This window comes from Sphaerimonospora cavernae (assembly GCF_042435035.1).
In the GTDB taxonomy this organism is placed as follows: Bacteria; Actinomycetota; Actinomycetes; order Streptosporangiales; family Streptosporangiaceae; genus Sphaerimonospora; species Sphaerimonospora cavernae.
The window spans coordinates 226320-282684 of record NZ_JBHMQT010000006.1; the positions used below are offsets into that span (position 1 = coordinate 226320).

A 56365-nucleotide genomic window follows, 5' to 3' on the forward strand; every position below is an offset into this window, starting at 1 on the left:
CCACCGTCACCTATCGCCACCAAGCCCCCCTCCTCCCCCCCAGCCCAGCCCACCCCCCACCCCCCCCGCCGTGATCTTGCGAATACTCGCAGGGTGGGCCTCCGACCTGGCCGTCTTCACTGCGTGATCTTGTAGAAGCTCGCAGGGATGACCTCCCACCTGCGCTTTCGTTCTTCGTGATCTTGCGCGTGAGAGAGACGTGGATACGTTGATGGTCCAGGGATAGGAGGTGCCCGGTTGGATGCGTATGGTGTGCATTGTGAAGTTTGATCCCTGGAATCCCGAGTTCATCGCTCACCCGTACGACGCCTATCGTCACCTGCGCGAGAACGACCCCGTCGGCTTCTTCGAGCCGACCGGACAGTGGCTGATCGCCCGCCATGCCGACGTGAACGCACTGCTGCGCGACCGGCGGCTGGGCCGGTCCTATCTCCACATGGCCACCCATGAGGAGTTCGGCAGGCAGCCCGAGCCGGAGTTCCAGGAGCCGTTCTGGCGGGTCATCCGCGCCGGGATGCTGGATGTCGAGCCGCCGGTCCACACCCGGCTGCGCCGCCTGGTGTCCAAGGCCTTCACCCCTCGGATGGTCGAGTCGCTCCGCCCCCGCGTACGGAAGATCGCGATGGAGTTGACCGAGGGACTGGTCGAGCGAGGCGGCGGCGACCTGCTGGCCGAGGTGGCCGAACCGCTGCCGGTGACCGTGATCGCCGAGATGCTCGGTGTGCCGGAGGCCGACCGGCACCTGCTGCGGCCGTGGTCGGCGGACATCTGCGGGATGTACGAGCTCAGCCCCTCGCTGGAGGCACAGCACACGGCGGTGCGGGCGGCCCAGGAGTTCGCCGAATACCTGCGTGACCTCGCCCGGATACGCCGGGACCGGCCGGGCGACGACATGATCTCCGCGCTGGCCCAGGTCGTGGACGACGGGGACCGGCTCACCGAGGACGAGCTGGTCGGCACCTGTGTGCTGCTGCTCAACGCCGGGCACGAGGCGACGGTCAACGCGACCGGCAGCGGGTGGTGGGCGCTGTTCCGTAACCCGGGTGAACTGGAGCGCCTGCGTGCCGACCCCGGTCTGATGCCGACCGCCGTCGAGGAGTTGCTGCGCTGGGACACCCCGGCGCAGATGTTCGAGCGGTGGGTGCTGGAGGACATCGAGGTCGGCGGGGTGACGATCCCTCGCGGGGTCGAGGTGGCGCTGCTGTTCGGCTCGGCCAACCGGGACCCGGAGGTCTTCGCCGACCCCGATCGCCTCGACATCGGCCGGGTCGACAATCCGCACATCTCGTTCGGAGCCGGCATTCACTTCTGTCTCGGCGCGCCGCTCGCGCGGATCGAGATGGCGGAGTCGTTCGGTGCCCTCCTGCGGCTGGCTCCCGGGCTGGCGCTCGCCGAGGAGCCCGCCTGGAAGCCCAACTACATCATCCGTGGTCTGGAGTCGCTCAAGGTCACCGTTTGATCTGGCTCAGCCAGCCGAAGCGGCCGAGGCCCGTGCGGTCGATCAGCTCGGCCTCCTCGGCCGCCCGGCCGAGCGCCCGTACGTAGCCGAGCGGATCGGCGGAGGCGAGCTCGATCGGCGGTCGGGCACCGGTGACCCCGAGATCGCGCAGCGCGGCCCGCTGGGTGGTCAGCGTCGTGGCAGTGGCGCCGGCCCGCTCACCCGCCGCCGCGCACGCGTCCAGCGCGACGTGCGCGGTGATGTCGCACGACCCGTCCGGTACGGCCGGCACCACCGAGCCGTCCCGGTAGGCCGTGATGCTGCCGAGGGGGGGACGGGCGCCGGCGTGGTGGGCGTAGTCGACGGCGACGGCCGTACCGCGCCCGAGCCGTACGATCACCGAGGCCCAGGCCTCGTCGCGTGGGCGGCCGATCTCCGCACGCAGCCCGTCGACATCGTCCAGATCGTTCAGCGGCCACCAGCGTTCCAGCCAGGCGAGATCCTCGGGGGCCGGAGGCGGGCCGAGGCGTTCGGCGCCGGTCTCGGGATCGACCAGCACGAGGCGCGGGCCCGACGGGGTCTGCTCGACGATGTCCACCGGGACGTTGTCCAGCCACTCGTTGGCGACGGCCAGCCCTTCGATGCGGTCGGGTACGGCATCGGCCCAGGAGATCCGTGCGTCCAGGTCCGCGGGTCGCGAGGAGAGGTCGACGGCGGTGATCCGCAGTCGCTCGGCCAGACTCGGAGGCGCGGACGCCAGGATGCGGGCGGGCAGCAGGCCGTCACCGCTGCCGACGTCGACGAGATCGAGCACGTCGGGACGGCCGAGGTCCGCGTCGACCCGGTCGATCAGACGGAGCAGGGCCCCGGCGAAGGCCGCGGACACGTGCACGGAGGTCCGGAAATGCCGACCGGGCCGTTCCCTCAGATAGAAGCCCTCGTCACCGTAGAGCGCGCGCCGCGTGGCCGCGCGCCAGGTCAACCACACACGCCTCACGTTACCCAGCGCGCCGAAGATGGCGAAAAGTAATCACCTTCGTACTCGTGGCTCAACATGCCGCAGGGGGAAGTGGGACAAAATCTAACCATAGGGCAGGGCCGGGCAGGCCCGCCCGGCGACGCTACCCTGAGCCGTGGGGAGGCCTCATGGACACTAGCGACCGCCCTGCGCGGCTTGCCGTGGGAGTGCTCGGCGCGGGACGGGTGGGTTCGGTGCTGGGCGCCGCGCTCCGGCTCGCCGGACACCGGGTGGTGGCCGCGAGCGGAGTTTCCGACATGTCCCGGCGGCAGGCGGCGGACCGGCTCGGCGTGGGGTTGAGCAGGCCCGAGGAGGTGATCCGGCAGGCCGAGCTCGTACTGCTGACCGTGCCGGACGACGTGCTCCCAGAGCTGGTCGCCGGCCTCGCCGCCACCGGTGCGGACCTGCGCGGCAAGCTGCTCGTCCACGCCAGCGGCGCGTACGGCCTGGCCGTGCTGGACCCGGCGGCCGAGATGGGCGCGGTGCCGCTGGCACTGCATCCGGTGATGACGTTCACCGGCCGCGATGACGATCTCACCAAGCTCAACGGGTGCTCCTTCGGGGTGACCGCACCGCTGATGCTGCGTCCGGTGGCCGAGGCGCTCGTGATCGAGATGGGCGGTGAGCCCGTCTGGATCGCGGAGCAGGATCGTGCCCTCTATCACGCCGCCCTGGCCGGTGCCGCGAACCACATGATCACGCTGATCGCGGAGTCGCAGGAACTGCTCTCGAAGATCGGCGTCGAGCATCCGGGGAGGATGCTCGGCCCGCTGCTCGGCGCCGCGCTGGACAACGTGCTGCGCCTGGGCATCGGCGGGCTGACCGGGCCGGTGGTGCGTGGCGACGCCGGCACGGTCCGCAAGCACGTCGACGCGCTCATCCTGGCCGCCCCCGAGGCCGCTGACGCCTATGTGGCCCTCGCTAGGCTCACCGCGGACCGGGCGCTGGCCGCCGGGCTGCTGAAGCCCGAGGCGGCCGAGCGCCTCCTGGACGCGCTGGGAGGAAACATATGGACCTGACCGTGGCGGGCGACCGGACGGAACTCGCCAAGGCGCTGGAGGCACTCGCCGGCGGCCACGGTGAGGGCCGAACCGGAGGCCGAACCGAGGGCCGCGGTGCGGGCAGGGTCGCCCTGGTCCCCACAATGGGGGCGCTGCACGAGGGCCATCGGTCGCTGATCCGGCTGGCGCACGAGCACGCCGATCACGTGGTGGTGAGTGTGTTCGTCAATCCCCTCCAGTTCGCCCCAGGTGAGGATTTTTCCCGGTATCCCCGGACATTCGAGGCGGACCTGGCGGCATGCGCGGAGGAGAACGTCTCGGTGGTCTTCGCACCGGCGGCCGGCGACCTCTACCTCCCGGACCGCCAGGTCGGGGTGTCGTCCGGCCACATGGGCACGATCGTCGAGGGCGCCCACCGGCCGGGCCACTTCGACGGCATGCTGACCGTCGTGCTCAAGCTGTTCAACCTGGTCAGGCCGGACGTGGCGGTCTTCGGGCAGAAGGACGCCCAGCAGCTCGCGCTCATCCGCCGCATGGTCGCCGACCTCGATGTGCCCGTCTCCGTCGTCGCCGGGCCGACCCTGCGCGAGCCCGACGGCCTCGCACTGTCCAGTCGCAACCGCTATCTCTCCCCCGAGGACCGGACCACCGCCCTCGCCCTGTCGCGTGCGCTCCAGGAGGGCGCACGGTGCGGCACGCCGAAGGAGATCCTCCGCGCGGCCCGTGCCGTACTGGACCGTGCCGTACAGGACCGTGCCGTACAGGACCGTGCCGTGCCGGATGGGGCGACCCGGGCGCGGCCGCCCCTCGTGCTCGACTATCTGGTGCTGGCCGATCCCGCCACGTTCGCCGAGGTCGGCGATGACCACCGAGGTGAGGCCGTGCTCGCGGTGGCCGCCCGGGTCGGCACCACCCGCCTGATCGACAACGTGGTCGTACGGCTTCCCGACTGATCGGGCACAGCTGATCGGGCACGGCTGATCGAAACGGGCGGGGCGGGGACGCATCACCACGACCGGGGCGTTATCGTCATAGTGACGAAAGGGGAACCCCCGCATGGTGGCGATTCCGAGGAAGCTCACTGCCCCCGCTCCCGGATGGAGCGTGTACGCCGACGCCGTGGTCGTCGGGTCAGGGATCGCGGGCCTCACCGTGGCTCTGCGGTACACCGAGCTGACCCCCGCGGGGCGAGTGCTCGTCGTCACCAAGGACGTGCTCTCCGCCGGGTCCACCCGCTGGGCCCAGGGCGGCATCGCCGCGGTCCTCGACCCCGAGGACACCCCCGATGAGCACCTGAACGACACGCTCGTCGCCGGCGTCGGGCTCTGCGACGAGGACGCCGTACGGATCCTCGTCACGGAGGGCCCCGACGCGCTCAAGCGGCTCATCGACCACGGTGCCAGCTTCGACCGGGGCGTCGACGGGCAGCTTCAGCTCACCCGCGAGGGTGGCCACCGGCGCAACCGCATCGTTCACGCGGGCGGCGACGCGACCGGAGCAGAGGTGCAGCGCGCGCTGGTCGAGGCCGTGCTCGCCGAGCCCAGGATCGAGGTGATCGAGCACGCGCTCGCCCTCAACGTGCTGCTCGACGCCGCCGGCCGCGCGCGGGGGGTCACCCTCCACGTCATGGGTGAGGGCGCCAGGGACGGCGTGGGCGCGGTGCGCACCGGGGCCGTGATCCTGGCCAGCGGCGGCATGGGCCAGATCTACGCCGCGACGACGAACCCGCCCGTCTCCACCGGCGACGGCGTCGCGCTCGCCCTCCGGGCCGGAGCTGTGGTACGCGATCTGGAGTTCGTGCAGTTCCACCCGACCGTGCTGTGGCTCGGCGAGGGTTCGACGGGCCAGCAGCCCCTCGTCTCCGAGGCGGTCAGGGGCGAGGGCGCGGTGCTCGTGGACGCGTCCGGCGATCGGTTCATGCACGGCGTCCACGAACTGGCCGATCTCGCACCACGTGACGTGGTGGCCAAGGCCATCACCAGGAAGATGCGCGAGACCGGCGTCGATCACGTCTATTTGGACGCCCGCCACTTCGGCGAGGAGAAGTGGCGGGCCAGGTTCCCCACGATCCTGGCGGTCTGCCGCGAGCACGGAATCGATCCGGTCACACAGCCGATCCCGGTGGCGCCCGCGGCCCACTACGCGAGCGGCGGCGTGCGGACCGACCTGTCCGGCCGCACCAGCGTTCCCGGGCTGTACGCCTGCGGAGAGGTCGCCTGCACCGGCGTACACGGCGCGAACCGGCTCGCCTCCAACTCCCTGCTGGAGGGGCTCGTCTTCGCCGAGCGCATCGCCTGCGACCTGGCGGCACGTGACCCGGGCGGCCGGGATTCGGCCGAGCCGGCCGAGCCGGGCGAGCATGATGACCGCCCCGACGGGCTGGTTGATCCGCGTACCCGTGCCAGGATCCAGAGCCACATGAGCCGCGGGGCCGGCGTGTTGCGCAGTGCGGGCAGCCTCGCCGAGGTGGCCCGCGCACTCGGGGACGCCAGGTGGACGCCCGTCGCGGTCGAGCCGTGCACCGAGTCGTGGGAGGCGACCAATCTCCTGACGGTGGCGTCCGCCCTGGTGGCCGCCGCCGCGGGCCGTGAGGAGACCCGTGGCTCGCACTGGCGTGAGGATCACCCCGACCGCGACGACGACCGTTGGCGGGCGCACATCGACATCGCCCTGGGAGCGAAAGGACTGACCATGCGGCACGCGCCCCACGCCGAGCAACCGGAGCAAGCACTGCGACCGGAGCAGCAGGCACAGCTGGAGCGGGAGGACCCGCTCTGGGCCGAGCTCGCCGGGCTCGGCATCGACCCGGACGGGCTGCTCCGCCTCGTGCGCACCGCGCTCGCCGAGGACCTCGCGGGCGGCCAGGACGTGACCTCGGCCGCCACCATCCCGGCCGGGCAGACGGCGGTGGCCGACGTGGTCGCGCGCAAGGAGGGCGTGGTGGCCGGTCTGCCGGTCGTCGAGGCCGTCTTCCGCTGTGCCGACTCAGGCTTCCGTCACGCCGACCCAGGCTTCCGCAGGGCCGCCGAGCCGGTGACGATCGAACGGCACGTGGCCGACGGCGATCGGGTCGCTCCCGGCGACGTCCTCATGACGGTGCGCGGTCCGGTGGCCGGCCTGCTCACGCTGGAGCGGACCGCGCTGAACTTCCTCACCCACCTGTCGGGGGTCGCAACCCTCACCCGGCGCTGGGTGGACGCGGTGGACGGCACCGGGGCCCGCATCCGTGACAGCCGCAAGACACTGCCCGGGCTGCGCGCGCTGGAGAAGTACGCGGTGCGCCGCGGTGGTGGGGTCAACCATCGCATGGGCCTCTACGACGCCGCGCTGATCAAGGACAATCACGTCGTGGCCGCCGGCGGGGTCGCCGCCGCGTTCCGTGCCGTACGGCAGGCCTTCCCCGGCCTGCCGATCGAGGTGGAGGTCGACCGGATCGACCAGATCGAGCCCGTTCTGGCCGAGGGGGCGGACGAGATCCTGCTCGACAACTTCACCGTGGAGCAACTCGCCGAGGCCGTACGCCTGGTGAACGGGCGGGCGCGGCTGGAGTCGAGCGGCGGGCTCACCCTGGACACGGCGCGGGCGGTGGCCGAGACCGGGGTCGACTACCTGGCGGTCGGTGCGCTGACCCATTCGGCACCGGCTCTCGACATCGGTCTGGATCTTTATGAGGAGTGCCCTGCGGATCTTGCCGTAGGCGACCGCAGCAGGCATAAGATCCAAGGGACACGGCCTAGTGCATAATCGGGGAATGCTGCTCACCATCGACGTCAGCAACACCCATACGGTGCTTGGCCTGTTCGAGGGTGAAGAGGTGATCGAGCACTGGCGGATCGCGACCGATCCCCGCCGCACGGCGGACGAGATAGCGGTCGTGCTGCAGGGCCTGCTCGGGCAGTCGCCGATCCTCAAGGACGCCGACATCGGCGGCATCGCGATCTGCTCGACGGTTCCGTCGGTGCTGAACGAGATGCGAGAGATGTCCCGGCGCTACTTCGGGGATGTCACGACCGTGGTCGTCGAGCCGGGCGTCCGCACCGGCGTCCCGGTGCGGATGGACAACCCCAAGGAGGTCGGCAGCGACCGCATCGTCAACGCGCTCGCCGCCACCACCCTGTACGGCGGGCCGTGCGTGATCGTGGACTTCGGCACGGCGACGTCGTTCGACGCGGTCTCGGGCCGGGGAGAGTACGTCGGCGCCGTCACGGCCCCCGGCCTGGAGATCTCGGTGGACGCGCTCGCCGAGGCCGGTGCGCAGCTTCACAAGGTCGAGTTGATCCGCCCCAGGTCGGTCATCGCGAAGAACACGGTGGAGGCGGTGCAGTCCGGCATAATCTACGGCTTCGCCGGGCTGGTCGACGGCATCGTGGACCGGATGACGGCGGAGTTGGCCGCCGATCCCGACGACGTCACGGTGGTGGCCACCGGCACCGGTGCCCCGCTGATCGTCGGGGAGGCCCGCACGATCGACGTACACGAGCCGTGGCTCACGCTGATCGGACTCCGCCTGGTCTATGCCCGCAACACCTCCTGAGATCCGTGTTACGGAGAAGTGCGGAGTCCCACCCCGACACTTGACGACTCTGGTGGGAGATGTTTACCTTCCCTGGAGGATGGGTTCGGCCGTTCGTCGCCGTGGGGAGGGACAGACGATGGGGTTTCCCGACGTCGTCTCCAGCTCGTCAGCGCTGGATGACGATCCCGCCCCGGACCTTGACCGTGCCGATCTCACCGACGACGATCTGCTGCTTCTCGCCGAGCTGGCCAAGGGCGTCAGCGCTGACCGGGTGGGGCGCCGCCTCGACGTGAGCGGTCGGACCGTACGGCGGCGCCTGCGCGGCATCTGCGACAGGATCGGCGTGGAGACCGCGATCGAGGCGGTCGCGTGGGCGGCCCGCCGTCGGCTGATCTGATCGACCGAAACACGCTCTAGTCGGCCGTCAGCGGCGTGCGCGCATCCCTTGAGGGAACAGGCGCGGTGCGCGCCGAGGGGCCATCGTCCGCCACGGAGTCGTAGAGGGGCCGCGCCAGACCCGGCTTCGGTTCGTGACGCTCGAGCCAGTGCAGGGTCGACTCGGTGGCCCGCTCGATCAGCCCGGCCGTCTGGCGGAAATCTATCGGCAGCACCTCGACCGGGTACAGCGGCGGGAGCACGTGTATCGCCGTGCGGTCCTGGTTGCGTCTGATGGAGGCGCTGATCCGCAGTTCGCTGAGCAGATTGAAGCCATGCAGGGCCATGGCGATCACGGTGGACGGCGGCTCCGGCAGCGGGCAGGAGAAGCCGGCGGAGAGCACATAGACCTCGTCGGCCCCCGCGTTGACGGCGTGATCCAGGACCGTCCGGTCGGCCACGCCGCCGTCCATCAGCACCCGGTCGCCGATCCGCACGTTGGGATAGATCGCGGGCATCGCGGTGCTGGCCAGCAGTGCGGGCAGCGCCGGTCCGCGAGAGAGCAGGACGGCCTGGCCGCTGAGGACGTCGGTGGTCAGCACCGACAGCGGGAGCCGGGCGTCCTCCAGGTCCTCGATCGGGAGGATGCGCTCCAGGAACCGGCGCAGCGAGTGGTTGTCGAACAGGTGGTTGCGACCGCCGAGCAGTCCGCCGACGAACGTCAGCGGGTTGAAAGGGAAGGTGTAGTTCAGCGTGCCGAACGCCTGCAGCGCGCCCCGCAACGGGTGGAAGGGAAGGCTGTCCACCAGGGTGCGCAGCGCGTCCCGGCTGCTGAGCGGGTACACGTCATGGCCGCTGACCGAGAGCCACAGGCGTGCGAGATCCTCGACTCCCTCGGCGTCGGGGCGCGCCGCGTAGTACGCGCCGTTGAGCGCGCCCACTGAGGCGCCCACCACCATGTCGGCGCGCACTCCGCGAGCCGTCAGCGCGCGCAACATGCCCACCTGGGCCGCTCCCACGCTGCCGCCGCCCCACAGTACGAAGACCGTCGTCATCGTCGCTCCTCTCGCGAGAGCGAAACGGCTGGGAATTCGGAGCGCGCGGAGCACACTCCGGTATTCATTGTCGGTTCCCGGCCGATGTCCCGGCGAATCGGGTCGTGATGGTCAGCCTGCCGGGGCCGCGTCGAAGCCGTCGGGGCTGCTCAGCCCGGGACGGCCCGCGTGGGCGCTCAGTCCGCGATCCGTACGGCTCCGGCGAACGGCCGACCGGTGATCTTCGCGACGCGTACGACATCCCCGGTGCGCGGTGCGTGGACCATGTAGCCGCCGCCGATGTAGATGCCGACGTGATGGAGGTCGGAGTAGAAGAACACGAGGTCGCCCGGGCGCATGTCTTCGCGGTCGATGTGCGTGCCGGCGGTCCACTGGTCGCCGGTGTAGTGCGGGAGGCTGATCCCGACTCGCTGGTAGGCCGCCATGACGAGGCCTGAACAGTCGTACGACGTGGGCCCGTCCGCGCCCCAGACATAGGGCCTCAGTTGCTGGGTCAGCGCCCAGCGGGCCGCCTCGGACGCCTTGCCGTCGCCGACGATGGGGAACGAGATCCGGGTCGCCCGGCCGCCGATGCTCCCCGCGACCTGGCTGTAGAGGCTGCTCTCGGTCTTCTTGATCAGAGTCCTGATCTTGTCCTTGCGGGTTTCGAGGCTGCTCAGCAGCTTCTTCACCTCGGCCTGGCGGGCGGCGGCGCCGGCCTTGGCCCGTTCGGCGGCCTTCATCACGTTGGTGACCTCGGTGACCTCCTGACCCTGCTGCATCTGCAGGGCATAGGTGGTGGAGGCCTGGTCGAGGTAGGTCTCGGGGTCGGTCGAGCCGACCATGGGGAAGAGTGAGCCGATGCCGCCGTTCATGTAGGAGTTCTGCGCGAGCGCGCTCGCCTTCTGGCGGCGGACGGCCAGCTCGGACTCGCTCTTGGCGAGGTTCTTCTGGGCGATGGCGGCGGAGCGCTGGGCGGCCTTGAGCCGGATACGCTCACCGTTGTACTGCTCGGTGAGGCTCTCGATCTCCTCGTAGAGGCGCTCCACCTCGGCTGCGAGCTTCTTGAGGCTCGGCTTCGGCTCGGCCGTGGCGGCCCCCACGGGGGCGCCGAAGGTGATCGTGATCAGCGCGACCGTCACGAGGGCCAACCGGCGGATGTTCCCGGGTCCGGCCTTTCTGGCGCGGGCGTGCCTGCCCGCGGGCCGTCCTCCACGCATGCGGTTCCAAGCTCCTCTCCTCGATGGTGCCGCGCGAGGACTGCTCCCTGTGGCCGCCGTTGGCCGGGCGTGTCCGTACGGCACTGCTTGACGCCTACCGGGTTAGCTGACGGGTTCGGGCCGGAGTAGCCCTACCTTTCGGATTCACCCCGTTATCGAGCAGCAGTCGGCGTCGAGCCGGACCGCTTGCCGATTCGTACAGTTGGGTCCCCGGCTCCCCTCCACACCCGGTGCGTTGAAGATTCGGCATCGTCGCTGGACGATAGTGCACCCTGAGGTTCCCGCTCAACCAGAACTCCCGATCTCGTCTAGATTTCACAACTGAATGATCACGGTCGTGTCACGGTCTCGGATGGCACGCGTCCCTATCAACCTGCCTTTACTCGCCGAGTAAGATCACACTTCGGGGCCATGGCGGACGTCGAAGTCCGGGAAAATCCGGATACGACGTCAAGGATCTGAGCGGTCGACGCTCCGTAATTCCGCCACGACTTTCTGTCGCGGAGGTTCACGCCCTCGGTGCCATGGCAGGACACGTAATCCGCGCGTCGCGGGCGCGACTACGCTGACGGCTCATGGAGCAGGTCGCCGAGGAGACGTCAGCCGAGTCCGGACCACCAGCCCTGGTCGTGCGCCGCGCCAGGACACCTGATGTGCGCGTGATCCGTCGCCTCGTCGACGCGTACTCCGGAGCTGGGCCGCGCCTGCTGGAGAAGAGCACGGTCACGCTCTTTGAGGACATCCAGGAGTTCTGGGTCGCGGAGTCCGACGGACGGGTCATCGGCTGTGGCGCCCTGCACGTGCTCTGGGAGGACCTGGCCGAGATCCGCACCCTCGCCGTCGACCCCGAGACGCGGGGCCGGGGCGTCGGTCACCGGATCGTCGCGGCGCTCATCAGGACCGCGCGCGAGCTGGGAGTCCGCCGGGTCTTCTGCCTCACGTTCGAGGTGGAGTTCTTCGGCCGGCACGGGTTCGTGCCGATCCAGGGCACGCCGGTGTCGCCCGAGGTCTACGCCGAGCTGCTCGCCTCGTACGACGAGGGAGTCGCGGAGTTCCTGGATCTGGAGCACGTCAAGCCCAACACCCTCGGTAACACCCGCATGCTGTTGCACCTCTACCCTGGGTAATCTTAAGGTGGATGACGTTATAGCAAACTCAGGGTAAAGGTGACTGTTGTTACGCCGGTCGCTACTTTGGGCGATATCAGCATGGAGCCTGAGACGCGGGCGCATGCGTATCTGAAACGAGGTGACACGGTGAGCACAGGACAGCCACCGTATCCGCAGGGCGATTCGGATGGTACGCCAGCGCCTTCCGGCCGCGGTGCCGACGCGGACAGGCGGGCGCAGGAATTCGACCCCGAGGCCACGGTCGTCAACTATCTGAACCCGGACCAGCAGGCGGGTTCGCAGCAGCCCCAGGGACACGAGCAGCCGTACGGCCAGCAGAGCTATGGCCAGCAGGGCTACGGTCAGCCGCAGCCCGGGCAGCAGACCGGGCCCCAACAGCACGGTCAGCAGGCCTACGGTCAGCAGCCGTACGGCCAGCAGGGCTACGGCCAACAGCAATATGGCCAGCAGGCCGCCGGCTACGGTCAGCAGCCCGAATACGGTCAGCAGGCCTCCGGCTACGGACAGTCTCAGCCCGGGCAGCAGCCGTACGGCCAGCCGGGCCATGGCCAACAGCAATACGGTCAGCAGCAATACGGTCAGCAGCAATATGGCCAGCAGGCCCCTGACTATGGCCAGCAGCCCGGATACGGCCAACAGCAGTACAGCCAGCAGTCCCCTGGCTACGGCCAAGGCCAGCAGCCGGGGTACGGGCAGTCGCAGTACGGCGACCAACAGTATGGGCAGCAGCAGTACGGGCAGCAGCAGGGATATGGCCAGCAGCAGTACGGCCAGCCCGGATACGGCCAGCAACCGGCCTACGGTCAGCCGTACGGCGCCGCGATCCCGCCGGGCGCCCCGGCTCCGCTCGCGGAGTGGTGGCAGCGCCTGGTGGCGAGGCTCATCGACGGCGTCATCGTCGGTATTCCGTTCTTCATCATCTCGGCCGTCATCACGGCGATCGTGGTCACCCAGGGCAGCTACAACCTCCGTACCGGCGTGCGCATCGAACCAAGCGGTGCCTTCCTCGCCGCGATGCTCATCGGGATCGTCAGCGGCGTGATCATGATCGCTTACGAGTTCCTGATGTTGAAGATGCGGGGGCAGACGTTCGGGAAGATCGCTATGGGCATCAAGGTGGTCCCGGTCGGCGGCACTCTCAACGAGGCCGGCCTGTCGCAGGACGTCGCGGTCAAGCGTGCCGGCGTGCTGTACGGACCGCAGTTGCTGCGTTGGATTCCCATTGTCGGTTGGCTGCTCGGCATCTTCGCCCTCCTGAACGTGCTCTGGCTGCTTTGGGACAGGCCTCTGCAGCAGGCTCTGCACGACAAGGCGGCGGGCACCTTGGTGGTCAAGGTCAAGTAGTGCCATAAAACGGGGTCGATGGAGCGAACCATCGGCCCCGTTTTTCGTACCTTCGTCACAGGAAGCGGCCCAGGTGCCTGCATCGCGGAAAACCCGTAACAGGAGGGTCTAAACCGTGGGATGCTTGGCCGACGCATGTAGGTCGCTTGCACCGGAGTGGATCCTGAGAGGTGCGGCAAGGTCCGTCTGCTCCGCTGCGGCCTCGAATCCATGGTGCCGAAACCCTGGCGCCGAAACCATGACCCCGAAACCATGACCCCGAATCCATATGGTCACCCAGGCCGGCTCACCGCCGGTTGCCCTACGCGGTGGCGCCGGTCGCCGAATGGCGACCCGTTTGGACCGCTCGAATCATCGGCGCCCTCGCCTTCTGTCGTGCCGACCCGATTTTCGGGGCGGTCACAATCTGATCTTCGGTCATCGCCTGTCGATCTCCCGGAAGAAGACTGAAGAACCGCTTGGACGGTCGGGTTTTCATTCCTTACGATCTTGAAAAGGCGTCGATGCCCTGCCCGTCCGCGCGCCTCGGACTCCGCGATCTTGCGGAAACCGGTATTCAAGGCCGTTGGTCGCGGCCAAGGTCCCCGACGGTCTCCCACCACAAGATCGCGTAAATCGAAGTCGCAGGTGAACTGGGTCACAGGCGAGTTTGTGTGAGATCGCGAAAGCGGGCTGGGCGGGTCATCGGTCGATGTTCACGAGCTTTTGCGAGACCACCGGGTGATTTGTCGTTCCGCTGCATCCCCTGCCTCTGGCTGACGGTCGGTGTGCGCAGGTCCCCCTTTACCTGCCGGCCGTCGTCGGCACAGTGGCCGATCGGGGACTGACCAGCGCCTTCATCGGGTGGGATTGCGAAGAAGGCATTGTGCGAGCACCACATGACGGCGGGCCGGCCCGATGCCGACGGACCGCCAGACACTGGACGAACGCTGGGCGACGGCTGGATGAACGCTGTGCGGATGTTGTGCGGATGTGCTGGATGCCAGGTTGACGGCCTGCCGGTGTCGGCTCGCTCCCCGCCCGCCGGACCCGGAACCTGTCCGAAACTGTGGACGTCAACTGTGGACGTGGCTTCGGCGGTTCCTCCCACTGGACATTCTGGGTACGATTTCGAGTGCATCCGGTAAGACGGCTGGAGAGACGGAGATTACCTTCGGCATCACGGGTAGGCTGGATGGGCGTACGTGGTCTCCGGCGGTGCCGGGAGTGTTTGACGAATGCCGACCGGTGCGAGCGAGGATCCGGATGGATCGCCGCGAGGTGGAGGAGGAGCCTGTGGTGGGCGACATCCGGGGCCCGCGCACGGGACTTGATTTGCTGAACACTCCCTGAGATCGCTCTCCGCGACCGCCCCAGAAGGCGCCGGGGGACCCGGACCCGTCCCCCGAATTCCAGACGGGTGCCGTAAGACACCCCCGGCACGAGTGAGGCAGAATGACAGAGGTATTGTCCGCCTTGATACCTTCCGCGGTCGTCGCCGGAGCCGTCGTGTACGGCATCGTAAAGTTGGTGCGTTCCGACGCGGCGGGGCTGCGGGCGGCGCGAGAGCCCCGTGAGAACCCACCGGACACAGAAGTTGCCGAGAATCCGCATAGGTGAATTGTCAAACGGGGAATCCGGGTATATGTTTGGCTGACGAAACAAACTATGCTCTGCGAAAGGATTGCCGGATGGCCAAGCATACGCAGGTGATTCTCATCGACGATCTCGATGGTGGCGAGGCCAATGAGACGGTCACCTTCGCGCTTGACGGCACGTCATATGAGATTGACCTGAGCGACGGCAACGCCAAGCGGCTGCGCGACGCCCTGTCGCCATTCGTCGGCAGCGCCCGACGTGCGGAGGTCGCTCAGCCTCGCGGTCGCCGCCGCGGCGGCGCCGGCCAGCGGGCGATGTCCCGTGAGAAGAGCGCCGAGATCCGCGCCTGGGCGAAGGGACATGGTCACCCTGTAAGTGAGCGTGGCCGCATCGCACAGTCGATCGTCGACGCGTACGACGCGGCGCACTAACTACGCCCTTGATCGTGCGGTTATGTCGGTCGTCGGATGTTCTGACGACCGGGATAACCGCACGATTCTGCATGTGGAGAGATCATGTCTCTCCCCCTAAAACCTCGTTCGCTTGCGGCGTACCGGGAACATGTCACGCCCGGCAGGGGGTTGGATAGAGCGTGAACGCCCTGCTCTCGGGGAACCCTTCAACCAGAGGAGCGGTCGCTGGGTCGGGGCTACCATGCGGAACGACGGGCCGGACCTCCCGCGCTCGCCTGACCGCTCTGTGAGGAGCGACGAGATGTTCGAAAGGTTCACCGACCGTGCGCGGCGGGTTGTCGTCCTGGCTCAAGAAGAAGCCCGGATGCTCAATCACAACTACATCGGTACTGAGCACATTCTTCTGGGCTTGATCCATGAGGGTGAGGGCGTTGCCGCCAAGGCTCTGGAGAGCCTGGGCATCAGTCTTGAGGGTGTGCGCCAGCAGGTCGAGGAGATCATCGGCCAGGGCCAGTCGGCGCCGTCGGGGCACATTCCCTTCACCCCGCGCGCCAAGAAGGTCCTTGAGCTGTCGCTCCGAGAGGCCTTGCAGCTCGGTCACAACTACATCGGCACGGAGCACATCCTGCTCGGTTTGATCCGTGAGGGTGAGGGCGTCGCCGCCCAGGTGCTGGTGAAGCTTGGGGCCGACCTCAACCGGGTGCGGCAGCAGGTCATTCAGCTGCTTCACGGTTACCAGGGCAAGGAGCCGGCGGCGGCCGGGGGGCCGCAGGAGTCCGCTCCCTCGACATCTCTTGTGCTGGACCAGTTCGGCCGCAACCTGACTCAGGCCGCCCGCGAGGGCAAGCTCGACCCGGTGATCGGCCGGGAGAAGGAGATCGAGCGGGTCATGCAGGTCCTCTCCCGGAGGACCAAGAACAACCCGGTGCTCGTGGGCGAGCCCGGGGTCGGCAAGACCGCCGTCGTCGAGGGCCTGTCCCAGAAGATCGTCAAGGGTGAGGTGCCCGAGACGCTGAAGGACAAGCAGCTCTACACCCTCGACCTGGGCGCGCTGGTCGCCGGTTCCCGCTATCGCGGTGACTTCGAAGAGCGCCTGAAGAAGGTGCTGAAGGAGATCCGCACCCGCGGCGACATCATCCTGTTCATCGACGAGCTGCACACGTTGGTGGGCGCGGGCGCCGCCGAGGGCGCGATCGACGCGGCCAGCATCCTCAAGCCCATGCTGGCCCGCGGTGAGCTGCAGACCATCGGTGCGACGACGCTGGACGAGTACCGCAAGCACCTGGAGAAGGACGCCGCACTGGAGCGGCGCTTCCAGCCGATCCAGGTGGCCGAGCCCAGCCTCAGCCATACGATCGAGATTCTCAAGGGGCTGCGGGACCGCTACGAGGCACACCACAGGGTGTCCATCACCGACGGCGCGCTGGTCGCCGCCGCGCAGCTCGCCGACCGGTACATCAGCGACCGGTTCCTGCCGGACAAGGCGATCGACCTTATCGACGAGGCCGGCTCCCGCATGCGGATCCGCCGCATGACCGCGCCGCCGGACCTGCGCGAGTACGACGAGAAGATCGCCAACGTGCGGCGTGAGAAGGAGTCCGCGATCGACGCGCAGGACTTCGAGAAGGCCGCCGCGCTGCGCGACCAGGAAAAGCAGCTCCAGCTCAAGCGGGAACGCCGCGAGAAGGAGTGGAAGGCCGGCGACATGGACGTCGTCGCCGAGGTCACCGAGGAGCTGATCGCCGAGGTGCTGGCGACGGCCACCGGCATCCCGGTCTTCAAGCTGACCGAGGAGGAGTCGCAGCGGCTGCTCCGGATGGAGGACGAGCTCCACAAGCGGATCATCGGCCAGGACGACGCCATCAAGGGGCTGTCCCGGTCCATTCGCCGGACCAGGGCCGGACTGAAGGACCCGCGCCGTCCCGGTGGCTCATTCATCTTCGCCGGCCCGTCCGGTGTCGGTAAGACGGAGCTGTCCAAGGCGCTCGCCGAGTTCCTGTTCGGGGACGAGGGCGCGCTGATCATGCTGGACATGTCCGAGTTCATGGAGAAGCACACCGTTTCGCGGCTGTTCGGCTCCCCGCCCGGCTACGTCGGGTACGAAGAGGGTGGCCAGCTGACCGAGAAGGTGCGGCGCAAGCCGTTCTCCGTGGTCCTGTTCGACGAGATCGAGAAGGCCCACCCGGACATCTTCAACTCGCTGCTGCAGATCCTGGAGGACGGTCGCCTGACCGACGCCCAGGGCCGGGTGGTGGACTTCAAGAACACCGTCATCATCATGACGACCAACCTCGGCACCCGGGACATCTCCAAGGGCATCGGGGTGGGCTTCGCGAAGGCCAACGACGCCGAGTCGAACTACGACCGGATGAAGTCGAAGGTTCAGGAGGAGCTCAAGCAGCACTTCCGGCCGGAGTTCCTCAACCGCGTCGACGACATCGTGGTCTTCCACCAGCTCACGCCTAAGGAGATCATCCAGATCGTGGACCTGATGCTCGCCCAGGTGGACGAGCGGCTCAGGGACCGCGACATGGGTCTGTCGCTCACTCAGCCCGCCAAGCAACTGCTGGCCGATCGCGGGTACGACCCGGTCATGGGTGCCCGTCCGCTGCGCCGGACGATCCAGCGCGAGCTGGAGGACATCCTGTCCGAGAAGATCCTGTACGGCGAGCTGCGTCCTGGTCAGGTCGTCAAGGTCGACATCGAGGGCGAAGGCGACAACGCCAAGTTCACCTTCGTCGGCGAGGCGAAGGCTCCGCAGGTGCCGGACTCCGCCGCCTCCATCGCGGAGCCGATCCAGCAGTGATCTGTCCCTGATCGAGTCCTGAGCCGGCACTGGACCGGCATTGAGTCGGCACTGAGTCGGCAGCGGCCGAAGACAAAGAGGGGCGCCCCCCGTATCCCGGGGGGCGCCCCTCTTGTTCGTTCCGGTCCCATCGCATCGCAGGGTTCCGGTTTCGCGCCACTGGATGTAGTACTACACTCTGTAGAGAATCGCGGAGACGTAGTCGGAATGCCGGAACGCCGCCCGTCAGGACCAGGGAGGGGTCGTCGGATCGTTCCTGTGTCATCCCGGCGGTGTAGTGACGAATCCACTCAGCGGCGGACGCGATACCCGAGCAAGCGGGGGAGGCTCGACCGGAGCCGGGCCAGGTCCCGGCGTCAGGAGGATCAACCCGGCATCACGCCGCGAACAGCGAGTGCGTGAGCCGGCGATACGAAGCGCACAACGCCTGGGAGGTACCTTATGCGCCTGTTGCATGAGGACGGGACGCTCGTTCACCTGGCCTACAACACGGGAGTGCACCCGGCGGAGGACCTGGAGAACCTGATCGCCCACCTGACCCGCTACGCGGTGCCGGTGCGCCGGAAGTTGGGTGTCGACCGGCTCGGCATCGGCCTGTGGCTGGCGCCGCCCGTCGCCGACCATCTCATCGCCGACCGCATAGAGCTCGTACGGCTGCGCCGGTCTCTCGAGGAGCGGGGCCTGGAGGTGGTCAGCCTCAACGGCACCGGCGGCCGAAACCAGGAGGTGCCGGGTCCGGACTGGGCCAAGCCCGAGCGCTACCGCTACACGATGGCGCTGGCGAAGATCCTCGCGTTCCTGCTGCCCGATGACGTCCGCTTCGGCAGCATCTCGACGATTCCGATCGGCTGGCGTCGGGATTGGCCCGTCGATCTTCACGACATAGCTTCACGGCGCCTGGAGCGGCTGTCGCGTGAACTGCGCGGGCTCTACAGCGTGACCGGCAAGACCATCCGGGTCGGGTTCGAGCCGTGGCCGGGCTGTGTGCTGGAGACGACGGAGCAGGCGCTGGAGCGTGCATGCGACATCGACTCCGAGCATCTCGGGGTGTGTCTGGACGCCTGCCACCTGTCCGGCGGCGCGGAGGAGCGGGGCGCCGCGCTCCGGGGCCTGGCTCAGGCGGGTGCTCCCGTGGTGAAGCTGGGTCACGTGCACGATCACGGACAGGAGATCCCCAGCACGCAGCCGGTGCTCCAGGAAACTCTCAACGCGATCCTGTCCGGCGCGGTGAACGGCACCGCGCACGTCGAGGTGGAGGCGCATCACGGTACGGCTCCGAAGGCGAAGGGCCCGGCCGCGCTGGTGGCCCGGCTCGCCGACGAGCTCGACTGGACCCGCAACCACCTCACCGCGCTCGGCCTCAAGCTTGCCGCCTGATCCGGCACCTCGCAGTCATCCGGATCAGGCGGCGGACCCACCCGCCGGGGCCCCTGCGTCGGGCTCGGCTGATTGGCTCTGCCGGTCAGACGGGGAGCCGGTAGGTGCCGTCGGGAAGCACCTCGGCCAGGCCGTCGTCCAGCAGGCCGTCCAGCGCCCGCTCGCGCTGGACGTGGTCGGCCCAGACCGCGTCCAGGGCCTTCTTGGGCACGGGCCCGGGTGCGTCCCTCAGGACGGCCAGCAGGCGTCCCCGGCACTGCCGGTCGGTCCCCGCGTAGGTCTGGCCGCGCCGTACCGGGCCGGCGGGCCGGCCGGCCGACCGCCACGCGCACTGTGACGCGACGGGGCAGCGCTCGCACCTCGGAGCGCGGGCCGTGCAGACGAGGGCGCCCAGCTCCATGATCGAGACTGCCCACCGTGGCGCGCCGACCGGCGGGATCAGGGACTCCGCGAGTCGGCGTTCGGTGGCCGTCGTCGTCTTGGGCGGGTGCTCCTCGCCCCGTACGGCTCGGGCCAGCACGCGGCGGACGTTGGTGTCCAGGACGGCGTGGCTGCCGCCGTAGGCGAAACTCGCCACCGCGGCCGCCGTGTAGTCTCCGATCCCCGGCAGCGCGCGAAGCTCGTCGTACGTCGCCGGCACCCGCCCGCCGTGCTCTGCCGTGATGGCCCTGGCACACGCGTGCAGGTTCAGCGCCCGCCGCGGGTAGCCGAGGCGTCCCCAGTGGCGTACGGCTTCGCCCGGGGACGCCTCGGCGAGCGCCTCCGGGGCCGGCCAGCGCGCCATCCAGTCCGTCCAGATGGGCAGCACCCGCGACACCGGCGTCTGCTGCAGCATGATCTCGCTGACCAGAATGCCCCAGGGGGTCGCGTCGGGACGCCGCCACGGCAGGTCCCGGTTGTGCTCGGCGTACCACTGGAGGATCGGTTCACGAAGCGAGACGGCCACGATCCGACCCTATCCACCAAACTTTCACCATCGGACCTTCCGGTCTGGGCGAGCCGTTCCCCTCGGGAGGATAGGGCTCACCATACTGTGTGTATGGATCCGGACACGTTCCGTGGTGATATCGGTGTCGAGGGGGCGGACGTCTACTGGCGCCGGAGGGTGTCGGTGCTCACGGGCATGCTCGTCGTCGTTGCGGTGGTGGCATGGGCCTGCACGAGCGCCTCCGGCAAGCCGGGTGACAAGGCGGGTGGCGTCAGAGCCACGCCGGGAGCCTCCGACCCGATGGTCGTCTCGCTGCCTTCCAGCCTCGCGTCGGGGAGTTCCTCGCCGAGCGCCGCCGCCCCGCCCACCCCGCAGGGTGGCCCGTCTCCGTCCGCTTCGCCGTCCCCGTCGTCCAAGCCGTCCAAGCCGGCCAAGCCACGGCGGCCCGGCGATCCCTGCGACCCCAAGGACCTGGTGATCGCCCTGCGGGCCGGTCAGGAGGTGTACGCCGGAGACGCGCCGCCCACCTTCCTCCTGACCTTGGTGAGCACCGGACATGTCGAGTGCACGGTCGATGTGGGGCCGCGGACGCTGGAGATGCGCGTGACGTCGGGTGGGCAGCGGATCTGGTCGACCGCCGACTGCGTGGCGGGCAAGGGCGTCGACCGGCAGACGCTGGAGCGCGGCATCCCGTACGTCCGCACGATCACCTGGGACCGCCACCGCTCGGGGACCGTCTGCTCTGGCAAGCGCCCGGTCGCCGAGCCCGGTACGTACGTCGCGAGCGTGCACGCCGGCCAACTCAAGAGCCCGAAGGTCGTCTTCCACCTGCGCTGAAGACTCGCGCGACCTGTCCGCAGGACCTGAAGGACGGGGCACTAGAGGTAGCGATCGAGGATGGATGACTCGGCGAGGCGGGACAGCCCCTCTCGGACGTTGCGCGCCCGGGCCTCGCCGACGCCCCCTACGGCCTGCAGGTCGTCGGTGCTGGCGGCGAGGAGCTTCTGCAGCCCTCCGAAGTGGTCGACGAGTCGGTCGACGATCGCGCGGGGGAGCCTCGGCACCTTGGTGAGCAGCCGGAAACCCCGCGGGCTTACCGGCGTGTCCAGCGTGCCCGCTCCCGAGTGCCCGAGCACATGGGCGACCTTCACCAGATCGAGCAGGTCGCCCGAGGACAGTTCGTCCAACTCGTGCATCGCGTCGGTGAAACGCCGGGGACGTCGGACGGAGGGGTCCCGCGTGGTGTGTGAAACCGCCGAACTCGCTGGGTTCGACGGGTCCGCTGAGTCAGGTGGGCCTAAGGGCGGGCCCGGGAGATAGTCGCGGACCATCTGCTCGCGGTCGGTGTCCACTCCGGCGACGAGTTCCTCGAGTTGGAGTGACAGCAGCCGGCCGTCGGTGCCGAGCTCGACGACGTACTCTTCGATCTCCCCGGCGATCCGGCGGACCATCTCCAGCCGCTGGATCACCACGGCCACGTCCCGGACCGTGACGAGGTCCTCTATCTCCAGAGCCGACAGGGTGCCCGACACCTCGTCGAGTCGCTTCTTGTAGCGCTCCAAGGTGGCCAGGGCCTGGTTGGCCTTCGAGAGGATCGCCGCCGACTCCTCCAGTACGTATCGCGTTCCGTCCAGGTAGAGCGCGATGATCCGCATCGACTTGCTGATGGCGATGACGGGCAGCGAGGTCTGCTTGGCCACCCGCTGGGCGGTGCGGTGCCGCGTGCCGGACTCCTCCGTGAGAATGGTCGGATCCGGCACGAGATGCACGGCGGCCCGGACGATCCGCGAGCCGGCGTTGTCGAGCACGATCGCGCCGTCCATTTTGGCCAGTTCCCGTAGCCGGGTGGCCGAGAAATCGACATCGAGCGTGAAACCGCCGGTGCAGATCTGCTCAACCACGCGGTCGTGCCCCAGGACGATCAGACCGCCGGTGTGGCCGCGCAGGACGCGCTCCAGGCCGTCGCGCAGCGCGGTGCCCGGCGCGACCGCGGCCAGCACGGCCCGCCTGCGGTCGTCCGATCCCTTGTCTGTGTCCAGCACCCTCTCCCCTGCGATCGGATATCCCGCCAGTTTACTGACGTACCAGTTTTTCAACCTGCTTCACAGGGCCGGTTGATACGGCTGCTTCACTTGACGTGGGAGAGGGCGTCCCAGACGTTGTCCACCTCGGTGACCTCGAAGCCGGGTGCGAAGGCCGTGGTCCGCCCGACGGAGGGCCGCAGGGCGACCAGGTTGCCACGCGTGACCCCGTTGCCGCGGCGCTGAGGCGAGGCCTCCAGCGAGTCGTTCTCGTCGTCCAGTGACCCTGTGGGGACGATGGCCCGGGTGAAACCGAGCCGGGCCGCCTCCGCCAGCCGCCGCCGCACCTCGCGCACCTGGCGCAGCTCGCCCGCCAGCCCGACCTCGCCGAGCACGACGAGCCCGGCGGGCAGCGGGGTGTCGCCGAAGGCGCTCACCACCGACAGCATGAGTGCGAGATCGACCGCCGGGTCGGTCAGCCTGATGCCGCCGACCGTCGCGGTGAACACGTCGCACTTGCTGACGCTGGCCCGTAGCCGCCGCTCCATGACCGCGAGCACCAACGCCACGCGGTAGGGGTCCAGTCCGGACGACGTGCGCCGCGGCTGCGGCGCCTCGGTCGGGCCGACGAGGGCCTGCAGCTCGGCCGGGAACGGCCGGGTGCCCTCGATCGTGACAGTGACGCAGGTGCCGGGCACCGGCTCGCGGTGCCGTGACAGGAACATGCCGCTCGGGTCCGTGATGCCGGTGATCCCGCCTTCGTGCAGGTCGAAGCAGCCGACCTCGTCCACCGGGCCGAACCGGTTCTTTATCGCGCGCACCAACCGCAGGCGGGAGTTGCGGTCGCCCTCGAAGTGCAGGACCACGTCCACCAGATGTTCGAGCACGCGGGGGCCGGCGATCGAACCGTCCTTGGTCACATGGCCGACGAGCACCGTGGACATGGCGCGCTCCTTGGCCAGACGCACCAGGTTGCCGGCGACCTCGCGGACCTGGGTGACGCCGCCGGGCACGCCGCTGGCGTCGGTTGAGCCGATCGTCTGCACCGAGTCGACGATCAGCAGCGTTGGCTGCACCTTCTCGACGTGGGTGACCAGCGCGGACAGGTCGGTCTCGGCCGCGAGATACAGCCTGTCCTCGATCGCGCCGATCCGGTCGGCCCGCATGCGCACCTGGGCGGTGGACTCCTCGCCGGTGACGTAGAGCACGGTCTCCCCACGCGCGGTGCAGGCCGCGGCCTCCAACAGGAGCGTGGACTTGCCGATCCCGGGCTCACCGGCCAGCAGCACGACGGCGCCGGGCACGAGGCCGCCGCCGAGGACGCGGTCGAGCTCGCCGACCCCGGTCGTCCGGGCGCTGACGATCTCGGCCTTCACCTGGCCGATCGGGACGGCCGGCGCCGTCACCGCGCCGGGCTTGACCACGTGCACGCCCTGCCGCGCGGTCGCCTCCTCGACCGTGCCCCAGGCCTGGCACTCCCCGCACCGGCCGACCCACTTGACGGTCGTCCACCCGCACTCGCCGCACCGGTACGTCGGCTTCGCTGCCTTGCTCACGACCGGGAGGCTACCGGGCGCGGCTGACAATCCTCATGTGGTTCAGCGCCATTCAGAAGTGCCGCCAGCGCAGGATGTTGGGGTAGGCCAGCTCCAGACCCGTCGTCTCCGCGATCGCCGCCTCGGCCACCTCGGGTGTGAACTCGATGCGCAGCACGGCCGCCAGGTCCGCCCGGGATTCGAAGACCATCCGCAGGTCGAGCTCCCTGCGCTGCCAGCCCTGCCCGGACCAGAACCGCTCGACGACCTCAGGAGAGTAGGACGGCACCGACCGGCGGAACCAGCGGCCGAAGGCCCCGCGGGAAGCATCCAGGTCGACCACGAAGGCCGCGCCGCCACGCCGTACGACCCGGGCCAGCTCCCGCAGGCCCGGCTCGCAGCCAGGCCCGAAGAAGTACGCCCAGCGGGCGACGGCGACGTCCACAGAGGCATCGGGCAGCGGCAGCGACTGGGCGGTGCCCGTACGGACGGAGACGTTGCGCAGCGCGGCGCAGCGGGCGGCGGCCATCGCCGCGAGGTCGGCGTGCGGCTCGACCCCCACGACGCGCCCGGCGGTCGTGGCCGGCGAAGGCAGATGGAAGCCGGTTCCGCAGCCGATGTCGAGCATGGTCGCGCCGTCCCAGGGCCGGATCTCCCGCATGGCGGAATCCACGGCGCCATCTGGGTCCACCGCGCGATTTTCCAGTTCGTAGACCCGGGGGGAGTTCCAGATGTTCGGGCTGGGTATGGCCCCGCTCACGATCCGCGCCATGCGCCCACGATAGGCGTCACCGGGCCCGGACGCGGCTTAGGCTGGATCCGTGAACGGGCGCAGGACCGCCAGGGGAGGCGGGCTTCATGAGTAACATCCGCGTGCCCAACGCGAAGGTGGCGCTCTCGACGGCGTCGGTCTATCCGGAGCGCACGCCGGACGCTTTCGAGCTGGCGGCGCGCCTGGGCTACGACGGCGTCGAGATCATGGTGGGCCAGGATCCGGTGAGCCAGGACGTGGAGGTCCTGCAGCGGCTCAGCGATCACTACGAGATCCCGATTCTGGCCGTGCACGCGCCATGCCTGCTGGTCACACAGCGGGTCTGGGGCCGTGACCCGTGGGTCAAGCTGCGGCGGGCCAGGGACGCGGCCGAGCGGCTGGGCGCATCCACGGTGGTGGTTCATCCACCGTTCCGCTGGCAACGCGACTACGCCAGGGAGTTCGAGGCCGGGCTGGCCCGCATGCGGGAGGAGACCGACATCGTCTTCGCGGTGGAGAACATGTTCCCCCTTCGGGCCAGGGGCAACGAGGTCGTGCCGTACGCGCCGGACTGGGACCCCGTCGACTACGACTTCCCGCAGGTGACACTCGATCTGTCCCACACGGCGGTGTCCGGCTCGGACGCGATGGAGATGGCCGTCAAACTCGGGGACCGGCTCGCCCACCTCCATCTGGCCGACGGCGTCGGCACCACCAACAAGGACGAGCACCTGGTGCCCGGGCGGGGTTCGCAGCCGTGTGCGCAGGTCCTGGAGCGTCTGGCCGCCACCGGATATACCGGTCTGATCGTGTTGGAGATCAACACGCGCAAGGCGGCCAGCCGTACCGAGCGGATCGACGACCTCGCTGAGGCGCTCGCCTTCGCCCGGCTGAACTTCGCCGCGTCCGCGGCGGCTTCATGACAGGACCGATATGACATGACCGACACGGCGGAGGTACGGCGGCGGCCGGGGCGGCCCGGTCGCCGACCCGGCGCTGCCCGATCCGGCCACCGCGATTCCCCTGAACGTCGGTGGTCCCCATCATGCGGTTGGAGCCGCTGGGATCTGCCGGCACCGAGGAACTGGTCGAACTCCTGGCTCCCACAATCCAGCGTTACCTGACGGGATAGCCGCATAACGGGACCCCGGATACCGGGAGCCGCGGCGGGACGAGGCATAGCCTGACCCCACGTAACCTGTGCCAGAGCCTTGTTCTAGCATCGGCCTTCAAGTAGCCGTCGGTGACGGGCATATGTTACTCGCCGGCACCATTCGGGGTGCCCTGTCACCGTTCCATATGGGGAGGAACCCGTGCTCTGGGTAGCGATAATCGGGCTCGTCATGACCGCTGTCGCGGTCGCCTTGGCCGGACGCCGCGTGCTGTTCCTCTTCCGGCTCGCCACCAGCGGTCAGCCCGCCCCGGAGCGGATCGAGCACGCCAAGGCGAACGTGGGCACCGAGATCAAGACCCAGTTGGTGGAGGTCTTCGGGCAGCGGAAGCTGCTCAAGTGGACGCCGTCCGGCACCGCGCACTTCTTCGTGATGTGGGCGTTCTTCATCCTGGCCTCGGTCTATCTGGAGGCGTACGGCGCGCTGATCAAGGGTGCGATCACCGGGACGCCCGACTTCCACATCCCGATCATCGGCACCTGGCCGGTTCTGGGATTCCTGCAGGACTTCATCGCGGTCGCCTGTCTGCTGGGTCTGGTCGCCTTCACCGCCATCCGGCTCAAGAACTCGCCGAAGAAGCTGGGCCGCGACTCCCGGTTCGCCGGTTCTCACCTGGGCGGCGCCTGGCTCACCCTGTTCATGATCTTCAATGTGGTCTGGACGCTGTTCCTCGCCCGTGGCGCGGCGATCAACACCGGGAACTTCCCGTACAAGTCGGGGGCCTTCGCCTCCGAGGCGGTCGCCAAGATCCTGCCGAGCGGTGAGACGGCCGGCGAGGTGCTGGAGGGCGCCGGCCTGCTGCTGCACATCGGCGTCATGCTGGTGTTCCTGGTCCTGGTGGTGAACTCCAAGCACCTGCACATCTTCACCGCGCCGCTGAACGTGCTGTTCTCCCGCCGCCCGGACGGGCTCGGCGCGGCGCAGCCGATGCGCAGCAACGGCAAGGAGCTGGACTTCGAGGAGGCCGACCCCGAGGTCGACGTGTTCGGCCGCGGCAAGATCACCGACACCACGTGGAAGGGCTTCCTCGACTTCTACACCTGCACCGAGTGCGGCCGTTGCCAGTCGCAGTGCCCGGCGTGGAACACCGGTAAGCCACTGTCGCCCAAGATGCTCATCCTCGACCAGCGTGACCACGCGCTGGCGGCCGCGCCGTACCTGCTGGCGGGCGAGGAGGCGCGGGCCGGCTTCGGCGAGGACGTGCTGGCGCTGCTGGACAAGCCGCTGGTGGCCGAGGACGGGGTCATCCACCCCGACGTGCTGTGGTCGTGCACCAACTGTGGCGCGTGCGTGGAGCAGTGCCCGGTGGACATCGAGCACATCGACCACATCCTGGACATGCGCCGCTACCAGGTGATGATCGAGTCGTCGTTCCCGTCCGAGGCGGGCGTCATGCTCAAGAACCTCGAGAACAAGGGCAACCCGTGGGGCATGTCCGAGATGAAGCGGGCCGAGTGGATCGAAGAGCTCGATTTCGAGGTCCCCATTGTGGACGAGAAGATGCCCGAGGACGTCGAGTACCTGTTCTGGGTGGGCTGCGCCGGCGCGCTGGAGGACCGGGCCAAGAAGACCACCAAGGCGGTCGCGGAGCTGCTGCACATCGCCGGGGTGAAGTTCGGCGTGCTCGGCCCGATGGAGGCCTGCACCGGTGACCCGGCGCGTCGGCTGGGCATGGAGTTCCTGTTCAACATGCTCGCCCAGCAGAACATCGAGACCCTCAACGAGGCCGGGGTCAAGAAGATCGTGGCCACCTGCCCGCACTGCTTCAACACCCTGGCAAACGAGTACCCGCAGCTCGGCGGCACGTATGAGGTCATCCACCACACGCAGATGCTGGCCCATCTGGTCGAGGAAGGGAAGCTCACCCCGATCACCCCGATCGAGGAGAAGATCACCTACCACGACCCGTGCTTCCTGGGCCGGCACAACAAGGTTTACTCCCAGCCGCGCGACATCATGGCCAAGGTCCCCGGCGTCCAGACGCAGGAGATGCACCGTCACAAGGACCGCGGCTTCTGCTGCGGCGCCGGCGGTGCCCGCATGTGGATGGAGGAGCGGATCGGCAAGCGCATCAACACCGAGCGGGTGGACGAGGCGCTGACCACCGACCCGGACACCGTCTCCACGGCCTGTCCGTTCTGCCTGGTCATGCTCGGCGACGCGATCAACGAGAAGAAGAACGCCGGCGAGGCCAAGGAGACCCTCGAGGTCGTGGACGTCGCGCAGCTCCTGATCAAGTCTATCAAGGGAGCCTAAAGATTCTTTGCGGAAAATATGCACTATTTGTAGATGCAGTGTGTCAATCCGCGAGAAAGTGGAGCTTTGTCGATGACGGCGACAAAGTCTTTCTCCACATAACAGGAAAATCACGGTAACCTCAACGTTGGCTCAATCGACGGGGAGGGGGCTGGACGGTGCGCTCGGCAACGGGGTTGACGGGATTGGTCGTCACCGACGCGGAGGTCACACTGGCCGACGTCCTCTCCCTGCGGATCGCCGCCGAGGAACCGCTGTCCGACGGCACCCTGCTCGTCCTGCGCCAGCGGGGCACCGGAGCGGAACGTCGGGTGACACTGGGTTCTCCGGCGGGCGGGCGGGAGTCGGGCCCGCGAGGCAGCGGCGGGCGGACGCGGGACGCGAGCGTCGCGGTCTCGCTCGCGCCGCTGGCGCTCACCCCGGGCCGGTGGGATACCTATCTCCAGCAGGGCGACTCCCGCACCAGGATCCGGAGCGCCGATCCGGGCTTCTCACTCGACCGACTCGACGCCTATGCGCTGGGGCGGCGGACGATGGCCTACCGCACCTACCGCACCCGCAACGGCTTCCTGGCCATCAAGATCGACCAGGCGGACCCGGTCGCCGACGTTCGGGCGGTGTGGTTCCGGGAGGGACGGTTCGAGGTGACCGGCCTGCTCGCCTACACCGGCCTCGGCGACGACGATCAGCATCACCGGGCGCGGCTCACATTGCGCCTCGCGGCCGAGCCGGACGGTACGGCGCGGGCCTCCTTCGATGAGGAGGCGGAACGGGCCGATGCGGCGGGAGCGGCACCGGGCATAGTCGTCGCGGCCACCGTTCACGGTGTCCGCTTCCACGCCGCGCTGTCGCTGTGCGACGTGCTCGCCGCCACCCCGGACGGACAGGGGGTGTGGGTGCCGTACATGGACGTCGACGGGATGGGCCGACGGCTGCCGCTCGGTGCCCGGCTCGACGACGTCGAGGGCAAGCGCCGCCGGATCCACTACCCCCACGCCCTGATGGACGGCGTTCCCATCAGGCCCGCCTTCACCAAGGACGACGAGTTGCGGCTTGAGGTGGGAGTGTGAAGATCACCTTCCTGGTTCCCTCGGCGTACGGCATGCGGGGCGACGTCCGCGCCATCCTGAACCTCGCGGGAGAGCTCGCCGTGCGGCACGAGGTGGAGGTGGTGAGCGTACGGCGGACCAGGGAGACGCCCTTCTTCCCCGTCGATCGCCGGGTGACCCTGCGGTGGCTCGTGGACGTCCGCCCCCGTGCCCGCAGGCTGCTGCCGCGTGGGCAGATGCGCACCGAGGTCGCGCTGTGGCGGATGTTGCGGGGGCTGAGCAGCGATGTGCTGGTGACCGCCCGGCCGACGCTGAGCGTCCAGGCCGCCCGCTACGCGCCGCGGCACGTCGTCCGCATCGCGCGCGAGTGGACCAGGCCGGCCGTACCGGCGCCCGTCCAGCGCTTCTACCCGCGCCTGGACGCGGTCGTGACCAGCACCGAAAGCGGCCGGGAGGAGTGGGCCCGCCTGCTTGAGGACGAACTGTCCGTCCATGTCATCCAGGACGCGCTCCCGGCGGCACCGTGGCCGCGCTCGCGCATGGACAACCGAATCGTCAGCGCCGGCGGCCGGTTGGTGCCGGGCAAGGCGTACGACCGGTTGATCCGCGCGTTCGCGATCGTCGCGGACAAGCGCCCTGACTGGAGGCTGCGGCTCTACGGAGGTGGGCCCGAGGAACGGCGGCTGCGCGCCCTGGTCCGGGAGCTCGAACTGCACAACCACGTCTATTTCATGGGAGTCACGCCGGACCTGCCGGGCGAGTTCGCCAAGGCGTCCATCATCGCGGTGCCGTCCCGGCAGGAGGTGCTCGGCATGGCGGTGATCGAGGCCCTGAGTTGCGGAGTGCCGATCGTCGGCTTCGACGGGCCGCGTGGCCCGAGCGGCTTCCTCCGTCCAGGACGGGACAGCGTGCTGGTCCCCGAGGGCGACGACGAGATCGAGTCGTACGCCGGGGCGCTGCTCGGGCTCGTCGACGACGAGCGCCGCCGCATGTCGCTCGCCGCGGGTGCGCTGGAGTCCGCCTCGACGTACGCCGTACCCGGCGTCGCGGGCCGCTGGCAGGAGTTGATGTACGGCCTGCGCTCCCGGGAGTAGGACGACGTCGCCGAGGCACCGATGAGCGGCGACCGGGGTGGTCCCATACGGGGGGCCGGTATCGTGGACGTATGCACGGGTACAGCGCGGACAAGCAGGCGTACCTCACCCGCCTACGCCGGATCGAAGGCCAGATCCGAGGGCTCCAGCGGATGGTCGAGGAGGACGCCTACTGCATTGACATCCTCACCCAGGTCTCAGCGGCCACCCGCGCCCTGCAGGCGGTGGCGCTCGGGCTGCTGGAGGACCACATCGGACACTGCGTGGCGGAGGCCGTGAGCAGTGGCGGACCTCAGGCTGAGGAGAAGGTGAAGGAGGCCTCGGCCGCCATCGCCCGCCTTGTCCGATCCTGAACCAGCCCGGTCCTGAGGTGTTCCGGTCCTGAGCTGTTCCGTCCGGTCCTGCTCGGTGGGTGGAAACGCGACCCGGGGGACCTGAGCCGTCAGGCCATCCCGGGCTCCCTGCGGAGAGCCCGGGATCGCTCCGATGTCTTCAGTGGCTCGCCGAAGTCCGCAACCCCAGCGCGTTGTCGAGCTCTTCCAAGGTCAGGCGGTCGTCCGCGATGTTCACGGCCTCCAGCACCTCGGCGTAGAGCGCGATCTCGTCCAACGCGACACGGTCATGGACCCGAGAGTCCAGGTCGTCGTGCCCCACCGCGTCGTCCTTCCTTCCGCAGCCCACACCCATCACGAGGTTACGTCTGGGTACCTTTCCGGGACATGGCCCATCGGGACCATTCCGCCATGCATCCTCTGTCCCCGAATGACCATTTCCGCGATAGTGGGATCACGATTTGGTGAAACGGTTGGTGATGGTGGGAAAGGATTGCTAAAGCGGGGTAAGGCGGAAATATCACCAAGTTGAGGTCTCGGCGCCGGTGTCTGTGGTGTGTCTACGGCTCAGTCGGGATCGTCCCGCTCGTGGATCAGGCACTGGACGACCGCCCGGCAGACGGCGAAGCCGTTCGACGGCATGGACATGCCGGTGAGCCGGCACCAGGCCAGTCCGGTGGCGTACGCCGCCCCCAGGAGCGCGGCCGAGGTGTTCCGGTCGGGGGGAAGGAACGCGATCGGGAGGGCGCCGTTTCGCGGCCAGCACCCGCGCAGCGGATGCCACGGGTCCGAAAGCGCGACATAGAGCGCATTCCGCAACTCGTCGTCGATCCAGGGGTAGAGGCGCGCCACGATGTCGGCGGTGCCGGAGGCGCCGGGCGCCCAGTATGGCTCCGTCGTGCCGCAGACCCCCGCCACGTCGGCGGCGACCAGCGCGGCCGCGGTCGTCCTCGGGTCCATTCCCCTCGGGGCCAGATAGCCGAGCGTCTCGACCAGGTCGTACAGACCGTGCCGGAAGTGATCTCCGGGCGAGAGTTCGGGCAGCGTCGCCGCCGCGAGATGCGGCGGGCAGCGTGCCAGCCAGGCCTGCCGTACGGCACCGGAGAGGAGAGCGTGGTGGTCGAGCCAGGGCTGCGTGGGCAGCGGTCCGACCATCGCGATCAGGGCGTCGGCCCGCGGGCGGAACCGCGCGTCCGCCCGCAGCACGGCCGCGGTTTCGGTGATCACCCTCGCCAGGTGGAGGCCCGCCTGCTCGGCTCCCGACCGCATCCGCTCCGCGTAGAGGGTGATGAGAGCGTCGAAGGAACCCATCGGCAGCCAGCGCACCCAGTCGTCTCCTGGGAGCGGCCGGGCGAGGAACTCGCCGAATGCCGACAGCAGCGCCTCGTTGCCGTCGAAGGCGGGAGCATAGGCGCACCACATGATCGTGCCCCAGACGGCCGCGATCGTGCCGGCGACATCCCGGGCGAAGACCTCCCCGAAGCCCCCGGTCAGGGGAAAGTCTTCGAGTGGCACGCCCCGATGGGTTTTGATCAGCATCCGGATCCCATCGGTGACCTCGTGGGGCACGTCGGGACCTACGAATGCTTGAGTGGATCCGCGGTCGTAGGCGAAGTCGGGACCGGTCGGGATCAGCTCGGACGGCACCGGCGGGGCCAGAGCTCCCGGTGCTCCCGGTGCTCCCGGTGTTCCCAGTGTCCCGGGTGCTCCCGGCCGGGCGGCCGACCGGATGGCGGGATGTGGCGGGGGAGCGGACAGGTGCCAGCGGCCGTCGGCCTGGTCGAGCCGGTACCATCTGGCGTGCGCGCCGAACAGCCATCGTGAGCCGTCTGGAGCGGTCAGGACACGCTGGGCGATGGCCTGGGCCTTCGCGACCGGCGGAAGCGTGATCCAGCGCGGATCACCGACCATGGCGCGAACATCCTGTTCAGTCGCCGCGAACCCATCCCACCACACGCGGCCATGGTAGTTCCGTCCTGCAAGTTTCATCTGTCGCGACGGATGACCTGCCTGAACGCGCAAGCCGGTGGGAACCGGTCACAATCGCGACCGTCACCCCCTTGGCATTACCCTTTTCCTCCGTATGGAATAGGCGATCGTGACCGAGTTTCAGCGCACCGCGCCCGATCAAGAACCCGAGCATGTTCCGGAAGGTACGGCTGACCGCGAGGCGGCGGCAGGCGGCGAGGCGGGGCGTCGGCTGTCGCGGCTGCCGTCCCGGCTGTCGTCGCGGGTGCTCTCTCGCCCGGGTGACCGTACGGCCCTGCTCGTCTGGTTCTTCTGGCACGTCGCCGCGTACATCTACATGGTGCTGGCGGCCCCCGGCCGGACGGAGGACCCGATCCTCGACCGGCTGACGCCATGGGACTCGGACAACTTCATCGCCATCGCCGCGTACGGATATGACGGTCCGCCGGACATGCCCGACGCGCCGAAGCTCACCGCCTTCTTCCCCGGCCTGCCGCTGCTCCTGCGCTACCTGCACGTGTTCGTCGAAGACTGGAGTCTCGCCATCGTCCTGGTCTCGCTCGTCGCGAGCGCGGTCGTGGCGGTGGCGCTGTCACGGCTGAGCGAGTCGTACCGGGAGGGCAGCGGCGTCTGGACCGTGCTGGCGTTCTTCCTCAGCCCGTTCGCGGTGTTCATGCTCGCCGGGTACTCGGAGGCGCCGTTCCTCGCGCTGGCCATCCCCGCGTGGCTGCTGGCCCGCAGGGGCCGCTGGGAGGCCGCCGCCGTCTGCGCGGCCTTCGCGTCATGCATCCGCATTTCCGGGCTCTTCCTCGCCCTCGGCCTGGCCGTACAGTTCCTGGTCGCGCGTAACGGCCTGCGCGGTGCCGGCTGGCGCAAGATCCCGTGGCTGGCGCTGCCGGGGGTGCCGGTGCTGGGCTACATGCTCTACCTGTGGGGCCGTACGGGAGACCCGATGGAGTGGAAGCGTGTCGAGGCGGAGTACTGGGGGCGGTACGCGGAGCTGCCCTGGACGGTGCTCAAGAACACCTGGCAGCGCTCGATTGAAGATCCGGTAAGCCTGCAGACGTCCTATCGCGAGGAGATCCTGGCGGCGGCCGTGCTGGTGGTGCTGATCATCTGGCAGCTCGTACGTCGGCGGTGGGCGGCCTTCGCCTATCTCGCGCCGCAGGCCGTGGCGCTGCTCGCGATGTCGTCGTTCTACATGTCGGTGGGCCGGGCCTCACTGCTGTGGTGGCCGCTCTACCTGTCGGTCGGCATCGCCGGAGCTCGAAGGCCCTGGGTTTTCATGGCCTACCTGTCGGTCGCCGCACCGGTCATGGCAATCAATGTCGGAAATTTCACCACCGGATCCTGGGTGGGTTGATCGATTTCTGGCTATGTCACCGGTTATGGGGGGATATGTCGCTCATGACCGGGCCAGTTGGCCGGTGACGGTGGTGGCCGCCGGATTTCTGGTCGTCTCGATGACGGTGGCCTGCACCGTGACCACCGCACGAGTGGGCGTCCGGAAGAACGCCGGAAGCTCCGGAGGCGCCGGCGACCGGACCGACGGCAGTGCTGACGGCAGTGCTGACGGCAGTGCTGACGGCACAACCGGCGGCGGGGCTGGGAGCGGAGCGGTTGCGGACGGGCATCGGGTGAACGTGTTGACCTACAACGTCTGCGCGACCGATAACCGGGACCGTACGTGTACCCGCGACCTGACCCGTGCCCGGCGAAAGTTGTGGGCGAGCCGGGTCGCCGGGTTGATCAGAAGCCGGAAGGTGGACGCGGCGTCGTTCACCGAGATGTGCTACGCCCAGGTGAGCCTGCTGAAGCGGGAGCTTCCGGACTACCGGTTCGTGTGGTACGGCATAGCCCGGGGTGGCGGCGACAAATGCCGCCTGCTGTGGGGCGACCTGACCAGGAAGACGACGCCTCCCGACGGGAAGCGCTTCGGTATGGCGCTGGCGCTGAAAGGCCGCATCCACGGATCTCCGCTGCGGCGGATGCTCAAGGTGGACCGTCCCCCGGCCGACAGGAGCGCCAAAATCCATCCCCGTGGTCTGCTGTGCGCGCGAGCAGTCATGGGAAAACGACGCTCAGTGTCCTGCGTGACACACATTTCGGACACCGAGTCTCCCCGGCAGGTCGTCGACATCGTCGCACGGTACGCCGGTGGCAGCCCGGTGATCCTGAGTGGTGACTTCAACCGCGTGCCCGACGACCGCCAACTCGCTTCCGTTTACGGCCTCGGGCTGGGCGCCGGCGACTACACCGAGGTGGACGCCGCGCCGTACGGCAGGGCCGACGGGGGAGCCGCGCCCACGACGAGGGGCGGTCGCAAGATCGACTATATCTTCGCGAGCGAGAACGACTATCGGGCGATGGGCGCCCAAGTGATCAGGACGCGGCCCGAGCTTTCCGACCACAGGCCGCTGCTGGGAACACTCGTCATGAAATCCCGTGTCCCGTAGACCCCTCTCGCGAGGTCGCGGCCTGCGAATGGCGCCGGGCCTTCGCCCGGTACCGCTCCGGGGTCCGCGCGAAGGAGGCCCGGTCGTCGTCGGTGAGCTCACGGACGATCTTCGCGGGGATGCCTGCGACCAGGACGCCCGCCGGGATCTTCCTGCCCGGCGGGACCACAGCGCCGGCCGCGACCAGGGAACCCGCTCCGATCACCGCGCCGCCGAGCACGATCGCGCCGATCCCGACGAGCGCGCCGGTCTCCACGTGGGCGCCGTGGACCATCGCGCGGTGGCCCAGGCTCACCCGGTCGTCCAGAATGGCGGGCTCCCCGGGATCCGCGTGAAGGCAGCACAGGTCCTGAATGTTGCAGTCGTCGCCGACCTCGATCCGCTCGTCGTCGCCCCGCAGCACCGAGCCGTACCAGACACTGGACCCGCGGCCGAGCCGTACCCGCCCGACCACCACCGCGCCCGGCGCCACCCATGCCTCGGGATGAATGATCGGGGTGGCGTCGTCGTCCAGAGCGGCGATGTATGACATGCCGTCATAATTCCATGCGCCCTCAGCAACCCGTCCCAGCGCCCTCGCATAACCGCGTTCAGGTTGCAACGGAGGACGGTTGGCAGGAAAGTCGTGTCCGGACGGGCGTTCCGTCGTTACCTTCCAACCCCCAGGGCTTGCCGATGACGAACCAGACCGACAACTTCCCCGACCTCATGAGCGACGACTCCTTCGAAGTGGTGATGCGCGGGTACAGCCGTCGCCAGGTCCACGATTACATGGTCCGGACCCGCAATCAGATCCGAGACCTGGAGGAGCGCCTCGCGCGTACGATCGATCATGCCGAGCAGAGCCGCCTCGAGCTCGCGGAGGCCCGGCGCAAGCTGACCGAGTCCCCCCAGAACCCCGACGAGCTCGGTGAGCGACTGAGCCAGATCCTCAAGCTCGCCCACGAGGAGGCCGCGGCCAACAAGCAGGCGTCCGAGACGGAGGCGACCAGGCTGCGCGACAACGCGGTGGCCGAGGCCGAGCGGCTGGTGGGTTCGGCGCGCGAGCAGGCCGACGCGATCAGGGCGGCGGCGCAGGAGGAGGCCGAGCGCCGAGTCGCCGACGCCACCGCCACCGCCGACCGGCTCCTGGCACAGGCCGGCGCGGACGCCGAGGAGGCTCTCGGTACGGCACGTGCCGAGGCGGAGGAGACCCGGCAGAGCGCACGGGCCGAGGCCGACCGGGTGCTCGGTGAGGCGCGCTCCCATGCCGACGCCATTCTCAGCGCGGCACAGCAGCGGGTGGCCGCGCTCGACGAGCACACCGGCCGCCGGGTGGTCCACCTCACGGACACCCACACCGAGGTGATGCGCCGTCTCAACGAGATCGGTTCGGTCCTGGGAGGCCTGATGCAGCGGGAGGCGGCCGCGGGCCCGCTGATCGACGAAGCCGTCGTTCTGCCGCCCGCGCCGTACCAGCCCTACCCGCAGCAGGCTCACCAGCCGGGCCGACCGGCCGCCCCCGAAGAGGCCCAGTCCTCATCGGAGCCGGTCACGCGGGCTGAAGCTGCCATGAATGAGCAGGATCATGGCGCAGCGGCCGAAGACCTGGATCTCCGCATGATCGTGGAGGACACACGGCAGGGGGAGCGGACGTCCGTGCCGGGAGAGTCGATGGTCGCCGGGTCGATGGTGGAGCCGGGGATCGTGGAGTCAGAGATGACCGAGGACATCGATGTCGACTTCGGCCGGGTTCGCCGACAGTCTGACGAGCAGGAGCCCCTGCGCGGCTGATGGAACCGCCGCCGTACAAGCATCGCGATCCAAGGCGGCCCAATGAGGGCCCGGCAAGGCCCGGGGTCGCGTCGCACGGCCCGGTATGGCGAGTTGGTCGCCTCGGCCGGCCAACTGGCAAGGCTCTGGTAGCGGAAGCCCCCGCCCCCGATCGGGTCGGGGGCTTCCGCGCTCATGGATTGGCGGCAGCGGCGCGTCGCTCCTGATCACGAAGCTGTCGGCGCAGCCCGTCCGGTTCGTCCGCGTCAACCGTCATCGCGCACCCGGTGGCTCGCTGCGACGGACTGAGGGGACGATGCCGGGTGGCCCACCACCGGCCGGCGTCACTCCGCCAAATTGTCCATTCCGGAAAGTCCCGGGCAATCTCAGCAAGGTGTCGGTCAAAGGACATCCGTCGCCTTCCCTCGCCGAAGTGTCCGGTTGTTCTTGGCCTCTCTCACCAAGGTGCGGGACATCTCTAGAGAAATCAACGACCGAGATGGTCAGGTCAACCTATCGGCCCCACCGCACCGTGCGGCAGCACAGCCACGACCAGGCGTGATGTTCTGATGCGCAAGAGCGAGCGAGAGTGATAGCGTCACCGCGGAATGATCCGGATGGGGTCGGCAGCGGGGAGAGCGGCAGGCGTTCGAGATGGGGACGATCGGGCGACTACCCGCTTTCGTGTACGACCTGGCGGATCTGGACGCCCATGTGAAGGCCGTGAAGGACGCCCTCGGTGACATCGAGCTCTATTACGCGGTCAAGGCGAACCCCGACCCCCGACTGTTGAAGGTGCTCGCCCGCCATGTGGACGGCTTCGAGGTCTCTTCGGGCGGGGAGCTGGCCCACGTGCGTGCGGTGCACCCCGACATGCCGGTCGCGTTCGGCGGTCCCGGGAAGACGGATGAGGAACTGCTCAGCCCGGTCACCCGGCTTCACGTGGAGAGCCCCGGCGAGCTTCGCCGTCTGATCGCGTCCGGACGCGCCGCGGACGTGCTGCTGCGGGTCAACCTCGACGTCTCCGTCGAAGGGGCGTCGCTGGCGATGGGGGGAGGCGCGACCCCGTTCGGGATGGATCCCCGGAGCATCGCGCGCTGCCTGGAGCTGCTCGCGGAGCAGGACTCGATCCGGCTGCGCGGAGTTCACGCACATCTGGCCAGCGGCCTCGACGCGCACCGGATGCTGGAGCTGGCCTCCGCCACACTCGACTACGCCCGCGGACTCGGCCTCGCCGACGTCACTCGGAGCACAGCGACCAGTCAGGGTCCAGAGATCAACCTGGGCGGCGGGATGGCCGTCTCCTACGCGGATCCGGACGGGCGTTTCGACTGGCAGACGTACGGCAGGGGCCTCGCCGAGCTGCGCCGTCCGGGCGAGGTGCTCCGGGTCGAGCCGGGACGATCACTCACGGTCTACTGTGGGCGTTACGTGACCCGCGTGATCGACGTCAAACGCGTTCACGGCGAGCTTTTCGCGGTGGTGGCGGGCGGGACCCACCACATTCGCACTCCCGCCGCCAAAGGACACAGCCAGCCGATGATCATCAGGGAACCCGGCGAACCGATCACGATCGTCGGTCAGCTCTGTACGCCGAAGGACGTTCTGGCCCGGCGGGTTCCCGTCGATCTGAAGCCCGGCGACGTCGTCGAGTTCACCATGGCGGGAGCGTACGCGTGGAATATCTCCCACCATGATTTCCTCATGCACCCCGAGCCGGGCTTCCACTACATCGGAGAGTGATCCCCTACGAGATCATGCGAGATCACGCGTCGATGTCGTACTGGAGCACGTACGAGGCGGAGTCGAGCGCCATCTCGTTCAATTCGACCGGTATGCCGCCGGAGGCGAAGGCGATCCTGGAGATCACGATGACGGGGGTGCCCGCCGGGAGGTTCAGCGACTCGGTTTCCCTCGGCTGCGGCATCCGTGCGCGCACCTCCTCGGTGAAGTGCACGGGTGGGTAGCCGAGATCACCGAGGCGGGCGTAGACGCCTCCCGGTCCGGGGTCGGGCAGTGCGATCGCGCTTCCCTCGACGATGTCGGCGGGGAAGTACGACGTCGCGACCTGTACGGGCCGTCCGTCGACCGAATAACGGCGGTGCCGTACCCACACCTCGTCGCACCTCAGCGCCCGGGAGACCGGCGTGCTCGCGGGTTCCCGCCGGAGATCGACCTCGTCCACCGCATACGCCCGGCCGGGGGTGTCGGAGTCCCAGATCGCCCGGCCCCGACCCCACTGCTCTCGGGACAGCCGTCGTGATCCATGCCGCCGGATCGGGCGGAACAACCGGACATAGACTCCCGAGCCGCGCCGTGGTACGGCAAGGCCTTCATTGATCAGTACGGCGAGCGCCTGGCGTGCCGTCGCCCGTGCTATTCCATATTCGGCCATGAGCGCGTTCTCGCCGGGTAGCCGATCCCCGTCGTCCAGCGCGCCGGAAAGGATCTGATCGCGCAGCCGATCCGCGATGCGGCGATAGATCGGGGAATCATGGTGCATGGGAGGCGGCGGGGGCACGGGGGACTCTGTCACGTTTGATCACCCTCTGTCACCAACGGGGATTGGCGTCTCCAGAGAACTTGCCCCGTCTTGTCCACGGTTGCACAGAGTCTGGGGTTGATTGCGTGCTTATTTTGAGCGCATCGTGCTCGTGTGGTGATCTGTGGGGGTTATAGCCGTCCGTTACGGCGCTGCCGCCTCGGCCGGTATTGCGACGGTGTCCGCCTGCCCTGGCGCACCCCGCAGTACAGCTCTCAGGCAGGTGGCGGAACCTACCCACCAGGCGTTATTTATGGACAATAACCGTAGAAACCGAAGGAGCTCACCGGTGGCCATCACCCGCGATGAATGCCAGGCCCTCGACGCCGAGGACCCGCTGAAGGACTTCAGGGAGGAGTTCTCGCTGCCTCCCGGCGTCATCTACCTCCTGGGGAACTCGCTCGGCGCGCTGCCACGGCGGACCCCCGAGCGGGTGGCCCACACGGTCGAGACCGAATGGGGCGTGCATCTCGGCGCGAGTTGGAACAGCGCGGGCTGGTGGGATCTGCCGCAGACCACGGGTGACCGGATCGCCCCCCTGATCGGAGCGCGGCCCGGCGATGTGCTCGCCGGCGACTCCACCTCGGTGAACATCTTCAAGGCTGTGACGGCGGCGCTGCCGCTGCGACCGGACCGCCGCGTCATCGTCTCCGACCTCGACAACTTCCCGACCGACCGTTACGTGGTCGAGGGCGCGGCCCGCGCGCTGGGGCCGTACGAGATCAGGGACATCGGCTCGGCTCCGGATGCGAACGGCGGGACACTGGAGGAGGCCCTCGGCGACGACGTGGCGCTGGTCCTGCTCTCCCACGTCGACTACCGTACGGGCGCGATGCGCGACATGGCCGCGGTGACCGCCCAGGTCCACGCGGCCGGTGCGCTGATGATCTGGGACCTGTGTCACAGCGCCGGTGTCGTGCCCGTCGAGATGGGCGAGGTCGACCTCGCGGTCGGCTGCACGTACAAGTATCTGAACGGCGGCCCTGGAGCGCCCGCCTACATCTACGTGGCCCCCCGTCATCAGGAGGCCGTGCACAACGTGGTGTCCGGCTGGCACGGGCATGCGGCGCCGTTCGCCTTCGAGCCGGGCTACCGGCCCGCGGCGGGGGTACGGCGGTTCGCCGTGGGCAGCCCGCCCGTACTGTCCTACGCCGCGCTGGGCGCCTCGCTCGACATCTGGGAACGGGTGGACATGGCGGCGGTCAGGGCCAAGAGCGTGGCGCTGACGTCCCTGTTCATCGAGTTGACGGACGAGCTGTGTCCGGATCTGGCGCTGGCGACGCCGCGCGATCCGGCCGGGCGGGGCAGCCAGGTCAGCTACCGTCACGCCGATGGCTACCCGGTGGTCCGGGCGCTGGCGGATCGCGGTGTCGTGGGCGACTACCGGGAGCCGGAGATCATCCGATTCGGGTTCGCGCCGCTCTATCTGCGCCACGTCGACGTCTACGATGCCGCGACGACGCTGGCGGAGGTGCTGGGCAAGGAACTCTGGCGGGACGAGCGGTACAGCCGACGGCTGGCCGTCACCTGAGCCGAAGACGCGGGTGCGGCCGAGTCGAGCGGGCGTTCAGCGGGGCGTTCAGCGGCCGCGTCTGTCGAAACCGGCGACGATCTGCCCGGCCAGGGTCACACAGCGATCGCAGATGCGGCCGCCCTCCCCGTGGACCATGTGGACCCGGGGGCCGGGCGGCCGCCGGCAGAATGAGCAGGCGGCGTCACGCTTGCGCCGCCGGTTGACCAGATGGCGGTGGGCGAATGCCGGGGCGAACCGTCGCCGCCTGACCGGGTGCGTGATGAGCCGGAACCGCTCGATGACGGCCGCCCAGGAAAGCCCCGCATCACGGGCTTCCCGTACGGCCAGGTCGATCAGGCGGTCCGTGCCGCCGGGCAGTTCCGCGCCGAGGGCGATCGCGGCCGACAGGGTTTCCAGGGGGTCGGCGGGGTCGGTCGACCGGGAGCGGGCTCGCTCCAGTAAATCTGATGGTTCCATGGCCGCAACCATAAGTCGCGACCCCAAGAGCATCAAGCGGGCATCCGCTGGTCGGCGGGCCGGCTGCTCTTGGGCGTCGCGTTGTACGGCATGGCCGTCACGACATGGCGAAACCAGACGGGAAAGATCGACGGGAATCAGCGGAGATCGCCGCGGGTTCCCTGAAACGAACCCAGAGCCGTTCGGATCAGGAGGGCACTTGATGACGGAAAGCTCGCGGCGTACCAAGGTCGACTTCTATTTCGACCCGGTCTGCCCCTTCGCGTGGATCAGCTCCCGGTGGATCCTGGAGGTGGAGAAGCAACGCGACATCGATCTGCGCTTCCGGGTGATGAGCCTGTCGGTGCTCAACCAGGGCAGAGAGGATCTCTCCGAGCAGTACCGCGATCTGCTCGACCGGGGGTGGGGGCCGGTACGCGTGTGCATCGCGGCCGCCCAGCACAGCGGTGAGGAGGTGCTGCGTGACCTCTACACGGCCCTCGGCACTCGGATCCACAATCAGGACAACAAGGACTACGTCGTGGTGATCAAGGAGGCGCTGGCGGAACTCGGCCTGCCCGCCGAACTCGCCGACGCGGCGGACGTGACCGACTACGACGAGGCGCTGCGCCGGAGCCATCACGAGGGTATGGACCCGGTCGGTATGGACGTCGGCACGCCGACGATCCACATCGACGAGGTCGCGTTCTTCGGGCCGGTGCTGACCCGCATCCCGCGTGGCGAGGAGGCGGTAAAGATCTTTGATGGCGCTCTCGCCCTGGCGAGTTATCCGTACTTCTTCGAGCTGAAGCGCACTCGTACGGGCGAGCTCGACTTCACCTGAGCCGCGCCTTACCCACATCCGCCGGGTGCGTTGACGAGAGGGAAGGGTGCCGGCGACCTTTTGGGGCACCCGGTGCGCCTCCGCACCCCTATGGTCTGTAAGACCCATGGGGAAATGCGGAGGCGGAGGAAACGTGCACAACGAGATCGATGTCGTCTCGGATGTCAGCATGGGGTGGTATCGGGACGTCATCGGCTTCGCCCAGGGCACCCCATCGTGGGTCCGGGATTGGGCCGAGGTCGGAACCGACATGATCCCGGCATTCCTGGCGGCCTTATTCGCCGTGGCGGTGTGGCGGGCCTGGCGAGTCTGGCGGGATGAGAGCGGGTCGGCCGAGGGCCGGTGGACTGAGAGCCGGCGGGGCGATCATCGGATGCTCGCCCTGGCGTTGCTCGGGCCCATCGCGACGGTGGCGGCATATCTGTGCAGCGAGCTGATCAAGAGCATGCTGAGGATGCCCCGGCCGTGCTGGCGTCCCGGTGAAACCCTCATCATCGCGACCTGTCCGGAAGCGGGGGACTGGTCGCTGCCGAGCAACCACGCGACGTTCGCCGCCGCCGCGGCGACGGCACTGGTCATCGCCTGGCGGCGGATGATCGTCATCGCCCCGGCGCTGGCCGTGCTCGCGGCCGCGTCCCGGGTCTTCGTCGGAGTCCACTACCCGCACGACGTCGCGGCGGGGTTCCTGCTCGGCGTGGCCGTCGCCTCCCTGGTGATGGCGGCTCTGCTCGCTCCGGCCACCTCGCTGGTCACCCGGCTGATGACTTGGCTGATGACGTGGTTGAAGCCCCGTCGCCCAGCTCGGCATCGCATGCGATGAGCGAGTCGGCAGAGCCGGCCGAGGACGGCGCGGGAGCGGGCGATCTGCTCACGGGTGCGGGCGGACCAGCCGTTCAGCCTCCGGTTCTGGTACTCCCTGCTGTGCACGGCCCTGCTGCTCGGCCCGGAAGCCCTTGCCATCTTCCTGGCTGTGAAGGAGTACGCCCGGCGGGCTCGCGTCCGGGCACCGCTCGGACGCCGCCCGCCTCGGCTGAGAACGGGGTGAGCGGTCGCCGCGGTGCGAGGAGGTGTCGCTGCGGATGGTGATGGTGCATGTGCTTCTGGGTACGGCCGCCACAACGGGCACGCGGACTTTCTCCGTGAGGGGATCGACGGGACCGCCGGGGCCTGAGCCGCACCCGAGGTGCCGATTTCCGCAAGTTCTTCATTGATGTTCGCCGCGGACGGTCGTGGCGAAGCCCTGGACGGCCGGGCGGTTATGAAAAGAATTCACATCGCGTCACGAAGGGAATCCTTACAGCGATCGGCACTGGGTGTGGAATGTCCTGTTTGCTGCTATTGCCCCAGCTTGCTTGACGCGATCTTCTTGTCGGACATCTCCATAGAAGCTGCGACATATAACGGATGTGCCTTCTGGGCCGTTTTCGGATGACCATATCGTCGCTATTTGGAGTTATTATGGACCGATGATTTCTCTGGTTGTTTTCCTTCCCAACAGAAGGGTGTCAGTCTAAGATCTCAATCTATGTATCGGTATGTAGCGGCTTTTCCAGTAAGGCGCGTGCGCCCCCAAAGTCGCAGTGATGCTCAGGCCGAACATGACGCCCACGCAGTGGTCGCCAAGCCCGGACGCCCATGAACCCGCCGACCGGACCCGGGGACCTCGCGCTCGATCTCGGCCAGGGGATGGCGTGGGTGGACGACCATGGCGCCCACCTCGTCGACTACGCCTCTCATCACCTCGATCCGGACCGGTCGATGTCGGCGGTCGCCGCCGCCCTGACGGCATGCGCCCGGCACAACGAGTCCGGGAATATCGCAGATCGCGCCCGGCTTCTGGCCGCCGTACGCAGTGAGTGCGCCAACTATCCCGGCAGCCGGGTGACATACCGGCCGGGCCCCGGACCGGGCACGCCCGACGACGAGGCGGTCAGGCGGGCATGGTCCCTGGTGGACCCGCTCGGTGCGGAGACGCTGCGCCTGCTGTACCGCCACGAGTTGGCCCCCCGCGATCTCTCCTACGTGCTGGCGCTGTCGATCCGCGAGGTCGGCAGGCTCGTCGCCAGGACCCAGGACATCATCGAGATCCTGGTGAGCGGGCTGGACGGTCTCGCGCGTGGTCGTCCCATCTGCCCGGATCTCGGTCCGCTCGTCAGCGCGGTCTTCCCGGCAGAGCCGGTCCAGCCGGTCCAGCCGGCTCAGTCGGCCGCCGAAGAGGCCGGTGCCCGTACCGCCCTGCTGCGGCACATCGTCACGTGCCTGGTGTGCAAGCGGCCGATCAACATCCGATACACCGTGCCGCAGATCCTCTCCCACCCGCCGATCACGGCACTGTCTCCCGAAGTCAGGCAGCGCCTCACCGACCTCATCACATCGGCCGCCGTCCTTCCGCTGTCCGACACCGCTCAACCGCCCGGTGGCGTTTCAGCGGTTGAGCAGGCTCAGCAGGTTCATCGGCCCCCCGCGTCGTTCGGCATGCCACTCGCCGCGCCCGTCGCCGTGGACCCTGCCCCGTCCGCACCGCCGCGGCGCTCGCCTCTGCCGCCCTTATCGCCTCCGCCGGTGGTGCCGTCCGCGCCGACCGGGCCGGTCGTACCGTACGCGCGCGGGTCGGCTGCGGGTGGTGGGCCGGTGGTGGGTGGGCCGGTGGTGGGCGGGCCGGTGGTGGGCGGGGGAGCGGAGACGCCGCTGTACGACGCGCTGCTCTCCCAGATCAGAGCCCGTACGATCCCGGCCGGCCCCGCGGAGAAGCCCCGCCCCAAGCCCGAGCCGGGTGGTACGGCCGACCCGAGCGACGCACGCATTCCGCAAGGTGCCCCGGCACTGAACAGCTTCGCCGTCCCGAACGCCGCCCCCGCTTCGAGGAGAAATTCCGCGGACCTCGGGCGGGCCGCCCGTACGGCACGGCACGCGCTGCCCCGCGGCCGGGCGCACGACCCTGATCTCGACCGTGATCTCGAGCTGGAGGATGGAGCCTCCGCCAGGATCCTCGAGATGATCTCGCGGATGTGGGCGTTGCTCCGCGCGACCGCCATCCGCGTTGTGATCATCGTAGTCGCGGGCGCGGCGGGCACAGTGGCCGGGATCAACCTCCTGGCCCCGGCCGACCAGCCGGGCGAGGCTGCCGGGTCCTTACGCCCCTCCGCGGCCGGGGCCACGGTCGCCGGGGCCACGGTCGCGGGTGACACTGCCTCCGAGAACTCTGTCCTGGCGGGCTCTGCCTCTGCGGGCACCGCCTCCACAGGCACCGCCTCCACAGGCACCGGGGCAACGACGCCGGCGGCCACTTCGGATGTCGGTACGGCTGATCCCGGTGTCTCTGATCCCGGTGTCTCTGAGCCGGGGGGGTCGGAGCCCGGCGTTCTGGAGGCAGGGGACGGAGCCTCGAGGACTGTCACTCTGGCCGTGGGCGGCCTGCGGATCCAGTCCGCGGTCGAGCTCGATGATTTCGGCCGAGGCGGCATCACGCTCTCGACCACCTCCCAAAAGCCCCTCAAATGGCGCATAACAGCGAATGATCTGGTCGTCGAGCCGTCCAGCGGCACCCTCCGACCTGGACGGAGCGACGTCCTGAGCGTGCGTGCGCAGCGGGTGCGTTACTGGTGCGGCCCACCGCCGCCCGCCAAGGCTCCGTTGGTCCTGCACGGTCCGACCGGCTCGAAGAGCGCGACCGTGACAGTGCGCTGGCGCACCTGCTGACAGCCCTCCCTCTCATCTTTCCGCTGTGAAAGGACCTCCCGGCCATGCCCGAGACCCACATACCCGCGTCGGCTCCAGCGGCCGAGCACTTTCCGGAGACGGTGCCGCTCACGGCGGAACATCTGCTCACGAACCGCCGAGCCGAGCCCGCGGGCGGGTGGCGGCGGCTCGTTTACCGGCTCTCCGGAGGCAAGATCATGCCAGCGGAGTCCGCGGCGGAGCAGGAACGGCGGACGCTCATCGCCCACGCGCAGTCGCCCGTCGCGAGCGGCCATCACCGGATCGCGGTCATGAGCCTGAAGGGCGGCGTCGGCAAGACCACGACGACCGCCGCCCTGGGCAACACCCTGGCGTCGTTACGCGGCGACCGGGTGATCGCGATCGACGCGAACCCGGACCGCGGGACGCTGGGGCTCAAGGTCAAGTCGGAGACCGCGGCGACCATCCGCACTCTGCTCGCCGAGGCGCCGAACATCGTCCGCTACGCCGACGCCCGGGCATTCACCTCGCAGTCACCGGCCCGGCTGGAGGTCCTGGCCTCCGACTCGGACCCGGCGGTCAGCGAGGCGTTCGACGCGGAGGACTACCGTACGGTCGCCGGGCTGATCGAACGGTACTACTCGATCTGCATCACCGACTGCGGCACCGGACTGCTCCACGGCGCCATGGGTGCGACGCTGGAGATGGCCGACCAGATCGTGCTGGTCACCATGGTCGCGGTCGACGGCGCGAGCTCCGCCGCGGCGACCCTCGACTGGCTCACCGCGCACGGTCACGGACGCCTCGTCAGGAACGCGATCGTCGTGCTGAACGCGGTGGAGCCGAAATCACACGTCGACGTGGACCTGCTGGAGCGTCATTTCACGAACCGCTGCCGGGCGGTCGTGCGGGTGCCGTTCGACCCTCACCTGAAGGAGGGAGCCGAGGTCGACCTGACCCGGCTCCGGCCGACCACCCGTGGCGCGTACCTGAGGCTCGCCGCCGCGGCGGGCCAGGCGTTCGGTCAGCGTCCCGACCGGAGCAGCTAGTGGCGACAACGGATCGCGACCCGGGCCAGATGCTCGACTGGGATTCGGACCTCGACTGGGACCTGGGCCCGCAGCGGCGATGGAATCCACGTGTCGTCCTGCTCGTGGTCGTCGGGGTCGTCACCGTGCTCGCGGCCACGGTCATCGTGCTGCAGACACGGCGGGCGGAATCGAAGGAGGTCCCCGTCTCCGTCCGTACGGCGCCGGCCATCGCGTTGGCGGAGCCGTCCGGACGCGAGGGTGCGGCCGGATATCCGATCGGTTTCCCTCATACCGAGATCGGCGCGGTGTCGGCGGCCTCCGCCACACTCGAAGGCGCCTGGACGCTGGACCGTGCCCAGGCCGAACAGGCGGCAGCCCTGTACGCCCGACCCGACCAGCGGAAGGCCGCCCGTGAGGGCGCTCGGGCGGTCGTGCAGGGATGGCGGGAGACCCTCGACCTGCCCCCGGAGGGGAAGCTCCCCGAAGGGGCGGCACTGCGGACGCAGGCCAGCGGCGTCCAGTGGCAGGCCCGGAGCGACGACCAGGTCCAGGTCTCCGTGCTGGTCCTGGTTACCGCCACCAAGGGCACGGGTGACGGCGCGTCCGTCTACTCCAGCCCCTATGCCATGAACCTGCTCATGACCTGGCTTCCTGATGCGCGCGGCACGGGCAGGGGGGACTGGGTCAACATTCCCGACCCCGCGCCTCCCGCGGTGCCCGCCGCGGCCCTCCCCGACACTCCCGAATTCGCCGCGGCCGGCTGGAAGTCCCTCACCGGCCCGCAGGCCCCTGTTCCGACTCCCTGACCTTTCCCCAGGACCTGTGCATGAGTGACATCCACAGCCGCTCCCGACCCCTGGCCACCCCTACCGGAACTGAGAAGAGCTTGACATGACTCCTCGGATGTCTCCAAGAAGACGTACGACCATGGTCTCCGGCCTGCTCCTGGCGGCGGTCTCCGCGACGGCGGGCGCGATTGTCGCCCAGCCGTGGAGCGCGGCCGCTCTCGGAACTTCGCAGTCCTCGGTGCCGACCACGCCCGGCGTAGTTCCTCCGCAGGACCCGATATCCCAGGCTCCCGTCTCCATAAGCGAGCGTGTGTCCACAGCCGACCGGGTGTCTGTGGAAGAAACCGAGACCGCCAACGACACCATGTCCGCCGGCGACTCCGGGACTTCGGAGGGACCATCGTCGGGCGACCAGCCCACATCCTCCGATGACGCCGAAAAGACCACGGACGCCGACGGCGACCAGTCGGCCGCCTCGGACTCACCGTCCGCACCCGGCGATTCGACTTCCAGTGACGACGGGCCGAGCTCGCGGGATGCGACCACAGTCGACTCCGGAAACGCCAAGCCTCTGGCCCAACCGGGCACCGCCAACCGTAGGGGATCACATGGGTGGCGGTCCCGGTCGGCGGATCGGGGGGAAGGCGGGGCCCCGAACGAGCCGAAGAGCGCCTCCGCACCCCTCTCCCAGCCTGACGAGCCACCCGCCGGAACACCCTTGCCCACAGCGAGCCCCACGGCCCCGGCCGACGCGGAGCCGAGCGCCAGTGCGTCGCCCAGTGCCGAGCCTTCTCCGAGTGTCGAGGCTTCTCCGAGTGCTGAACCGTCTCCGAGTCCCACTCCCAGCGCCGAGCCTTCTCCGAGTGTCGAGGCTTCTCCGAGTGCTGAACCGTCTCCGAGTCCCACCCTCAGCGCCGAGCCTTCTCCCAGTGTCGAGGCTTCTCCGAGTGCTGAACCGTCTCCGAGTTCCACCCCCAGCGCCGAGCCTTCTCCGAAGCCCTCAACCAAGCCCTCAACCAAGCCGACCTCGAAGCCGACCTCGAAGCCGACTGCGAAGCCGACCACGAAACCGAAGGAGCAACCGCCGGCACCGAGGCCGCGCCCGTCGGGCGAGGTCTCACCGACGTCGACTCCTACTCCTACTCCTACTCCTACTCCTACGAATCCGGCCATACCGAGTCCCACACCGAGCGCTCCGGCGACCCCCACGCCGGACCTGACGCAGCCCGATTTCGCGCTCAACGTCCAGCCCATCCCACCGCTCAAGGTTCCCGACGTGCTGGCGGTGCTCGCCTTCGATTCCGGATCGGATGCCTGCGGGTACGGCGAAGCCGCCGAGTGCTGGACCCTCGCGCCCTGGCGGGGCCGTACCGTCCCGCGAAGCGCGTGGGTCTCCGGCCGGCCGGCCTTCTCGTCGCCCTCTCCGTCGGCCACGCCGAACTGGGCGTTCGCCCCGCCCATGGGCGAGTCCGCAGCCAAGACCGCGGCCAAGACCACCGCACCGCCCGCTGACCGGGCAGGCTGCTGGGCCTTCAGCCCGTTCACCCGGTGCGCGACGACCGGCTGACGGGTTAGAAACAGCAAAGAACGGATCGAGACGAGTTCCCGGCCATCGCCGGGGCTCATCTCGATCGCTGTGGAGGGCGCTGCCGGCGGTCGCTCAGCGAGGCAGACGTACGGCGACGACGACACGATCATGGCGGCTCACGGTCGCGTGTCGCCGGTCCCCGGCTCGGGGCGGCCGATGGAGAACACCTCGGGAGCCGCATGGTCGACCTGGAATGTGGTGTGGTCGACCGCGTACTCCTCGCGTACCAGCCGCTCGACGGTCTGCCGTACGGCGTGGCAGTCGGCCCCCGGCGCGACCAGGATGTGGGCGGACATCGCCGCGTAACCGGAGGTGACCTCCCACACGTGCAGATCATGCACCTCCGTCACCTGGTCGAGGGCGGCGACCCGCCGTCCGATCTCGGCGGGATCCATGCCGGCGGGGGCCGCCTCCATGAATACCCGGCCCGAGTCGCGCACCAGGCCCCACCCGGCCTTGAGCATCAGGGCGGCCACGACCAGGGCGGCGATGGCGTCGGCGCGTCCCCAGCCGGTGAGCCATATGACGAGACCCGCCACCGTGGTGCCGATGAAGGCATACAGATCGTTCAGGACGTGCTGGAACGCGCCCTCCACGTTGAGGCTCCGCCGGTCTGCCTTGCCGAGCAGCATCATCGCCGCGATGTTCACCGCCACCCCGGCGATGCCCGTGATCACCAGGTATCCGCCCTGGACATCGGGGGGTGCGATCAGCCGACCGATTCCCGCGTAGCAGAAATAGGCGCCGAGCAGGAGCAGGGTGATGCCGTTGACCTGTGCGGAGATGATCTCTGCTCGCTTGAGGCCGTAGGTGAAGCCGCCGCGCGGGGGCCTGGCCGCGATCCGGATCGCGATCATCGCGAACACGATGGCGAACGCGTCGGTGAGCATGTGACCCGCGTCGGAGATGAGCGCCAGCGAGTGGGCGATGACGCCGACCGTCACCTCCACCGCCATGAAACCGACGATCAGGACGAGGGCGGCGGTCAGGTAGCGGTGGTCCGCTCCGGCGCCGACCGCGTGGCCGTGGCCGTGCCCGTGACCGCGGCCGTGTGCGTGCTTGTCCCGGTCAGTCATCGCCCCGGTCGCCTTCACCGTGGTCGACGTGGGTGATGGCCAGATCGAAGAGCATCCGTACGTGTGAGTCCGCCAGCCGGTAGTAGGCCATCCGCCCGGCGCGGCGCACCCTCACCACGCGGTTGGCGCGCAACAGGCGCAGCGCGTGCGACGCGGCGGACATGCTCTGCCCGGTCGTCTCCGCGAGGTCGCACACGCACATCTCGCCGGCCTCCAGAAGTGCGGCGATGAGACGGAGCCGCCCGGGGTCGGCCAGCAGCCCGAAGACCTGCGCCAAGTCCTGCACGGTCTCATCCGATGGCAGGGACCGCCGAATCTCGGCCACCCGGTCGGCGTCGATCCCCGTCGACGCGCACGAGTCGGCAGGCATCTGTACAACAGTTGAACGATTATTCATGCGTTGAAGTATAAGTCCCCTGCTTTCTCAAGGGAAGGCAAAGAATCCGTCGCGCGCTGATCACGAGTGTATCCGCTAGGTAATTGGACAACTACAGGAAGTAGTAGTCGTCCGAAGGTGCGGCTGCAGGGGGAAAGGTCGGTGAGGCGGATGGGCCAGGGGCATGGTCAGGGGTACGGCACGGCGGACGTGGCGGAAGGCGAACCATCCGTACGGCCGCCCTACACGCTGGCGGGATTCCTGAGTCCGGCGGCGGTGCGCAACCAGGTTTTCACCGTCGTCCGGCTGCGTGAGGGCTACGACCTGGCGGAGGTGGACAGGTTCCTGGGCCTGGTGGAGATCACGTTGACCCGGCTTCTGCGGGAGAACGACGAGCTCAGGGCGGCCCAGGCGCAGCAGGAGCCGCCGCTCTCCGGGGAGAACGCGGTGCGCATCGTGGAGATCGTCCAGGAGGCGGCCGACCGGACGATCACCATGGCCCATCAGGAGGCGCAGGCGATCCTCGCGGACGCCCGGGAGCGGGCCGCCCTCCAGGAGCGGGAGACCCGGGACAGTCGTCACGCGGCCCTGGATCGTCGGATCGAGGGCCTGCACGCTTTCGTCGCCGGGTTCGGCAACCAGTTGAAGGAGAGCCTGGACGGCCAACTCAACCGGCTGCACAACCTGCTCGACGGTCTCCAGGACCCGGATGGCTGCGAAACCGGGGCCATGCAGTTCGCGGGATCACCGGACGCCGCGCTTCCGGAGGGCTGACCCCCGGTCGTGTCGGACAGCGATGAAGAAGGTCTCACCAATGCCGATTTCGGATTGGGCACGGGCCATGGGGCCGGTGCTGGAAGAACACCCCGCCGGCCGGGAGGCCTGGGCGGCCGTGCTACTCGTCTGTGCCGCCACCCTGGCGGGGGCGTGGCTGGCCAGACGCAACTCGCGGCGCGTCGCCGTATGGCTGGCGATGGCGTCGGCGGTGATGCTGGTCACGGCCCTGGTCGACCTGCTCCCCGGCGCATGGTTCGCGGCGCGACGCGCCGGCACCCCGCTGTGGTGGCTCGGACTCGCCGCCGCGTTCGGGTTCCTCGTCATCACCTACTTCACCCGCAAGGGGTGCGGCCATCCGCACGGCCATCCGCACGGCCATGCACATGGCGCACACGGCGATGCGCACAGCCACGCTGATGACCAGGTGGCGGCCAGGTCCGCCGGGCTGCACGCTCCCGGTCGGCACCGCCGGGTCGGGGCGGCGGTCGACGCCGCGCTGTTCGGCGGCCTGGGAACGGCGGCGGCACTCACCTTGCACCGCGGGATCGAGGGGGCGACCCTGGCACTGACCGCGTCCACGGTGGTCGTCATCGCGCTGGCGGTCCATTCGGCGAGTGAGGGGCTGGCGCTGGCCGCGCTGCTGGACATCGCCCGGCAGCGCCTCACGCCGTGGCTGGTCGTGGCGTGCGTCAGCCCGGCTGTGGGTGTCCTGTCCGCCACCTTCAGCCCGCTGCCCGACAAGCTGGTGCCCGTCCTGCTCAGCATGGTCATGGGGGTCCTGCTCAGAACCTCGATCGTCGGTCTGAGACTCGCCGCCGGCACCCGGCGGAGCGGTCGCCTCTCCAAGCGTCAGGTGGCCATCGCGGTCATCGCGGCGACCGCCATCGGCGTCCTGCTGGCCACGGCACACGACCTCCGGAACCACGAGAAGCTTCAGGGAATTCTCGGAATGACGGGGAACAGCCGAGACGCGGGGCATGATGATGTGGACGCAGGCCCTACCTGAATCTGGGGGATGAGGCGCATGTCATCGTCCGTCGCCGTACGCCGGGTGTATGACGATCCGATGCCGGAGGACGGGGCGCGCGTGCTGGTGGACCGCATCTGGCCACGCGGCCTGCGCAAGGAGGCGGCGCACCTGGACGAGTGGCTCAAGGATGTCGCGCCGTCGTCGGAGCTGCGCGCCTGGTACGGCCACGTGCCGGAGAGGTTCGGCGAGTTCCGGCACCGTTACCTCGCCGAGTTGGCCGACGAGCCGACCGACCCCGCCCGGCAGGCGGCCCTCGATCGGCTTCGTTCACTGCGGGAACAGGGACCGGTGACGCTGCTGACCGCGACAAAGGACGTCGCGCGTAGCAACGCCGCCGTCCTCGCCGAGATGCTCTCCGCGCCGACCGCCTGAGTCGTACCGCCTGTCTGACTCCGACGGCTCACAGATTTCCTGAGGTCAGAAGACGACCCTGGCGTTGCGGACAAGCGCGATGGCATCCTCCGCGCCGGACACGAGTTCGAGCGCCACGTCGTCGTCGCGGCCGGACAGGGCCCTCATGTATGCCACGGCGTCCGCCCGGACGACCGCCACCGGGTCGCCGGAGCCGACCAGCCATGAGCCGCCCGCCACACCGGTGAGCTCAAGTGCGACCGGCGCGGCCGACCAGGCCAGGGCCAGATCACGGATGACCTGCTCGATGATCTGCCGGTCATGTTCTCCAAGGGTGACCGTCTGCCCCGTCGCCCGGGCCAGGTCGACACGGTGCATCCACAGGTCGCGGGGGTAGATGACATCAAGGAGGTAGCCGATCGGCAGTTTGGGCACCCCCGGCATGCCGGTGTCGACGGCGACGCGGCGCATCGGGCCGGGCGTCCACCGGCGGGCGCGGGTGGCACGCGGCCACAGCGACGCGAAGTTTTCGACGAGCGCCGGTCCGGTTTCCGTGGCGTGGTCGTCGATCTGCACCGCCGTGTGTCCGTCCAAGGCGATCTTTTCGGGGTAGCGCCGCCGTCCCACGATGTGCCGTCGCATCATCATGCGGAGACTTATGTTGTCCTCACACTGCGCGACGAGGTGCGAGACCAGGGTGCGCACGTCCCATCCGACGCAGTCCGTGGGACGTCGCCAGTCACCGTCGCGAAATTTTCCGAGCAGCGCGAGGGCCGCGTGGCCTTCGGCCTCGGAGATCGCCACTGCCTGGTCGCGATCGGTCCGCTGCACGCGCATGGCGTGCGCGAAGGAATCAATCATCTGTCCTGACCTCCTGTGGGGGTGTAGTAGCGGAAGAACATGTCCAGCGCGGTCGGTGTCAGCCGGGTGAAACGTCCCTTGTCGGCGGATGTGGACGGTTCATTGGAGAGCTGCTGGCTGATCACGCCGGAGAACAGCACCGTGAAGAGCGCGACCCCCTCTTCGCTCACCGCGTCGGGTGCCAGCTGGCCGGCGTCCACGGCCGCCTGCAATGCGTTTCGCAGGGATTCCAGCTGCTGAACGGCGGGTTCGAACGCGTTTGGGGAGGGCTCGAACCCCGGAACCGGTCGCCAGTAAAGGAGCTGTGCGAGCACCGGGTTGGCCATCACCCAAGAGATCATGGCGGTCTGGCCGGCGGCGATGGCGCTGCGCGGGTCCTCGGCAAGCCCGGAGAGGTGCGGCTTCAGGACTTCGCCCATCTGGCGCATCCCGCGCTCGAACAGTGCGTCGTAGATGGCCATTTTGGAAGGGAAATACTGGTAGAGCGACGGCGGGCGCATTCCCATCCGCCGTGCGACCTCCGAGAGGCTGAGCGCGGCGACGCCCTCTTCCGCCATGACCTCGATAGCGGTGTCGAGGACCTCCCGCACGGTGTCGTTCCGCCTCCGCAGCCTCCGGTCTTCCCTCATATAAGTAGGAAACCCTAATGGTTGTAGGTAAGTCAACAGCCGTGAGGGCATAACGCTGCCCGATCGCCGCCTCCTTGTGCGAGAACACGACTTGGTCGGCGAGCGGTCCGTTATGTGCAGATTTGCGTTTCTATCTCACCTTCTAGGGCATGCATCCGGTTTGTCCGGGATCACGTACGGCAGGCCAGCGGCGATGCCCATGAGGAGGCGCGCTCATGAAAGACGGACTGAAGGTGGCCCTGGCCGTCCTCGCGGGCTATTACCTCGGGCGGCGCCACAAGCTGGGCTTGGTGGCCATACTCGCGCTGGCCATCCTGGCGAACCGCCTTCGGGGGGAGGGGGCCGGAGGCGGTCTCCTCCAACAGGGCACCAAGATCCTCGGCGGCGCCTCTCCCGAGCTCGGCAAGATCAGCGAGCGGGTCCGCGGCGATCTGCTGGACATCGGCAAGGCCGCGGTGGCGGCCGCGACCAGCAAGCAGATCGACTCACTGAGCGACAAGCTGCACGAGCGCGCCGAGGCCCTCCGGCGCCCCAAGGTCCCCACCCGCCGGCCCGCTCCGGAGGCCGCCGAGCCCGAAGAAGAGGACTACGCGGAAGAGGAGGGCTTCGAGGAGGAGCCGTACGAAGAGGAGGAGCCTGAGGAGTTCGAAGCCGAGGAACGGCCGAAGCCGCGCATCCAGCGCCCGTCGCGGCCGGTCTTCCGTCGGAGGTGAGCGCGATGTCCGAGCAGGTGAGGGAGACAACCGCGGGTAAGACGACCGCGGGTAAGACGGCGGTTCATGAGTTGCCGGCGCGCAGGCTAGGCCAGGAGGTGCGGAACCTGGCGACGGCGGTGGCGGAACGGGCGCTCTCGTCGGTGACCGACAAGATCGACGGAATGGCGGGCCGGCTGACCGACTACGTCGAGCACGGCGTGGACGGCGAGACCGGCCTGTTCGGCGCGGTTACGGGCCGTGGGACGGGGCTGATCGCCGCGGTGGCCCAGGCGCTCACCGGCGAGGGCGGTGGTGGTGGGAGCCACCCCATACGGGCTGCGCTCGGTGCGTACGCCAAGGAGAAGATCAAAGGTCTCTTCGGCGGCGGCACGGGCAAAGGCGGCAAGGGCAAGAAGCTGAAGGTCATCAACATCGTTGAGGCACTCGACATCGGCGCTCCACTGCGATTGGTCTACGACCAGTGGACCCGCTTCGAAGATTTCCCGTCCTTCATGAAGAAGGTCGAATCGGTCGAGCAGAAGTCCGACGAGAAGCTGGGCTGGAAGGCCCAGATCTGGTGGTCGCACCGCACGTGGGAGTCCACGATCACCGAGCAGGTCCCCGACAGCCGGATCATCTGGCGTTCCAAGGGGCCGAAGGGGTACGTGGACGGCGCGGTGACCTTCCACGAGCTCTCGCCCGGCATGACCCGCGTCCTGCTGGTCCTGGAATATCACCGCCAGGGGCTGTTCGAGGGCATCGGGAATCTGTGGCGTGCCCAGGGCCGCCGGGCCCGGCTGGAGTTCAAGCACTTCAGGCGGCATGTCATGACGCAGTCCCTGTTGCACCCCGAGGAGATCGAGGGCTGGCGGGGCGAGATCCACGAGAGCCGGGTGGTCAAGGACCACGAGACCGCGCTGCGCGAAGAGCGGGAGCTCGAGGGGCGCGAGGTCCCGGAGGGCGGAAGGAGGCGCCGCGGACCCGCCGAGCCGGGAGCCGAGGCCGAAGCGGAGGAGGTGGCGAAAACACGCGGCACACGAGAGGCCCGTGAGTACGCCGGCGTCCCGGCCGATGGTTCCCGCCGGGCCGGCGAACCCATGGAACGGCCGGTACGGCTCCGCCGGCCGATGGCGGAGACGAGAGCGAGGAGGAGGAACGCATGACCGTAGCCGTTCCGTCCGGAGGCGGCGGCCTACCCGGTCGACCATCCGGGTCCGGCCTGGCAGACGTCATCGACACGATTCTGGACAAGGGCCTCGTCATCGACGCCTACGTCCGGGTATCGCTCGTGGGCATCGAGATCCTGACCATCGACGCACGCATCGTCGTCGCGAGCGTGGACACCTACCTTCGATTCGCGGAGGCCGTGAACCGGCTGGATCTCTCGCAGACGCAGGACACCCTGCCGGAATTCCTGAGCGGCATGACCGAGGGGGTGGCGCGGGGCAAGTCGAAGGGAGTCGCCAAGGGCGTGCTCGAGGCGGCCGGAGAAAGACTGCAGGACTTCGTCTCCGGGCACACGGAGCAGGGCCAACCGGCGCCTCGTCCGCGCCGCCGACGGGAGGG

The 56365-nt window shown here is 68.9% G+C and carries 52 protein-coding genes and 1 riboswitch (1 of these 53 running past the window's edge); of the genes, 35 read left to right on the top strand and 17 right to left on the bottom strand.

Features of this window, described 5'->3' with window-relative positions; genetic code table 11:
• Positions 1 to 259: 259 nt before the first annotated feature.
• A complete protein-coding gene (locus tag ACFHYQ_RS05620) occupies positions 260 to 1459 on the top strand; it encodes a cytochrome P450 (RefSeq protein WP_394299995.1) in 1200 nt (399 codons plus the stop codon).
• Here ACFHYQ_RS05620 and ACFHYQ_RS05625 read toward each other — a convergent pair.
• A complete protein-coding gene (locus ACFHYQ_RS05625) occupies positions 1449 to 2426 on the bottom strand; it encodes an SAM-dependent methyltransferase (RefSeq protein ID WP_394299996.1) in 978 nt (325 codons plus the stop codon). The two genes, ACFHYQ_RS05620 and ACFHYQ_RS05625, sit on opposite strands and share 11 nt — an antisense overlap.
• Before the next feature lie 158 nt (positions 2427 to 2584).
• On the opposite strand from ACFHYQ_RS05625, the gene ACFHYQ_RS05630 reads away from it, so the two are divergent.
• The 5 genes from ACFHYQ_RS05630 (at position 2585) to ACFHYQ_RS05650 (ending at position 8370) form a co-directional block, all read left to right on the top strand.
• On the top strand, positions 2585 to 3475 hold the full coding sequence (locus ACFHYQ_RS05630) for a Rossmann-like and DUF2520 domain-containing protein (protein WP_394299997.1): 891 nt from the start codon (positions 2585 to 2587) through the stop codon (positions 3473 to 3475).
• Entirely contained in the window at positions 3466 to 4410 is a 945-nt protein-coding gene (gene panC, locus ACFHYQ_RS05635; protein WP_394299998.1) for a pantoate--beta-alanine ligase, read from the top strand. The genes ACFHYQ_RS05630 and panC overlap by 10 nt, the downstream gene beginning before the upstream one ends.
• 103 nt (positions 4411 to 4513) lie before the next feature.
• A complete protein-coding gene (locus ACFHYQ_RS05640) occupies positions 4514 to 7201 on the top strand; it encodes an L-aspartate oxidase (RefSeq protein ID WP_394299999.1) in 2688 nt (895 codons plus the stop codon).
• A 7-nt stretch (positions 7202 to 7208) separates the two neighbouring features.
• Positions 7209 to 7991 carry a type III pantothenate kinase gene (locus ACFHYQ_RS05645; protein ID WP_394300000.1) on the top strand — a complete coding sequence of 261 codons (783 nt, stop codon included), beginning with the start codon at positions 7209 to 7211 and terminating at the stop codon, positions 7989 to 7991.
• A 118-nt stretch (positions 7992 to 8109) separates the two neighbouring features.
• The gene (locus tag ACFHYQ_RS05650; RefSeq protein WP_394300001.1) at positions 8110 to 8370 is read left to right on the top strand and encodes a helix-turn-helix domain-containing protein; all 261 of its coding nucleotides are present in this window, start codon (positions 8110 to 8112) and stop codon (positions 8368 to 8370) included.
• Positions 8371 to 8386: 16 nt separating this feature from the next.
• Here ACFHYQ_RS05650 and ACFHYQ_RS05655 read toward each other — a convergent pair whose 3' ends face one another.
• On the bottom strand, positions 8387 to 9403 hold the full coding sequence (locus ACFHYQ_RS05655) for a patatin-like phospholipase family protein (protein WP_394300002.1): 1017 nt from the start codon (positions 9401 to 9403) through the stop codon (positions 8387 to 8389).
• 176 nt (positions 9404 to 9579) lie between these two features.
• The gene (locus ACFHYQ_RS05660; protein ID WP_394300003.1) at positions 9580 to 10602 is read right to left on the bottom strand and encodes a C40 family peptidase; all 1023 of its coding nucleotides are present in this window, start codon (positions 10600 to 10602) and stop codon (positions 9580 to 9582) included.
• Between the two features lie 76 nt (positions 10603 to 10678).
• Positions 10679 to 10861: riboswitch (cyclic di-AMP (ydaO/yuaA leader) on the bottom strand.
• A gap of 316 nt (positions 10862 to 11177) precedes the next feature.
• On the opposite strand from ACFHYQ_RS05660, the gene ACFHYQ_RS05665 reads away from it, so the two are divergent.
• From ACFHYQ_RS05665 to ACFHYQ_RS05685, 5 genes are all read left to right on the top strand, one after another.
• The gene (locus tag ACFHYQ_RS05665) at positions 11178 to 11729 is read left to right on the top strand and encodes an amino-acid N-acetyltransferase (RefSeq protein WP_394300004.1); all 552 of its coding nucleotides are present in this window, start codon (positions 11178 to 11180) and stop codon (positions 11727 to 11729) included.
• A 129-nt stretch (positions 11730 to 11858) separates the two neighbouring features.
• Positions 11859 to 13076: an RDD family protein gene (locus ACFHYQ_RS05670; protein ID WP_394300005.1), complete on the top strand. Its 1218-nt coding sequence runs from the start codon at positions 11859 to 11861 to the stop codon at positions 13074 to 13076.
• 1670 nt (positions 13077 to 14746) lie between these two features.
• Positions 14747 to 15085, top strand: a complete 339-nt coding sequence (locus ACFHYQ_RS05675; protein WP_394300006.1) for a histone-like nucleoid-structuring protein Lsr2 — start codon at positions 14747 to 14749, stop codon at positions 15083 to 15085.
• A 283-nt stretch (positions 15086 to 15368) separates the two neighbouring features.
• Positions 15369 to 17873: an ATP-dependent Clp protease ATP-binding subunit gene (locus ACFHYQ_RS05680; RefSeq protein ID WP_394300007.1), complete on the top strand. Its 2505-nt coding sequence runs from the start codon at positions 15369 to 15371 to the stop codon at positions 17871 to 17873.
• Between the two features lie 441 nt (positions 17874 to 18314).
• Positions 18315 to 19250 (top strand): TIM barrel protein, encoded by a 936-nt coding sequence (locus ACFHYQ_RS05685; protein WP_394300008.1) that lies wholly within the window; start codon positions 18315 to 18317, stop codon positions 19248 to 19250.
• 85 nt (positions 19251 to 19335) lie between these two features.
• On the opposite strand, the gene ACFHYQ_RS05690 is transcribed toward ACFHYQ_RS05685, so the two are convergent.
• The gene (locus ACFHYQ_RS05690) at positions 19336 to 20196 is read right to left on the bottom strand and encodes an iron-sulfur binding domain-containing protein (protein ID WP_394300009.1); all 861 of its coding nucleotides are present in this window, start codon (positions 20194 to 20196) and stop codon (positions 19336 to 19338) included.
• Between the two features lie 93 nt (positions 20197 to 20289).
• Between ACFHYQ_RS05690 and ACFHYQ_RS05695 the strand changes: the two genes are divergently transcribed.
• Positions 20290 to 21015 (top strand): hypothetical protein, encoded by a 726-nt coding sequence (locus tag ACFHYQ_RS05695; protein WP_394300010.1) that lies wholly within the window; start codon positions 20290 to 20292, stop codon positions 21013 to 21015.
• Positions 21016 to 21056: 41 nt separating this feature from the next.
• Here ACFHYQ_RS05695 and disA read toward each other — a convergent pair whose 3' ends face one another.
• The 3 genes from disA to ACFHYQ_RS05710 all read right to left on the bottom strand — a co-directional run bounded on the left by disA (position 21057) and on the right by ACFHYQ_RS05710 (position 24506).
• Positions 21057 to 22220 (bottom strand): DNA integrity scanning diadenylate cyclase DisA, encoded by a 1164-nt coding sequence (gene disA, locus ACFHYQ_RS05700; RefSeq protein WP_394300011.1) that lies wholly within the window; start codon positions 22218 to 22220, stop codon positions 21057 to 21059.
• 86 nt (positions 22221 to 22306) lie between these two features.
• A complete protein-coding gene (gene radA, locus ACFHYQ_RS05705; RefSeq protein ID WP_394300012.1) occupies positions 22307 to 23755 on the bottom strand; it encodes a DNA repair protein RadA in 1449 nt (482 codons plus the stop codon).
• Positions 23756 to 23807: 52 nt separating this feature from the next.
• A complete protein-coding gene (locus ACFHYQ_RS05710) occupies positions 23808 to 24506 on the bottom strand; it encodes a class I SAM-dependent methyltransferase (RefSeq protein WP_394300013.1) in 699 nt (232 codons plus the stop codon).
• A gap of 86 nt (positions 24507 to 24592) precedes the next feature.
• On the opposite strand from ACFHYQ_RS05710, the gene ACFHYQ_RS05715 reads away from it, so the two are divergent.
• The 6 genes from ACFHYQ_RS05715 (at position 24593) to ACFHYQ_RS05740 (ending at position 30409) form a co-directional block, all read left to right on the top strand.
• Entirely contained in the window at positions 24593 to 25408 is an 816-nt protein-coding gene (locus tag ACFHYQ_RS05715; RefSeq protein WP_204016567.1) for a sugar phosphate isomerase/epimerase family protein, read from the top strand.
• A gap of 122 nt (positions 25409 to 25530) precedes the next feature.
• A complete protein-coding gene (locus ACFHYQ_RS05720; protein ID WP_394300125.1) occupies positions 25531 to 25617 on the top strand; it encodes a TetR/AcrR family transcriptional regulator in 87 nt (28 codons plus the stop codon).
• Between the two features lie 181 nt (positions 25618 to 25798).
• Complete coding sequence (locus ACFHYQ_RS05725) at positions 25799 to 27913, top strand: (Fe-S)-binding protein (RefSeq protein ID WP_394300014.1); 2115 nt, start codon at positions 25799 to 25801, stop codon at positions 27911 to 27913.
• A gap of 158 nt (positions 27914 to 28071) precedes the next feature.
• A complete protein-coding gene (locus ACFHYQ_RS05730) occupies positions 28072 to 28983 on the top strand; it encodes a hypothetical protein (RefSeq protein ID WP_394300015.1) in 912 nt (303 codons plus the stop codon).
• Positions 28980 to 30056: a glycosyltransferase gene (locus tag ACFHYQ_RS05735; RefSeq protein ID WP_394300016.1), complete on the top strand. Its 1077-nt coding sequence runs from the start codon at positions 28980 to 28982 to the stop codon at positions 30054 to 30056. Before ACFHYQ_RS05730 ends, ACFHYQ_RS05735 begins: the two co-directional genes overlap by 4 nt.
• Positions 30057 to 30127: 71 nt before the next feature.
• Positions 30128 to 30409, top strand: coding sequence for a metal-sensitive transcriptional regulator (locus tag ACFHYQ_RS05740; protein WP_394300017.1), 282 nt, complete (start codon positions 30128 to 30130; stop codon positions 30407 to 30409).
• A gap of 139 nt (positions 30410 to 30548) precedes the next feature.
• On the opposite strand, the gene ACFHYQ_RS05745 is transcribed toward ACFHYQ_RS05740, so the two are convergent.
• Positions 30549 to 30737, bottom strand: a complete 189-nt coding sequence (locus tag ACFHYQ_RS05745; protein ID WP_394300018.1) for a hypothetical protein — start codon at positions 30735 to 30737, stop codon at positions 30549 to 30551.
• Positions 30738 to 30955: 218 nt separating this feature from the next.
• Entirely contained in the window at positions 30956 to 32299 is a 1344-nt protein-coding gene (locus tag ACFHYQ_RS05750) for a hypothetical protein (RefSeq protein ID WP_394300019.1), read from the bottom strand.
• A gap of 187 nt (positions 32300 to 32486) precedes the next feature.
• Between ACFHYQ_RS05750 and ACFHYQ_RS05755 the strand changes: the two genes are divergently transcribed.
• Together ACFHYQ_RS05755 and ACFHYQ_RS05760 are read left to right on the top strand one after the other, a co-directional pair.
• Positions 32487 to 33719, top strand: coding sequence for a mannosyltransferase family protein (locus ACFHYQ_RS05755; protein WP_394300020.1), 1233 nt, complete (start codon positions 32487 to 32489; stop codon positions 33717 to 33719).
• Between the two features lie 25 nt (positions 33720 to 33744).
• Positions 33745 to 34812 carry an endonuclease/exonuclease/phosphatase family protein gene (locus tag ACFHYQ_RS05760; RefSeq protein WP_394300021.1) on the top strand — a complete coding sequence of 356 codons (1068 nt, stop codon included), beginning with the start codon at positions 33745 to 33747 and terminating at the stop codon, positions 34810 to 34812.
• Here the strand turns inward: ACFHYQ_RS05760 and ACFHYQ_RS05765 are convergent.
• Positions 34790 to 35344, bottom strand: a complete 555-nt coding sequence (locus ACFHYQ_RS05765) for a gamma carbonic anhydrase family protein (RefSeq protein ID WP_394300022.1) — start codon at positions 35342 to 35344, stop codon at positions 34790 to 34792. The genes ACFHYQ_RS05760 and ACFHYQ_RS05765 overlap by 23 nt on opposite strands.
• A gap of 143 nt (positions 35345 to 35487) precedes the next feature.
• Between ACFHYQ_RS05765 and ACFHYQ_RS05770 the strand changes: the two genes are divergently transcribed.
• Both ACFHYQ_RS05770 and ACFHYQ_RS05775 read left to right on the top strand, forming a co-directional pair.
• On the top strand, positions 35488 to 36585 hold the full coding sequence (locus ACFHYQ_RS05770; RefSeq protein WP_394300023.1) for a hypothetical protein: 1098 nt from the start codon (positions 35488 to 35490) through the stop codon (positions 36583 to 36585).
• Positions 36586 to 37218: 633 nt separating this feature from the next.
• Positions 37219 to 38307 (top strand): alanine racemase, encoded by a 1089-nt coding sequence (locus ACFHYQ_RS05775; protein ID WP_394300024.1) that lies wholly within the window; start codon positions 37219 to 37221, stop codon positions 38305 to 38307.
• A 22-nt stretch (positions 38308 to 38329) separates the two neighbouring features.
• Here ACFHYQ_RS05775 and ACFHYQ_RS05780 read toward each other — a convergent pair whose 3' ends face one another.
• Positions 38330 to 39100, bottom strand: coding sequence for a GntR family transcriptional regulator (locus ACFHYQ_RS05780; protein ID WP_394300025.1), 771 nt, complete (start codon positions 39098 to 39100; stop codon positions 38330 to 38332).
• 259 nt (positions 39101 to 39359) lie between these two features.
• On the opposite strand from ACFHYQ_RS05780, the gene kynU reads away from it, so the two are divergent.
• A complete protein-coding gene (gene kynU / locus ACFHYQ_RS05785; RefSeq protein WP_394300026.1) occupies positions 39360 to 40637 on the top strand; it encodes a kynureninase in 1278 nt (425 codons plus the stop codon).
• Positions 40638 to 40685: 48 nt separating this feature from the next.
• Here kynU and ACFHYQ_RS05790 read toward each other — a convergent pair whose 3' ends face one another.
• Positions 40686 to 41096 (bottom strand): ClpX C4-type zinc finger protein, encoded by a 411-nt coding sequence (locus tag ACFHYQ_RS05790; RefSeq protein ID WP_394300027.1) that lies wholly within the window; start codon positions 41094 to 41096, stop codon positions 40686 to 40688.
• A 202-nt stretch (positions 41097 to 41298) separates the two neighbouring features.
• Here ACFHYQ_RS05790 and ACFHYQ_RS05795 point away from each other — a divergent pair, with 202 nt between their 5' ends.
• From ACFHYQ_RS05795 to ACFHYQ_RS05815, 5 genes are all read left to right on the top strand, one after another.
• Positions 41299 to 41919 (top strand): mycothiol-dependent nitroreductase Rv2466c family protein, encoded by a 621-nt coding sequence (locus ACFHYQ_RS05795; protein ID WP_394300028.1) that lies wholly within the window; start codon positions 41299 to 41301, stop codon positions 41917 to 41919.
• A gap of 133 nt (positions 41920 to 42052) precedes the next feature.
• Positions 42053 to 42739 (top strand): phosphatase PAP2 family protein, encoded by a 687-nt coding sequence (locus tag ACFHYQ_RS05800; RefSeq protein ID WP_394300029.1) that lies wholly within the window; start codon positions 42053 to 42055, stop codon positions 42737 to 42739.
• Positions 42740 to 43554: 815 nt separating this feature from the next.
• The gene (locus ACFHYQ_RS05805; protein ID WP_394300030.1) at positions 43555 to 45618 is read left to right on the top strand and encodes a hypothetical protein; all 2064 of its coding nucleotides are present in this window, start codon (positions 43555 to 43557) and stop codon (positions 45616 to 45618) included.
• A 44-nt stretch (positions 45619 to 45662) separates the two neighbouring features.
• Complete coding sequence (locus tag ACFHYQ_RS05810) at positions 45663 to 46646, top strand: MinD/ParA family ATP-binding protein (RefSeq protein WP_394300031.1); 984 nt, start codon at positions 45663 to 45665, stop codon at positions 46644 to 46646.
• Positions 46646 to 47434 (top strand): hypothetical protein, encoded by a 789-nt coding sequence (locus ACFHYQ_RS05815; RefSeq protein WP_394300032.1) that lies wholly within the window; start codon positions 46646 to 46648, stop codon positions 47432 to 47434. Before ACFHYQ_RS05810 ends, ACFHYQ_RS05815 begins: the two co-directional genes overlap by 1 nt.
• A 60-nt stretch (positions 47435 to 47494) precedes the next feature.
• Here the strand turns inward: ACFHYQ_RS05815 and ACFHYQ_RS05820 are convergent, their stop codons facing one another.
• Positions 47495 to 48481, bottom strand: coding sequence for a hypothetical protein (locus tag ACFHYQ_RS05820; protein WP_394300033.1), 987 nt, complete (start codon positions 48479 to 48481; stop codon positions 47495 to 47497).
• A gap of 211 nt (positions 48482 to 48692) precedes the next feature.
• Here ACFHYQ_RS05820 and ACFHYQ_RS05825 point away from each other — a divergent pair, with 211 nt between their 5' ends.
• Positions 48693 to 48983 (top strand): hypothetical protein, encoded by a 291-nt coding sequence (locus tag ACFHYQ_RS05825; protein WP_394300034.1) that lies wholly within the window; start codon positions 48693 to 48695, stop codon positions 48981 to 48983.
• Between the two features lie 137 nt (positions 48984 to 49120).
• On the opposite strand, the gene ACFHYQ_RS05830 is transcribed toward ACFHYQ_RS05825, so the two are convergent.
• Positions 49121 to 50080 carry a cation diffusion facilitator family transporter gene (locus ACFHYQ_RS05830; protein ID WP_394300035.1) on the bottom strand — a complete coding sequence of 320 codons (960 nt, stop codon included), beginning with the start codon at positions 50078 to 50080 and terminating at the stop codon, positions 49121 to 49123.
• Positions 50073 to 50450 (bottom strand): ArsR/SmtB family transcription factor, encoded by a 378-nt coding sequence (locus ACFHYQ_RS05835; RefSeq protein WP_394300036.1) that lies wholly within the window; start codon positions 50448 to 50450, stop codon positions 50073 to 50075. Before ACFHYQ_RS05835 ends, ACFHYQ_RS05830 begins: the two co-directional genes overlap by 8 nt.
• 177 nt (positions 50451 to 50627) lie before the next feature.
• Between ACFHYQ_RS05835 and ACFHYQ_RS05840 the strand changes: the two genes are divergently transcribed.
• Genes ACFHYQ_RS05840 through ACFHYQ_RS05850 form a run of 3 tightly spaced genes read left to right on the top strand, consistent with a single transcriptional unit; the run spans position 50628 to position 52635 of the window.
• Positions 50628 to 51230: a DivIVA domain-containing protein gene (locus ACFHYQ_RS05840; protein ID WP_394300126.1), complete on the top strand. Its 603-nt coding sequence runs from the start codon at positions 50628 to 50630 to the stop codon at positions 51228 to 51230.
• Positions 51231 to 51270: 40 nt separating this feature from the next.
• Positions 51271 to 52239: a ZIP family metal transporter gene (locus tag ACFHYQ_RS05845; RefSeq protein ID WP_394300037.1), complete on the top strand. Its 969-nt coding sequence runs from the start codon at positions 51271 to 51273 to the stop codon at positions 52237 to 52239.
• A gap of 18 nt (positions 52240 to 52257) precedes the next feature.
• Positions 52258 to 52635, top strand: coding sequence for a DUF488 domain-containing protein (locus tag ACFHYQ_RS05850; RefSeq protein WP_204018777.1), 378 nt, complete (start codon positions 52258 to 52260; stop codon positions 52633 to 52635).
• 45 nt (positions 52636 to 52680) lie between these two features.
• On the opposite strand, the gene ACFHYQ_RS05855 is transcribed toward ACFHYQ_RS05850, so the two are convergent.
• Together ACFHYQ_RS05855 and ACFHYQ_RS05860 are read right to left on the bottom strand one after the other, a co-directional pair.
• The gene (locus tag ACFHYQ_RS05855) at positions 52681 to 53475 is read right to left on the bottom strand and encodes a maleylpyruvate isomerase family mycothiol-dependent enzyme (RefSeq protein WP_394300038.1); all 795 of its coding nucleotides are present in this window, start codon (positions 53473 to 53475) and stop codon (positions 52681 to 52683) included.
• Positions 53472 to 54065 carry a TetR/AcrR family transcriptional regulator gene (locus ACFHYQ_RS05860; protein ID WP_394300039.1) on the bottom strand — a complete coding sequence of 198 codons (594 nt, stop codon included), beginning with the start codon at positions 54063 to 54065 and terminating at the stop codon, positions 53472 to 53474. The genes ACFHYQ_RS05855 and ACFHYQ_RS05860 overlap by 4 nt, the downstream gene beginning before the upstream one ends.
• A 254-nt stretch (positions 54066 to 54319) precedes the next feature.
• Here ACFHYQ_RS05860 and ACFHYQ_RS05865 point away from each other — a divergent pair, with 254 nt between their 5' ends.
• The 3 genes in view from ACFHYQ_RS05865 to gvpJ are tightly spaced (at most 5 nt apart) and all read left to right on the top strand, a layout consistent with a single transcriptional unit that may run on beyond the window.
• Positions 54320 to 54817, top strand: a complete 498-nt coding sequence (locus ACFHYQ_RS05865) for a hypothetical protein (RefSeq protein WP_394300040.1) — start codon at positions 54320 to 54322, stop codon at positions 54815 to 54817.
• Between the two features lie 5 nt (positions 54818 to 54822).
• Positions 54823 to 55962, top strand: coding sequence for an SRPBCC family protein (locus tag ACFHYQ_RS05870; protein ID WP_394300041.1), 1140 nt, complete (start codon positions 54823 to 54825; stop codon positions 55960 to 55962).
• Positions 55959 to 56365, top strand: partial view of a gas vesicle protein GvpJ gene (gene gvpJ / locus ACFHYQ_RS05875; RefSeq protein ID WP_394300042.1) — the 5' portion only. 7 nt of this gene lie beyond the right edge of the window; the window shows 407 of its 414 coding nt (coding positions 1-407); its start codon is at positions 55959 to 55961; its stop codon lies beyond the right edge, outside the window. Before ACFHYQ_RS05870 ends, gvpJ begins: the two co-directional genes overlap by 4 nt.

What these genes read in the sequence shown, in the direction of transcription:
- ACFHYQ_RS05840 (WP_394300126.1), top strand. Translation starts at nt 50,628, where the DNA reads ATGGGCCAGGGGCATGGTCAGGGGTACGGCACGGCGGACGTGGCGGAA.
- ACFHYQ_RS05795 (WP_394300028.1), top strand. Translation starts at nt 41,299, where the DNA reads ATGACGGAAAGCTCGCGGCGTACCAAGGTCGACTTCTATTTCGACCCG.
- ACFHYQ_RS05665 (WP_394300004.1), top strand. Translation starts at nt 11,178, where the DNA reads ATGGAGCAGGTCGCCGAGGAGACGTCAGCCGAGTCCGGACCACCAGCC.
- kynU (WP_394300026.1), top strand. Translation starts at nt 39,360, where the DNA reads ATGGACAATAACCGTAGAAACCGAAGGAGCTCACCGGTGGCCATCACC.
- ACFHYQ_RS05865 (WP_394300040.1), top strand. Translation starts at nt 54,320, where the DNA reads ATGAAAGACGGACTGAAGGTGGCCCTGGCCGTCCTCGCGGGCTATTAC.
- ACFHYQ_RS05710 (WP_394300013.1), bottom strand. Translation starts at nt 24,506, where the DNA reads ATGGCGCGGATCGTGAGCGGGGCCATACCCAGCCCGAACATCTGGAAC.
- ACFHYQ_RS05850 (WP_204018777.1), top strand. Translation starts at nt 52,258, where the DNA reads ATGTCATCGTCCGTCGCCGTACGCCGGGTGTATGACGATCCGATGCCG.
- ACFHYQ_RS05835 (WP_394300036.1), bottom strand. Translation starts at nt 50,450, where the DNA reads ATGCCTGCCGACTCGTGCGCGTCGACGGGGATCGACGCCGACCGGGTG.
- ACFHYQ_RS05655 (WP_394300002.1), bottom strand. Translation starts at nt 9,403, where the DNA reads ATGACGACGGTCTTCGTACTGTGGGGCGGCGGCAGCGTGGGAGCGGCC.
- ACFHYQ_RS05640 (WP_394299999.1), top strand. Translation starts at nt 4,514, where the DNA reads ATGGTGGCGATTCCGAGGAAGCTCACTGCCCCCGCTCCCGGATGGAGC.
- ACFHYQ_RS05720 (WP_394300125.1), top strand. Translation starts at nt 25,531, where the DNA reads ATGCGGTTGGAGCCGCTGGGATCTGCCGGCACCGAGGAACTGGTCGAA.
- ACFHYQ_RS05870 (WP_394300041.1), top strand. Translation starts at nt 54,823, where the DNA reads ATGTCCGAGCAGGTGAGGGAGACAACCGCGGGTAAGACGACCGCGGGT.
- ACFHYQ_RS05695 (WP_394300010.1), top strand. Translation starts at nt 20,290, where the DNA reads ATGGATCCGGACACGTTCCGTGGTGATATCGGTGTCGAGGGGGCGGAC.
- ACFHYQ_RS05630 (WP_394299997.1), top strand. Translation starts at nt 2,585, where the DNA reads ATGGACACTAGCGACCGCCCTGCGCGGCTTGCCGTGGGAGTGCTCGGC.
- ACFHYQ_RS05740 (WP_394300017.1), top strand. Translation starts at nt 30,128, where the DNA reads ATGCACGGGTACAGCGCGGACAAGCAGGCGTACCTCACCCGCCTACGC.
- ACFHYQ_RS05645 (WP_394300000.1), top strand. Translation starts at nt 7,209, where the DNA reads ATGCTGCTCACCATCGACGTCAGCAACACCCATACGGTGCTTGGCCTG.
- ACFHYQ_RS05765 (WP_394300022.1), bottom strand. Translation starts at nt 35,344, where the DNA reads ATGTCATACATCGCCGCTCTGGACGACGACGCCACCCCGATCATTCAT.
- ACFHYQ_RS05650 (WP_394300001.1), top strand. Translation starts at nt 8,110, where the DNA reads ATGGGGTTTCCCGACGTCGTCTCCAGCTCGTCAGCGCTGGATGACGAT.
- ACFHYQ_RS05660 (WP_394300003.1), bottom strand. Translation starts at nt 10,602, where the DNA reads ATGCGTGGAGGACGGCCCGCGGGCAGGCACGCCCGCGCCAGAAAGGCC.
- ACFHYQ_RS05680 (WP_394300007.1), top strand. Translation starts at nt 15,369, where the DNA reads ATGTTCGAAAGGTTCACCGACCGTGCGCGGCGGGTTGTCGTCCTGGCT.
- panC (WP_394299998.1), top strand. Translation starts at nt 3,466, where the DNA reads ATGGACCTGACCGTGGCGGGCGACCGGACGGAACTCGCCAAGGCGCTG.
- ACFHYQ_RS05675 (WP_394300006.1), top strand. Translation starts at nt 14,747, where the DNA reads ATGGCCAAGCATACGCAGGTGATTCTCATCGACGATCTCGATGGTGGC.
- ACFHYQ_RS05855 (WP_394300038.1), bottom strand. Translation starts at nt 53,475, where the DNA reads ATGATTGATTCCTTCGCGCACGCCATGCGCGTGCAGCGGACCGATCGC.
- ACFHYQ_RS05685 (WP_394300008.1), top strand. Translation starts at nt 18,315, where the DNA reads ATGCGCCTGTTGCATGAGGACGGGACGCTCGTTCACCTGGCCTACAAC.
- ACFHYQ_RS05770 (WP_394300023.1), top strand. Translation starts at nt 35,488, where the DNA reads ATGACGAACCAGACCGACAACTTCCCCGACCTCATGAGCGACGACTCC.
- ACFHYQ_RS05845 (WP_394300037.1), top strand. Translation starts at nt 51,271, where the DNA reads ATGCCGATTTCGGATTGGGCACGGGCCATGGGGCCGGTGCTGGAAGAA.
- ACFHYQ_RS05775 (WP_394300024.1), top strand. Translation starts at nt 37,219, where the DNA reads ATGGGGACGATCGGGCGACTACCCGCTTTCGTGTACGACCTGGCGGAT.
- ACFHYQ_RS05760 (WP_394300021.1), top strand. Translation starts at nt 33,745, where the DNA reads ATGGGGGGATATGTCGCTCATGACCGGGCCAGTTGGCCGGTGACGGTG.
- ACFHYQ_RS05750 (WP_394300019.1), bottom strand. Translation starts at nt 32,299, where the DNA reads ATGGTCGGTGATCCGCGCTGGATCACGCTTCCGCCGGTCGCGAAGGCC.
- ACFHYQ_RS05715 (WP_204016567.1), top strand. Translation starts at nt 24,593, where the DNA reads ATGAGTAACATCCGCGTGCCCAACGCGAAGGTGGCGCTCTCGACGGCG.
- ACFHYQ_RS05830 (WP_394300035.1), bottom strand. Translation starts at nt 50,080, where the DNA reads ATGACTGACCGGGACAAGCACGCACACGGCCGCGGTCACGGGCACGGC.
- ACFHYQ_RS05810 (WP_394300031.1), top strand. Translation starts at nt 45,663, where the DNA reads ATGCCCGAGACCCACATACCCGCGTCGGCTCCAGCGGCCGAGCACTTT.
- ACFHYQ_RS05790 (WP_394300027.1), bottom strand. Translation starts at nt 41,096, where the DNA reads ATGGAACCATCAGATTTACTGGAGCGAGCCCGCTCCCGGTCGACCGAC.
- ACFHYQ_RS05805 (WP_394300030.1), top strand. Translation starts at nt 43,555, where the DNA reads ATGAACCCGCCGACCGGACCCGGGGACCTCGCGCTCGATCTCGGCCAG.